The organism is Dactylosporangium sp. CS-033363 (genome assembly GCF_050942475.1).
Classification (GTDB): Bacteria; Actinomycetota; Actinomycetes; order Mycobacteriales; family Micromonosporaceae; genus Dactylosporangium.
Genome location: NZ_CP192032.1, coordinates 6,207,331 through 6,262,587 on the forward strand (window position 1 = coordinate 6,207,331; position 55,257 = coordinate 6,262,587).

At 72.1% G+C, this 55,257-nt stretch carries 57 protein-coding genes (2 of these 57 cut by a window edge); 16 read left to right on the forward strand and 41 right to left on the reverse strand.

Translation table 11 applies throughout. The features are described 5' to 3' along the window. Positions 1–116: the beginning of an ArsR/SmtB family transcription factor gene (locus ACQPZ4_RS28710; RefSeq protein ID WP_433041845.1), read on the reverse strand. Its footprint begins 205 nt before the window's first position; only the first 116 of its 321 coding nucleotides appear in the window; the start codon lies at positions 114–116; its stop codon lies off the left edge, out of view. 150 nt (positions 117–266) lie between these two features. Here ACQPZ4_RS28710 and ACQPZ4_RS28715 point away from each other — a divergent pair, with 150 nt between their 5' ends. Further along, entirely contained in the window at positions 267–455 is a 189-nt protein-coding gene (locus ACQPZ4_RS28715; protein WP_433041848.1) for a DUF3073 domain-containing protein, read from the forward strand. Here ACQPZ4_RS28715 and gsmA read toward each other — a convergent pair. Next, positions 452–1,117: a sporangiospore maturation cell wall hydrolase GsmA gene (gene gsmA, locus ACQPZ4_RS28720; RefSeq protein ID WP_433041851.1), complete on the reverse strand. Its 666-nt coding sequence runs from the start codon at positions 1,115–1,117 to the stop codon at positions 452–454. The genes ACQPZ4_RS28715 and gsmA overlap by 4 nt on opposite strands. Positions 1,118–1,443: 326 nt before the next feature. On the opposite strand from gsmA, the gene ACQPZ4_RS28725 reads away from it, so the two are divergent. Continuing rightward, positions 1,444–2,739, forward strand: coding sequence for a condensation domain-containing protein (locus tag ACQPZ4_RS28725; protein ID WP_433041854.1), 1,296 nt, complete (start codon positions 1,444–1,446; stop codon positions 2,737–2,739). A 54-nt stretch (positions 2,740–2,793) separates the two neighbouring features. On the opposite strand, the gene ACQPZ4_RS28730 is transcribed toward ACQPZ4_RS28725, so the two are convergent. The 11 genes from ACQPZ4_RS28730 to ACQPZ4_RS28780 all read right to left on the reverse strand — a co-directional run bounded on the left by ACQPZ4_RS28730 (position 2,794) and on the right by ACQPZ4_RS28780 (position 15,544). Next, positions 2,794–5,109 carry a WD40 repeat domain-containing protein gene (locus ACQPZ4_RS28730; RefSeq protein ID WP_433041857.1) on the reverse strand — a complete coding sequence of 772 codons (2,316 nt, stop codon included), beginning with the start codon at positions 5,107–5,109 and terminating at the stop codon, positions 2,794–2,796. Beyond that, entirely contained in the window at positions 5,106–7,169 is a 2,064-nt protein-coding gene (locus ACQPZ4_RS28735) for an AAA family ATPase (protein ID WP_433041860.1), read from the reverse strand. Before ACQPZ4_RS28735 ends, ACQPZ4_RS28730 begins: the two co-directional genes overlap by 4 nt. Then, positions 7,166–8,029, reverse strand: a complete 864-nt coding sequence (locus ACQPZ4_RS28740) for a hypothetical protein (protein ID WP_433041863.1) — start codon at positions 8,027–8,029, stop codon at positions 7,166–7,168. Before ACQPZ4_RS28740 ends, ACQPZ4_RS28735 begins: the two co-directional genes overlap by 4 nt. 77 nt (positions 8,030–8,106) lie before the next feature. Beyond that, positions 8,107–10,350 carry a WD40 repeat domain-containing protein gene (locus ACQPZ4_RS28745; protein ID WP_433041866.1) on the reverse strand — a complete coding sequence of 748 codons (2,244 nt, stop codon included), beginning with the start codon at positions 10,348–10,350 and terminating at the stop codon, positions 8,107–8,109. Continuing rightward, positions 10,343–10,687, reverse strand: a complete 345-nt coding sequence (locus ACQPZ4_RS28750) for a CU044_2847 family protein (RefSeq protein WP_433041869.1) — start codon at positions 10,685–10,687, stop codon at positions 10,343–10,345. Before ACQPZ4_RS28750 ends, ACQPZ4_RS28745 begins: the two co-directional genes overlap by 8 nt. 172 nt (positions 10,688–10,859) lie before the next feature. Then, on the reverse strand, positions 10,860–11,735 hold the full coding sequence (locus ACQPZ4_RS28755; protein WP_433041872.1) for a hypothetical protein: 876 nt from the start codon (positions 11,733–11,735) through the stop codon (positions 10,860–10,862). Between the two features lie 13 nt (positions 11,736–11,748). Next, positions 11,749–12,612, reverse strand: a complete 864-nt coding sequence (locus ACQPZ4_RS28760) for an ABC transporter ATP-binding protein (RefSeq protein WP_433041875.1) — start codon at positions 12,610–12,612, stop codon at positions 11,749–11,751. Between the two features lies 1 nt (position 12,613). After that, the gene (locus ACQPZ4_RS28765; protein WP_433041878.1) at positions 12,614–13,432 is read right to left on the reverse strand and encodes a hypothetical protein; all 819 of its coding nucleotides are present in this window, start codon (positions 13,430–13,432) and stop codon (positions 12,614–12,616) included. Then, positions 13,429–14,124 carry a hypothetical protein gene (locus ACQPZ4_RS28770; RefSeq protein WP_433041881.1) on the reverse strand — a complete coding sequence of 232 codons (696 nt, stop codon included), beginning with the start codon at positions 14,122–14,124 and terminating at the stop codon, positions 13,429–13,431. The genes ACQPZ4_RS28765 and ACQPZ4_RS28770 overlap by 4 nt, the downstream gene beginning before the upstream one ends. A 17-nt stretch (positions 14,125–14,141) precedes the next feature. Next, on the reverse strand, positions 14,142–15,005 hold the full coding sequence (locus ACQPZ4_RS28775) for a zf-HC2 domain-containing protein (protein ID WP_433041884.1): 864 nt from the start codon (positions 15,003–15,005) through the stop codon (positions 14,142–14,144). Continuing rightward, positions 15,002–15,544, reverse strand: a complete 543-nt coding sequence (locus ACQPZ4_RS28780) for an RNA polymerase sigma factor (RefSeq protein ID WP_433041887.1) — start codon at positions 15,542–15,544, stop codon at positions 15,002–15,004. The genes ACQPZ4_RS28775 and ACQPZ4_RS28780 overlap by 4 nt, the downstream gene beginning before the upstream one ends. A 95-nt stretch (positions 15,545–15,639) precedes the next feature. Between ACQPZ4_RS28780 and ACQPZ4_RS28785 the strand changes: the two genes are divergently transcribed. Beyond that, positions 15,640–16,077 carry a hypothetical protein gene (locus ACQPZ4_RS28785; protein WP_433041890.1) on the forward strand — a complete coding sequence of 146 codons (438 nt, stop codon included), beginning with the start codon at positions 15,640–15,642 and terminating at the stop codon, positions 16,075–16,077. Positions 16,078–16,082: 5 nt separating this feature from the next. Here ACQPZ4_RS28785 and ACQPZ4_RS28790 read toward each other — a convergent pair whose 3' ends face one another. The 3 genes from ACQPZ4_RS28790 to ACQPZ4_RS28800 form a co-directional block, all read right to left on the reverse strand. Further along, a complete protein-coding gene (locus ACQPZ4_RS28790; RefSeq protein WP_433041893.1) occupies positions 16,083–16,865 on the reverse strand; it encodes an MBL fold metallo-hydrolase in 783 nt (260 codons plus the stop codon). 131 nt (positions 16,866–16,996) lie between these two features. Continuing rightward, positions 16,997–19,393, reverse strand: a complete 2,397-nt coding sequence (locus ACQPZ4_RS28795) for a GcvT family protein (RefSeq protein ID WP_433041896.1) — start codon at positions 19,391–19,393, stop codon at positions 16,997–16,999. Continuing rightward, complete coding sequence (locus tag ACQPZ4_RS28800; RefSeq protein ID WP_433041899.1) at positions 19,390–20,364, reverse strand: hypothetical protein; 975 nt, start codon at positions 20,362–20,364, stop codon at positions 19,390–19,392. The genes ACQPZ4_RS28795 and ACQPZ4_RS28800 overlap by 4 nt, the downstream gene beginning before the upstream one ends. 215 nt (positions 20,365–20,579) lie before the next feature. Between ACQPZ4_RS28800 and ACQPZ4_RS28805 the strand changes: the two genes are divergently transcribed. Beyond that, positions 20,580–21,647: a hypothetical protein gene (locus ACQPZ4_RS28805; protein ID WP_433041902.1), complete on the forward strand. Its 1,068-nt coding sequence runs from the start codon at positions 20,580–20,582 to the stop codon at positions 21,645–21,647. A 430-nt stretch (positions 21,648–22,077) separates the two neighbouring features. Here the strand turns inward: ACQPZ4_RS28805 and ACQPZ4_RS28810 are convergent, their stop codons facing one another. Genes ACQPZ4_RS28810 through pdhA form a run of 3 tightly spaced genes read right to left on the reverse strand, consistent with a single transcriptional unit; the run spans position 22,078 to position 25,350 of the window. Next, positions 22,078–23,265, reverse strand: coding sequence for a dihydrolipoamide acetyltransferase family protein (locus ACQPZ4_RS28810; RefSeq protein ID WP_433041905.1), 1,188 nt, complete (start codon positions 23,263–23,265; stop codon positions 22,078–22,080). Beyond that, positions 23,258–24,289, reverse strand: coding sequence for an alpha-ketoacid dehydrogenase subunit beta (locus tag ACQPZ4_RS28815; protein WP_433041908.1), 1,032 nt, complete (start codon positions 24,287–24,289; stop codon positions 23,258–23,260). The genes ACQPZ4_RS28810 and ACQPZ4_RS28815 overlap by 8 nt, the downstream gene beginning before the upstream one ends. Beyond that, on the reverse strand, positions 24,286–25,350 hold the full coding sequence (gene pdhA, locus ACQPZ4_RS28820) for a pyruvate dehydrogenase (acetyl-transferring) E1 component subunit alpha (protein WP_433066699.1): 1,065 nt from the start codon (positions 25,348–25,350) through the stop codon (positions 24,286–24,288). Before pdhA ends, ACQPZ4_RS28815 begins: the two co-directional genes overlap by 4 nt. A gap of 145 nt (positions 25,351–25,495) precedes the next feature. Here pdhA and ACQPZ4_RS28825 point away from each other — a divergent pair, with 145 nt between their 5' ends. From ACQPZ4_RS28825 to ACQPZ4_RS28835, 3 genes are read left to right on the forward strand one after another with little or no spacing between them, the layout of a single operon-like run. Beyond that, positions 25,496–25,951 (forward strand): Lrp/AsnC family transcriptional regulator, encoded by a 456-nt coding sequence (locus ACQPZ4_RS28825; RefSeq protein WP_433041911.1) that lies wholly within the window; start codon positions 25,496–25,498, stop codon positions 25,949–25,951. A gap of 23 nt (positions 25,952–25,974) precedes the next feature. Next, the gene (locus tag ACQPZ4_RS28830) at positions 25,975–26,931 is read left to right on the forward strand and encodes a hypothetical protein (RefSeq protein ID WP_433041914.1); all 957 of its coding nucleotides are present in this window, start codon (positions 25,975–25,977) and stop codon (positions 26,929–26,931) included. A 27-nt stretch (positions 26,932–26,958) separates the two neighbouring features. Further along, a complete protein-coding gene (locus tag ACQPZ4_RS28835; RefSeq protein WP_433041917.1) occupies positions 26,959–27,399 on the forward strand; it encodes a TIGR03618 family F420-dependent PPOX class oxidoreductase in 441 nt (146 codons plus the stop codon). Here the strand turns inward: ACQPZ4_RS28835 and ACQPZ4_RS28840 are convergent. Continuing rightward, positions 27,396–28,259 (reverse strand): hypothetical protein, encoded by an 864-nt coding sequence (locus ACQPZ4_RS28840; RefSeq protein WP_433041920.1) that lies wholly within the window; start codon positions 28,257–28,259, stop codon positions 27,396–27,398. The genes ACQPZ4_RS28835 and ACQPZ4_RS28840 overlap by 4 nt on opposite strands. Next, positions 28,256–28,744, reverse strand: coding sequence for a SigE family RNA polymerase sigma factor (locus ACQPZ4_RS28845; protein ID WP_433041923.1), 489 nt, complete (start codon positions 28,742–28,744; stop codon positions 28,256–28,258). The genes ACQPZ4_RS28840 and ACQPZ4_RS28845 overlap by 4 nt, the downstream gene beginning before the upstream one ends. A gap of 285 nt (positions 28,745–29,029) precedes the next feature. Between ACQPZ4_RS28845 and ACQPZ4_RS28850 the strand changes: the two genes are divergently transcribed. Beyond that, positions 29,030–30,073: an acyl-CoA thioesterase/BAAT N-terminal domain-containing protein gene (locus tag ACQPZ4_RS28850; RefSeq protein WP_433066701.1), complete on the forward strand. Its 1,044-nt coding sequence runs from the start codon at positions 29,030–29,032 to the stop codon at positions 30,071–30,073. Between the two features lie 16 nt (positions 30,074–30,089). Then, positions 30,090–30,290: a hypothetical protein gene (locus tag ACQPZ4_RS28855; RefSeq protein ID WP_433041926.1), complete on the forward strand. Its 201-nt coding sequence runs from the start codon at positions 30,090–30,092 to the stop codon at positions 30,288–30,290. On the opposite strand, the gene ACQPZ4_RS28860 is transcribed toward ACQPZ4_RS28855, so the two are convergent. Genes ACQPZ4_RS28860 through ACQPZ4_RS28870 form a run of 3 tightly spaced genes read right to left on the reverse strand, consistent with a single transcriptional unit; the run spans position 30,268 to position 32,233 of the window. Beyond that, complete coding sequence (locus ACQPZ4_RS28860) at positions 30,268–30,855, reverse strand: class I SAM-dependent methyltransferase (protein WP_433041929.1); 588 nt, start codon at positions 30,853–30,855, stop codon at positions 30,268–30,270. The genes ACQPZ4_RS28855 and ACQPZ4_RS28860 overlap by 23 nt on opposite strands. Before the next feature lie 15 nt (positions 30,856–30,870). Next, positions 30,871–31,392: a hypothetical protein gene (locus ACQPZ4_RS28865; protein WP_433041932.1), complete on the reverse strand. Its 522-nt coding sequence runs from the start codon at positions 31,390–31,392 to the stop codon at positions 30,871–30,873. A gap of 10 nt (positions 31,393–31,402) precedes the next feature. Beyond that, positions 31,403–32,233 (reverse strand): NmrA family NAD(P)-binding protein, encoded by an 831-nt coding sequence (locus tag ACQPZ4_RS28870; RefSeq protein ID WP_433041935.1) that lies wholly within the window; start codon positions 32,231–32,233, stop codon positions 31,403–31,405. Positions 32,234–32,318: 85 nt separating this feature from the next. Between ACQPZ4_RS28870 and ACQPZ4_RS28875 the strand changes: the two genes are divergently transcribed. Beyond that, positions 32,319–33,044 (forward strand): TetR/AcrR family transcriptional regulator, encoded by a 726-nt coding sequence (locus ACQPZ4_RS28875; RefSeq protein WP_433041938.1) that lies wholly within the window; start codon positions 32,319–32,321, stop codon positions 33,042–33,044. A gap of 215 nt (positions 33,045–33,259) precedes the next feature. On the opposite strand, the gene wrbA is transcribed toward ACQPZ4_RS28875, so the two are convergent. Then, entirely contained in the window at positions 33,260–33,880 is a 621-nt protein-coding gene (gene wrbA / locus ACQPZ4_RS28880; RefSeq protein ID WP_433041941.1) for an NAD(P)H:quinone oxidoreductase, read from the reverse strand. An 88-nt stretch (positions 33,881–33,968) separates the two neighbouring features. Between wrbA and ACQPZ4_RS28885 the strand changes: the two genes are divergently transcribed. Then, the gene (locus tag ACQPZ4_RS28885) at positions 33,969–34,553 is read left to right on the forward strand and encodes a TetR/AcrR family transcriptional regulator (protein WP_433041944.1); all 585 of its coding nucleotides are present in this window, start codon (positions 33,969–33,971) and stop codon (positions 34,551–34,553) included. On the opposite strand, the gene ACQPZ4_RS28890 is transcribed toward ACQPZ4_RS28885, so the two are convergent. Both ACQPZ4_RS28890 and ACQPZ4_RS28895 read right to left on the reverse strand, forming a co-directional pair. Continuing rightward, positions 34,550–34,924, reverse strand: a complete 375-nt coding sequence (locus ACQPZ4_RS28890; RefSeq protein ID WP_433041947.1) for a hypothetical protein — start codon at positions 34,922–34,924, stop codon at positions 34,550–34,552. The genes ACQPZ4_RS28885 and ACQPZ4_RS28890 overlap by 4 nt on opposite strands. A gap of 93 nt (positions 34,925–35,017) precedes the next feature. Then, positions 35,018–36,361, reverse strand: a complete 1,344-nt coding sequence (locus tag ACQPZ4_RS28895) for an FAD-dependent oxidoreductase (RefSeq protein ID WP_433041950.1) — start codon at positions 36,359–36,361, stop codon at positions 35,018–35,020. Positions 36,362–36,540: 179 nt separating this feature from the next. Here ACQPZ4_RS28895 and ACQPZ4_RS28900 point away from each other — a divergent pair, with 179 nt between their 5' ends. From ACQPZ4_RS28900 to ACQPZ4_RS28920, 5 genes are all read left to right on the forward strand, one after another. Further along, entirely contained in the window at positions 36,541–37,023 is a 483-nt protein-coding gene (locus ACQPZ4_RS28900) for a carboxymuconolactone decarboxylase family protein (protein ID WP_433041953.1), read from the forward strand. A 15-nt stretch (positions 37,024–37,038) separates the two neighbouring features. Then, positions 37,039–37,848 carry an IclR family transcriptional regulator gene (locus tag ACQPZ4_RS28905; RefSeq protein WP_433041956.1) on the forward strand — a complete coding sequence of 270 codons (810 nt, stop codon included), beginning with the start codon at positions 37,039–37,041 and terminating at the stop codon, positions 37,846–37,848. After that, complete coding sequence (locus tag ACQPZ4_RS28910; RefSeq protein ID WP_433041959.1) at positions 37,845–38,651, forward strand: IclR family transcriptional regulator; 807 nt, start codon at positions 37,845–37,847, stop codon at positions 38,649–38,651. Before ACQPZ4_RS28905 ends, ACQPZ4_RS28910 begins: the two co-directional genes overlap by 4 nt. Positions 38,652–38,797: 146 nt before the next feature. After that, positions 38,798–40,156, forward strand: a complete 1,359-nt coding sequence (locus ACQPZ4_RS28915) for a hypothetical protein (RefSeq protein ID WP_433041962.1) — start codon at positions 38,798–38,800, stop codon at positions 40,154–40,156. Beyond that, on the forward strand, positions 40,153–41,214 hold the full coding sequence (locus tag ACQPZ4_RS28920; RefSeq protein WP_433041965.1) for a hypothetical protein: 1,062 nt from the start codon (positions 40,153–40,155) through the stop codon (positions 41,212–41,214). Before ACQPZ4_RS28915 ends, ACQPZ4_RS28920 begins: the two co-directional genes overlap by 4 nt. A gap of 36 nt (positions 41,215–41,250) precedes the next feature. On the opposite strand, the gene ACQPZ4_RS28925 is transcribed toward ACQPZ4_RS28920, so the two are convergent. The 14 genes from ACQPZ4_RS28925 to ACQPZ4_RS28990 form a co-directional block, all read right to left on the reverse strand. Then, on the reverse strand, positions 41,251–42,030 hold the full coding sequence (locus ACQPZ4_RS28925) for an SDR family NAD(P)-dependent oxidoreductase (protein WP_433041968.1): 780 nt from the start codon (positions 42,028–42,030) through the stop codon (positions 41,251–41,253). A gap of 10 nt (positions 42,031–42,040) precedes the next feature. Beyond that, positions 42,041–43,405, reverse strand: coding sequence for a RidA family protein (locus ACQPZ4_RS28930; protein WP_433041971.1), 1,365 nt, complete (start codon positions 43,403–43,405; stop codon positions 42,041–42,043). Next, complete coding sequence (locus ACQPZ4_RS28935; protein ID WP_433041974.1) at positions 43,402–44,820, reverse strand: amidohydrolase family protein; 1,419 nt, start codon at positions 44,818–44,820, stop codon at positions 43,402–43,404. The genes ACQPZ4_RS28930 and ACQPZ4_RS28935 overlap by 4 nt, the downstream gene beginning before the upstream one ends. After that, complete coding sequence (locus ACQPZ4_RS28940) at positions 44,817–45,593, reverse strand: VOC family protein (protein WP_433041977.1); 777 nt, start codon at positions 45,591–45,593, stop codon at positions 44,817–44,819. Before ACQPZ4_RS28940 ends, ACQPZ4_RS28935 begins: the two co-directional genes overlap by 4 nt. Beyond that, positions 45,587–46,240, reverse strand: coding sequence for a lipase family alpha/beta hydrolase (locus ACQPZ4_RS28945; RefSeq protein WP_433041980.1), 654 nt, complete (start codon positions 46,238–46,240; stop codon positions 45,587–45,589). The genes ACQPZ4_RS28940 and ACQPZ4_RS28945 overlap by 7 nt, the downstream gene beginning before the upstream one ends. A gap of 2 nt (positions 46,241–46,242) precedes the next feature. Continuing rightward, positions 46,243–47,835: an ABC transporter substrate-binding protein gene (locus tag ACQPZ4_RS28950; RefSeq protein ID WP_433041983.1), complete on the reverse strand. Its 1,593-nt coding sequence runs from the start codon at positions 47,833–47,835 to the stop codon at positions 46,243–46,245. Next, on the reverse strand, positions 47,835–49,226 hold the full coding sequence (locus tag ACQPZ4_RS28955) for a class I adenylate-forming enzyme family protein (protein ID WP_433041986.1): 1,392 nt from the start codon (positions 49,224–49,226) through the stop codon (positions 47,835–47,837). Before ACQPZ4_RS28955 ends, ACQPZ4_RS28950 begins: the two co-directional genes overlap by 1 nt. Before the next feature lie 2 nt (positions 49,227–49,228). Continuing rightward, positions 49,229–50,575, reverse strand: a complete 1,347-nt coding sequence (locus ACQPZ4_RS28960) for an amidohydrolase family protein (RefSeq protein WP_433041989.1) — start codon at positions 50,573–50,575, stop codon at positions 49,229–49,231. Between the two features lie 174 nt (positions 50,576–50,749). Next, the gene (locus ACQPZ4_RS28965; protein ID WP_433041992.1) at positions 50,750–51,700 is read right to left on the reverse strand and encodes an ABC transporter ATP-binding protein; all 951 of its coding nucleotides are present in this window, start codon (positions 51,698–51,700) and stop codon (positions 50,750–50,752) included. Then, a complete protein-coding gene (locus tag ACQPZ4_RS28970; protein WP_433041995.1) occupies positions 51,697–52,650 on the reverse strand; it encodes an ABC transporter ATP-binding protein in 954 nt (317 codons plus the stop codon). The genes ACQPZ4_RS28965 and ACQPZ4_RS28970 overlap by 4 nt, the downstream gene beginning before the upstream one ends. Then, positions 52,647–53,552, reverse strand: coding sequence for an ABC transporter permease (locus ACQPZ4_RS28975; protein ID WP_433041998.1), 906 nt, complete (start codon positions 53,550–53,552; stop codon positions 52,647–52,649). Before ACQPZ4_RS28975 ends, ACQPZ4_RS28970 begins: the two co-directional genes overlap by 4 nt. A gap of 12 nt (positions 53,553–53,564) precedes the next feature. After that, positions 53,565–54,485, reverse strand: coding sequence for an ABC transporter permease (locus ACQPZ4_RS28980; protein WP_433042001.1), 921 nt, complete (start codon positions 54,483–54,485; stop codon positions 53,565–53,567). Continuing rightward, positions 54,482–54,769 carry a hypothetical protein gene (locus tag ACQPZ4_RS28985; protein WP_433042004.1) on the reverse strand — a complete coding sequence of 96 codons (288 nt, stop codon included), beginning with the start codon at positions 54,767–54,769 and terminating at the stop codon, positions 54,482–54,484. The genes ACQPZ4_RS28980 and ACQPZ4_RS28985 overlap by 4 nt, the downstream gene beginning before the upstream one ends. A 1-nt stretch (position 54,770) precedes the next feature. Beyond that, positions 54,771–55,257, reverse strand: the 3' end of a protein-coding gene (locus ACQPZ4_RS28990; protein ID WP_433042007.1) for a class I SAM-dependent methyltransferase. Its footprint extends 569 nt past the window's final position; the window shows 487 of its 1,056 coding nt (coding positions 570–1,056); the start codon falls outside the window, past its right edge; the stop codon is at positions 54,771–54,773.

A 55,257-nucleotide genomic window follows, 5' to 3' on the forward strand; every position in this document is an offset into this window, starting at 1 on the left:
GGCTGGCTGACGCCCAGGTCGTCGGCGAGTTCACTGACCGACTTCGGCCCGTGCCGCAGCCGCTCGATGATGTCGCGCCGCGCCGGCAGCGAGAGCACCTCAAAGATCGAGAGCACCTCCTGAACATACCCCGCGCGGTATATACCGTCAACGACTTGCACACAGATGGCGGACGGGGTCGCCCGGATTTTGCACACGCGCTATCGTTACGGGCACGAATGGACTTCAGCGCTTACAGCGCGGTCGAGGCGCATCGGGGGGCGACGATGGGACGTGGACGGGCGAAGGCCAAGCAGACGCGGATCGCGCGGGAGCTGAAGTACTTCAGCCAGCCGACCGACTTCCACGCACTGGAACAGGAACTCAGCAGTGACCCCCGGTCCGCGGCGGAGCCCGAGGAGGACACCGCCGCGTGGACCGATGACGCCGACCTACCCGGGAGCGTCCGCTACTAGATCGCCAGGTCGTACTGGTACAGGTTGTACTTCGCCATGATGGCGGTCAGCTTCGTGGTGTACTGCGGGTCGGTCGCGTACCCGGCCTTGTGCATCTCGGCCACGAAGCGGTTCGGGTCGTTCTTGTACTGGAACGCGACGCTGTAGCGGGCCAGCCCGGCGAGCGTGGCGCCGTGGTCGCGGAACGAGTCCGCGGCGCTGTTGTACTTGCGGAACGACGCCGAGGTCGGGAAGCACGCCCCGGCCTTGGTGCACTCGCTGGTGGCGTGGCTGGCGCAGCCGATCGCGTACGCGCCCTGCCCGTTGCACTTCATGCCGAAGAAGTTCTTGTCCACAGTGGACAGCGCGCTCTTGCCCCAGCCGGACTCCAGGATGGCCTGGGCGAGCGTGACGGATGCCGGCACCCCGTGCTCGCGGCGGCTCAACTGCGCCCCGGGCGCGGCCGCGACGATGAACTGCGCCGGGGTCATGGTCCCGTCCGGCTCGGGCAGCGCCACCACGGGCAGGGGCTCGCCGGCCTGGCGGCAGTCGTCGCCGTGCGACCGGCACGAGAACATGGGCCCGTCCGCGGTCGCGGCGGAGGCCATGCCGGCCCCCACGGCCAGCGAGACGAGCGTCGCCGCGAAGACGGTGGCGAGCGTACGCCGGATGGTGGGGAACATGCAGGGCCTCCTGTCGAACGTTTGGCTGGTGACACCACCAAAGGTCGGACAGGCCCGGAACATCCCGGTGCGCTCCCGGTTGCAGCGCAGTTGCACCCACCGTCAGCCGCTCACCTGATGTCGTTCAAGCGTCACGGCGGGCACCAGTGACGGCTGTGGCGACCCGGACAGTCGCGTAGCTTTCAGTCCCCGAGCAGCGCCGACCGGCCCGGCAGCCGCGCCAACCGGCGAGCCGCGCGAGGCACACATACACTCTCCGCCGTCGATGCGAGGGGGTGGGCATGCCGGAGACGGTGCTTGTTCGGTTTCGGGCGGATGACCGTGGGGTGGCGGAGCTCAGCTGGGGGCAGCGGGAGCTCTGGGGCGGCATGGTGCGCCAGGAGACCTGGATGCCGATGGGCATGGTGGTGGCGCTGCCCGCCGGGACGACGCTCGACGACGTCTGTGCCGAGCTGCGGTTCATCCTGGAGCGCTTTCCGTCGCCGCGGACCCGGCTGCGGTTGCGGGACGGGCGGGCGCCCTTGCAGGTGGTGGCGGGCGACGGTGCGGTACCGGTGGAGGTGGTCGATGCTCCTGACGACACCGATCCCGCCGGCGTTGCGGCGGGCGTGAGCCGGCGGTTGCACGAGACGGCGTTCGACTTCGAGCGGGACTGGCCGGTTCGGACGGCGGTGGTGCGGCATCGGGGAAACGTCACGCATCAGGTGACGGTCGTCTGCCATCTGGTGAACGACGGGTTCGGCGGGTTGCTGCTCGCCCGGGCCGTGGCCCGGTGGCACGCGTCGGGGCGGGTGGACGAGGCCGGCGGCGGTGGGATGTCGGCGTTGGAGCAGGCTCGGTGGCAGGGGTCGGAGGCGGGGCGGCGGCAGTCGGGTTCGGCGTTGCGGTACTGGGAGAAGACCCTGCGGGCCATCCCGGCCCGGCGATTTCCAGGGGCGGTCGACGTGCGCGAGCCGCGGCACTGGCAAGGGGAACTCGTCTCGCCCGCGTTGCACCTGGCCGCGCAGGTGGTGGCCCGGCGGACCGGCACGGACCGGACGACCGTGTTGTTGACCGCGTTCGCCGTGGCGCTGGCCGGCGCTACCGGGATCCGTCCCGTTGTGGTGCGGGTCGTGGTCAGCAACCGGTTCCGCAGCACGCTCGCCGCCGCCGTGAGTCCGGTCAGTCAACCCGCGTTGTGTGTGCTCGAGGTGGACGGGCTCGACTTCGACGACGCGGTGGTGCTGGCGGGGAGGCGGGCGCTCGCGGCGTACAAGCACGCCTATTACGACCCGGGCGAGCTCGATGCGCTGCGGGAACGGATCGAGGCCGAGCGGGGCGAGGAGGTCGACATCGCGTGCTACTTCAACGACCGGCGGCCCCCTGCGACCGTGGACGGTTCATTGCCGGGGGCGGACGAGGTTCGGGACGCGCTCGGTTCCACGGCGTTTCGGTGGATTGCCCGGCAGGATCGGCCCAACGAGCGGATGTTCCTGACGATCGCCGACGAGCCGGGGACGGTACACCTGGATGTCTGTGGCGACACCGCGCACATTCCACCCGGGGTGCTGGAGGCGTGCGTGCGCGGGATGGAAACGGTCACCGTGACGGCGGCAACCCGCCCGGCTACGGGAATGGGATGATCCACAGACAGCCTCACCGGGCGACACGGCGTCAGCGATGCTGCGAGTCGCTTATCAACCAGAAACACGCAGGTCGAAGCGGGCGACTCCGGTTCCCGCTACGAACACGGCAGGCACGCCGTCCGACGGGATGACGATGACCTCGGTGATGTCGCTGGGTATTGCCAGCGGATGTCCGACCTCGATACCGTTCCGGGCGTCCCAAACCCGCAACGTGCCGTCCAATCCTCCGGTAACCGCGATTGTTCGGCCGTCAGCGAGCCGGCCGCAACTGATCGCCGATATGGCATTCGTATGGCCAGTCCATGGCGTCCCGATCAGCGTACCGTCCGGGATGTGCCACGTGCGTACAACGCGGTCGAGGCCGCAGCTGACGAGCATTGACCTACCATCTACGGTCGCGAACGTGATGTCGGTGATCGGGCCGTCATGTGCTACCCAGGGCTGAGCAAATGGCACTCCCCGCGTGAGGTCGATCAGTTGGATGTGATTGTCTCGCGACGCCATGACTGCCGCCACCGGACCAATCCCGGGGACCAACGTGCAGCGAATTTTGGAAAGATCATAGAAGCCGCAGACTATCGGCTGCCCACGGCCTCGGCCCGTTTGCACGTCCCAGCGACACAGAATTCCTGACGAATGAACAGTGACGGCGATCATCCCACCATCCCGCAGAGGTGCGAAGGCCGCCGCCCGCGCCTCGTCCAGATCGACGAGATCGCCGTCCTCCAAGGAATCGCTCGCCAAGGACTCGACAAAATCGGCTCGGATCGCACCATCGGCGAAGCATTTCCAGAGGCTGGCCGGCCCTGTCTCGCCCTGCATGACAGCAAGAACGTCGCCTCCGCCGTCGGTAGGTGCCGATAGCGCAAGCGGGTAGCTGGCCAATTCTCCGAGAAGCTCGCCGGTGCCGGTGGCCCGCACCTCAATATGATCATTGTTGTCGACCACCAGCAACGAGGAGCCGTCCGAATGCGTCGTGTGCGCTATCTTCGACACGATCCCACTCGACCGCCGGCGAGTCACAGAGCCCAGGGTGTCAAGATCGCACATGCGCACGTTGTCGTCCCAGGTCGCCATGAACGCAACAGTTCGACGATCGCCAAGGGTGCTGCACGCTGTCATGCCGGCTCCGTGAATGTTCTCGATCGACAAGCCGGTGACCCGCTCTCCAGTCTCCACATCCCAGACCTCGACCGAGACGACCTCGGCCACGATCACCAGAACTCGCCCGTCGGCCATCTTGGCGGTTGCCAGCCGCGAAATCGCGCGGTCGCGCCGCCCAAATGGTTCCCCCAGACGCTGTGCGGTGGCGACATCCCAGCGCTGCAGACCACCCTCAGCGGTGGCGGTGACCGCAATGGCTCGCCCGTTCGATGTGGTGACGCAGGCCAGGACCGAGCCGTGGACGGGCCAAGCTCGGGCCAGCGATCTGCCGGTCGGCAAGTCCCAAACGCGGAGAGCATTGTCGGCGCCCACTGACACGAGCAACAGGCGCCCGTCGCCAGGAACCACAGTGGTCATGGCGCGCACGGACCTGAAGTAACCCGGCAACCGGGCCGACAGGGGTCGGTCGGCCCGCATGTCCCAGAAATATGTGCTACGGCCGACCACGAGCGCGATTGGACGGCCGTCCGGAAGCGTCGCGCACAAGACGGCCTCAACGGGTCTGAGGCTACTGATCCGACTCCGAACTCGAACGCCGGTGAACAGGTCGTACACCACCACGGTGGCGCCCAGGCCGACCGTCACCAACAGCGCGCGTCCGTCCGGCATGTCAATACAGTTGAGTGAAAGCAGCGCATGCTCAACGCCATCGCTGATCCAGTCAGCTACCGAGGTAATGGTTTCCGCATCCCATACGAGAATGCGGCCTTCAGCAGTGGCGATGATGACCAGCCGCTGCCCATTCGCGCGGTCGAAACACACAAGGTGGGCGACATCGGCTCGCATCACGATCTCGTTGGTGTCGACGGACCAACGAACCCATTGAGGCAGCCATACGGAGTCCGGATGCACCATCAGGTCAAGTGATCCACCGACGGCCGCGATCAGGAATTGCAAGGCGTCGGCGTTGCTGGCCGGTGCGTCCCACCGCCATGCGTAGGCTACCTGACGCCACCAACGCACGAGGCTGCCGGGCGAGGAGGATGTTCCGGTCAGCGCCCGCAGGCGCACGCCATCGACGTAGGGGAGAAATTCCGGCGCCAGTACCTTCGAGTCCAGACTACCCGCCACTGCGGCGTGCTCGATGAGGTGGCGACGTATGTATGGTGGCGGACCGGGCCGTCGCTCAGCCAACGGGAGCAGCTCACGTACGATCCTCGCCTCGACCACTCGGATCGGGTCAAGCTCTTCGAAGCGGCTCACCGCGAGCCTCCGGCTCCCGGGGATCGTTCGGGCGGATCCAGCAGTTCGCGCCAGCGCTCCCGCAGCGTGGTACGCAACAGATCGTGGAACAGCCTGTATACCGTAACGCCGTCCTCCGTGTCGGTCACGAGGTAGGCCCCGAGTCTCGACGTCAACAGCCAAGCGATGTCGGAGTCGCCATAGTATGCGCCGTCGTCATCCACCGCGTGAGCGACCAGAGGCCAAATGTCACGCCAGGGCAGGCCTGCGCCATACGCGAAGGCGACCGCCCTCAGCAGGATCACCGCGCGATAGCGTTCGATCGGCTCGCGCAAGCTCCGGTGGAGGTCATCGCGGAACACGCCGACGACACCCGCGTCGAGCGCGGCCAGCCATTGGTCATCATCAGGATCGATGATTGTCTTGTTGGCGACCAGCGATGAGGCTGCGATGCGAGCAACCAGGAAGGACCGCCCGGATCTGCCGCTGAGCGCCGCAGCGATCGCAGGGATGGAGCCGGGAGCGGCAGCCGGGTACGGCGACCCCTCCGAGTGCGCGAGGATGCCGGCAACGTACGCGGCCAGGTCGGCCTGGTCCCACCATGGCGGCTGATCAACCGCGATCCGACGCGCGCGCAACAACGTCTCGGTGGCCTCGGCGAAGGCGGCCGTTCCAGTTGCGGTCGCCGGCGTGCCGGCGGAATCGTTGCCGGCTGCGAGCGATCGGACGCCGACCAACAATCGGATTCGAGGACGGAGGTGATCGATTTCGAGCCGGGCCAGAACCTCTCGCACCAGAGCTTGTGGCTCGGCGGCCTCGTCGAGCGCATCGACAATGATCGTCACCGGCTGCCGCTGGTCACGGAGCCAGTTGTGCCATGCTTCGAGGCGTTCCTCCACCGTTGGCTCGGCGTGTGTCGTAGTGGGTGGAGGGACCCGAAGGGCGGCGCAGATCTGCGCGATGACCTGGGTGTGGAGCTTGCCGGTCGCGACGACGGCGCAGTCCACGGATCCCGCCGGGGGCACGAGGTCGCCCGGGATCGCCTTGATGTCCTCCTGGAAGTCGGCGAGGAACTGGTCGTCGGTGAGGGTCACCAAGCGGGCCAATGCGGCAGATTTTCCGCAACCGGCGCCGCCGGTTACCACGACTGCTCCGGGGTCACCGGTGACCGCGCTGATCAACGCCCGCATCAAGACCGCGCGACCGGCGAAGAGCCAGCCCGGCTCGTCATCAGTCGCGACGCCTCGGGCGCGAGGGCTCCAGTGGGTCGCGAGGTCCCCACGTGGCAGTGCGAGCTCGTGACGGGCCGCGGCGATGGGCACGCTGTCTGCGTCACGATGGTGTGGATTCGGAAGGCACACATGAGGACCGGTCAACTGGCTTCCGTACAGCGGCAGAAGGTTCTGGTCGAAGCCCCGCTCGGCCAGCTTCGCGCCAACGTCCTGAACGAAGACACCGACGTCGAGGTAGCGGCCCTCCCCGTAGCGCCGGCCCTCGGGTGCCCGGAGATCGGCAAGAAACGCGGCGATGGCCTCGGTCAATGCGCCGGCAACCGCCGTCTGGTTGCGGGTCGCGCTCGGCAGGAGGAGCCAACGCTTTTTTTTGTGCTTGTCAAGGCGAAGGACGTCGGCCGCGACCTTGCCCGCATAGCAGGCATCGACGATGACGAGGAGGCTTTCCACCGCGGTGTCCGCCAGCCAACCGATCAGGTCGGCGGTTCGCAATGCCGTGCTGTGCAACATGTCTCGCTGCGTCTCACGCAAGATCAGATAGTGGGTGTCATCGGCGCTTTCACCGTGGCCGGTGATGTACACAACCGCAGCGTCGGCGGCAGTCCACTGCCGTTTGGTCGCCAGGTGTTTCAAGCCGGCCCGAACCTGGTCCTCCGTCGGGTCGCCCGCCAGCTCCGGCAAGGTCGACGTGAAGCGACGGTCACCCAGTCCGTCGCCGCACATCCAGGACCGGATGACCTCAACCTCACGCTCGACCGGCAACGGCTTCCAGCTCGGATCGTCGTACGTGCCGGTAGCGATCGCGATGAAGTGCCGACGGAGTATGTCCTCGTCGAGTTGGTCGTTCATCCCGCCGCCATGAAGGGCAGCGCCCGCAGCACCACCTCACCAGTGGCCTTGCGGCTGAGATAGCGCTCCACGGAGTGGCTGTTGCCGCCGTTGTCGACCGGCAGGTCCTCCTTGATCTGGGGCCACCAGGAACGCAGATCACCCGCGCACGCAACGGGATCTCGCCGGTCTCGGATGTTCGACCAGACCGGCACCGCCAGAGGAGCGACCGACAGTCGACTGCGGACCATCCGGAGACCGAGCGGCGAACCTACCGTCAGCAGCGTCTTGACGCGGTGTTCGGTGTTCTGCCGAAGATATTCGTAGGCCACCACCGACCCAAGCGAGTGCGCGACCAGCATCTGACATTCGTCACTCACTGATTCGCGTACCCGGGCGTCGATGCGCTCCTTCACGTCGGCCTTGACGAGATAACGGCGCACCTGCCGCAGTACCCCGAGGTAGAGCACACCGGCGGCTGCTCCGAAGCGCCGATCTATGGCGCGCAGCAGCACCTGTAACGGCCGGGGTACGCGCGTGTAGGCCTTGGACACCTCGTTCTCGGCGGCCGCCACATCTTCATCGCTGACGACATCGGCCATCGCGTCCCGAAGCTCCGCCAGCTCAGCCTCGTCGGCTCCATCGAGGACCGCTTCATCGTCGGCTGACTTCTCGGCCGTCCCCGGCTCCGCGGTCAGGTAGACATCGCCGTAGAACGCCATGTCGAACTGGGAGATCGACAGTCGCCGCTGGGCTGCTCGCTCCAGGCCGTCACTCAATGCCGGCCGCCAAGTCGCCAGCAACTGATGGCGGCCGAGATGATGCTGGCCGATCCCATGTACTCCAAGAAGGGCCGCCGTCTGGATCTCCGTGACATCCACCGTTCGAGCCTGGACCAGCCGTACTTCGGCGCGCAACCGTCGTACCGTCCATCAATCCGCGCCGTTCGTCGGGAGTCCTACCGAAATCCGACCACTCGTTCCAGGACAGCGAGATCACGACCGAAGCCCACTGCCAATTGTCCTCCCGAAGCCAACCGCAGGCAGTTGATGGGGCGCGGAAACTGGAAGGCCATGATCTCCTGCCCACTCGACACGAGCCAGGCTTGAACCAAACCAGTCACGTCCCCACCGACGACGATATGCTCATCATCGACAACGCCGCTCGCCAAGGAGGTGAAACCAGCCGCTTGGGCGACCAGAACCTCGCGTTCCCGCAGATCCGGCAGGTCGAACACGCGGATGGTGCCGTCCGCGCTTGCACTCGCGACGATATTCCCGTCGCCGGTCATCGCGATCGCGGCGACCGCGCCCCCATGGGCAAGGACGTTCACCTCGGCAGTGCGGTCCCACAGGTCCCAGCGTCGAATGAACCGGTCCGTACCCCCCATGAGGAGGTACGGATGACCGTCAACCTGCGCGGTCGCGAGGGTCGTAGTCCATCCCACGTCAACCGTTCTCGGCTCGGCGGCGGTTGCACCGGTCGCCGTGTCCCAGAACCGAACTGAGCCGTCATGGCCGGCGCTGATGAGCACGGTTCGGCCTTCGAGCCTCGCGAACGTCAAGTCTGTGACCCAGCCGGTGTGCCCGGCCAGCGAATCGCCTGCAGGCGCAGGAATGAGCGGATCCCAGAACCGAATCGTTCGGGCGGTGTCGGCCACGGCAACCAGGACCCGGCCATCCACTTCGCCGACATCCAGCGCGGTGGCCGGAAAGTCGAGCCGCCATTGCGCAAGGACCTCGCCGTCCGCGCAGCGGTGAATCCAGACGCTCGGACCACCACAGCTCACGAAGACCTGATGGCCCGCCATGTTGCCTGAAGTGACCGCACCGACAGAAAATCGGTGTCCGGGACGGGGTTCACCGAGATCAGACCGGGGCGCGAGGGTCCAGGTACGGACAGTTCCGCCGGTCCCACCGCTGACTGCGGTGTCACGCCCGTTGACTGAAGCTACTCGGACGACTTCGTCTTCGTGGCCGGGCAGATACTGCCAACCGCGCAACGCGTCGTACACACCGACGTCGTCGCCGGAGGCGGCTACCAGCCGATCGCTCGCGGCCCGGTTCGACCGGATCCAACTCACCGGGTAACGGCTCTGCGTGCAGGTATCCGTCACCACGGATCGGCTTTGAATGTCCCACGCCCGAAGTCCGCCTCTGCCGTCGGCTGCAACAATGATCGGACGGTCGGCAACGGTCGCGACCTCGATCGTTCTCGCGCCCTCCGGCATGCTGCCCAAGGGTGCTGGTCGGTCCTCATCGGCATCCAAACGCCAACATGCCGCAGTCCCGTCGGCAAGTGCCATGACCACGTACGCATCCGCCAATGCGAGGTCGTTCGCCGGAGAGTCGATCTTCAGCGCACGAATCACCGCTCCGGTGGCTCCGTCCCAGATGCGCACCAGGAGATCGCCGGCGGCGCTGGTCACAACGCAACGCCCGTTCCAACTCCCGGCCGCCAACGCCGTGACCAATCCACCCAGCTTGGCTTGGCGGTCCTCCAGCTCACGACCGCCCATCACGTCCCACCAACGGACGCGGCCGTCATCGCCGCCACTCACGGCCAAGAAGCGCCCACCGCATGTGCACAATGCGAGCGCCCGCACCGAGCCGACATGCGCATCGATCGGCGGGCATAGCGACTGGCCGGTCAAGGCGTCTCTGATGCGGAGAGTCCCATTCGCATCACCGCTCGCCACTACTTCGCGATCAGCGTGCTGAGCAGCCGCGAGTGCACGCACCGCAGCTCCGTGGCCGGAAAGCGTTGCCATCAGCGCATGCGTGACCTGCGCGCCCGTCGACCACGTAGGAGCCCACGAAAGCGCCTGCCGGAGATCCGCGGGGTTGGCCAGCTGTCTGCTTACCGCGGGCGCGTCGAACCGTGCTGCGTCCAGAGCCAGCACCTGACGACGCTGCCGAGGAGCCATCGAGGTGTGTCTGACAGCGGATGCGCGCCAAATCGCCGCGTGGATCCGTGCAGCAGGCGACTCGACCAGGTCGAGTTTGGCCGCGAGACCAGCCGGATGGGCATGTACGAGAAATTCTGGATCGGCTACCAGTTCGTCGATTCGGCCGGCGTCCAGCGCGTAGTCGAGAAGGTATCGCAGCAGATGCGGGTTCGCTTGCTCCCACCGGGGACGTCCGGACCCGCGATCTACACCGGACAGCAAGGCGTTATAGATCGCTTCCGCGCGGTCAGGCACTGGGGGCGGCATCAGGCCTGCGCCAGAGCAGCCGAACCTCGAAATGCGAATCCGACTTGGCTCTCGAGATAATCGCCCCCTGCTCTGCGCTCAGACGAACGCTGAAACCGATCTCCACCTCATCAGGAGTCTCATCGAGTTCCCGGACCGTCTTGATGATTGCGTTCGCGGCCGGAGTGATCTGCCTGAGCGCCCGGTCCAAGCTGGCACTGGCGACCAGGGACCCCGACGCCCGGCCGGCCCGGACGAGGTCACTGACGTCGTCGCGGTCGACATCAACGAAAGCGGTTCCGCCGTTGTCGACCGGGAACTGGATCACGTCGGATGTGAAGGCCACACCGTACTCCCATCAGCCGCGCCTCATATGCTGCTACCAATCGACCGTAGCGTCACACTTCCTCACGGCAATAGACCCGTTTGCGTACAACAATCGATCCGATCGATCAACGGTTTGCGCGCACGCCCGCCGCTCGGCCGCGCGCGAATGGGCGGACCAGCGTGTGCGGCCCTCATGCCCGCGGCAGTGGGACGACGCGCAGGCTGTAGGTGTTGTCGATGAAGCCGTCCTCGGTCTGGGCGATCGTGAGGTGGCGGCCGTCGGGGTTGATCGTGACGCCGTCGTACTTGCCCTCGCGGAGCAGGTCGAGGTGGCCGTCGCTGACCAGCCAGAGGCCGTCCTGGTCGCGCACCTCGCCGGAGATGACGATCCGGTCGCCGTGCACCGCCAGGCCGTCCGGGCCGATGATGCCGCGGGCCAGGGTGGTCTCGCGGCCCGGGCCGTCGTGGCGGCACACGTCGAACGCGTAGCCCTCCGCACGCGGGGCGGTGCCGCAGCGCGTGGTGAAGTAGACGAGCGTGCCGCCGGCCGTCACCTGGGGGAAGAAGCCGCCCTCCCCGCCGTAGCACTCGGACGGGCCGCCGGTGGCGGTCAGGCAGTCCTGCGTGGAGCTGTAGTACAGCCGGCCGGTGTGCGGCGACCAGGCGGCGTCCGTGCCCTCGGTGTGGATGCTCAGGACGCTTACGAGGGCGCCGGTGCCGAGGTCCCAGCGGAACAGGACCGGGTCGGCGTGCGGGGCGCAGCGGATCAGCAGGCCGGCCTCGTGCTCGCTCATGGCGACCGCCTGCCACACGTCCGGGTCCGCACAGTCGGGCGGCGTGACCGTGACCGGCTCGGGGTGGCCGCCGGGCCGCAGCCGTTCGAGGGACGGCCGCGAGTCGGAGTCGTACGGATTGTGCGTGAAGAAGAAGAGCGTGTCGCCGATCCAGACGGGACGCCCGTACTCGAAGGTCGGCGACGAGGCCAGCTCCGTCCCGTCCGAGCCGCAGCCGGCGGCAGTGCCCAGAAGGAGCACCACGGCGACGAGGGCGCGCATCAGCCGGAGCACACGGGGCACGGTATCAGCGCGCGGTCACCGCCAAGTACCCGTCCTCGAGGCCCGGCTCGACCCGCGCGGCCTCCGGGGCCGGGGCCTGCGGGGCGACGATGCGATAGCGAACACCGTGCTCCTGGGGCAGCGCCGACACGATGGTGCCCTCGGCCGGCGGGGGGCCGTCGGTGACCAGCGACCACACCCGGCCTTCCGCGCGCCGGATCAGTTCCGCCGTGGTACCGCGGAAAATGAGCCTTCCCTTCGCCAGCACCGCCACTTCGCGGCAGGTCTGGGCGATGTCGTCGACGATGTGGGTGCTCAGCAGGACGGTACGGCGGCCGGCGAACTGCGACAGCAGGGTGCGGAAGCGGATCCGCTCCTCGGGGTCGAGGCCCGCCGTCGGCTCGTCGACGATCAGCAGCTGCGGGTCGGCCAGCAGCGCCTGCGCGATGCCGACCCGCTGGCGCATGCCGCCGGAGAAGCCGCGCAGGCGGCGGTCGGCGTGCTCGGTCAGGGCGACCACCTCCAGCAGCTCCCCGACCCGCCGGCGGCGTGCGGTGCGGTCGTCGAGGCCCTTGAGCAGCGCCACATAATCCAGGAACTGGCGGGCGGTCAGGTCCGGATAGACGCCGAGGTCCTGCGGCAGATATCCGAGCTCCCGTTGTACCGCGGTGCGCCCGGCCGCCGTCGCCAGATCGTGCCCGCCGACGGTGACCCGGCCGGTGGTGGGACGCACGATGCCGGCCAGGATCCGCATCAGCGTGGTCTTGCCGGCTCCGTTGGCGCCGAGCAGGCCGAACATGCCGGTGGGCACGCTCAGGTCGAGGCCGTCCAGGGCGGGCGGGGCATGGCGCTGGTACCGCTTGCTCAGCCCGTCGATCTCGATCCGCACGTCAGTGGCTCCTCTTGGCGCGTAGGGCGTGCCCGCCGGCCAGCACGGCGGCGGACAGGGCGAGCAGCACGGCGATCGACAGCCAGGCGGTGGCCGGGCTCGGGTCGGGCCGCAGGACGTTGAGCGCCGCGCCGGGGACCGGGCCGGCGAAGGACTGGTCGTCCTCGATGCCGTGGAAACCGAGCAGGGCTTCCATGGCGTACCCGCCGAGGGGATGGATGAGCGTGCCGGCGAGCGTGGGCATCATGTCGGGGCCGGCGAGGTTGCCCCACAGCCAGTACCCGACGAACAGGACCCGGAACAGCGGGGCCGGCATGACCAGCGGCACGGCGAGCGCGAAGGCGGCCACGAACAGCAGGCCCGGCACGAACACCACCGCACCGGCGGCGAGGGCCCAGCCGATCGCGGGGAGGCCACCGGTGCGCAGGGCGTAGGCGGCGGCGAATGCGAAGTACACGAGCAGGATCGGAATCGCCGTGGCACCGGCCGCGCCGAGGTACTTGCCGAGCAGCCGCGCCGCGGACGAGGACGGCGTGGCGTCGAAGATCGGCGCGACCCGCAGCCGGTCGTCGCGCACGCAGCGGTCGGCGAGCAGGCAGCCGAACCCGATGGCCAGCAACGCGTGCAGCTGCAGCGCCAGCCCGACCACCGCGGTGCGCGCGAGCGGAGGGCGCTCGTTGGGGTCGAACAGGTCGCGCAGGAGGCTGCCCCCGATGAGCAGGAACAGGACGACCGACAGCGCAGGCACGATCCACACCGTGCGTTTGGACACCTGCATGCGGAACTCGTACCGCAGGCTCGCCGTGAACGCGCCGCTCATGCTTCCTCCCCGTGGATGAGCCGCTCGGTGCGCCCGAGCACGACGAGTGCGACGCCGATGAGCGCGGCGCCGGCGGCCAGTAGCACCAGGCGGTTGGCCACCCAGTCGCCGGGCTGCGCGCCGCGGGTGGTCGCGAACAGGTACAGCAGCCGCCCGATCCTGTTCTGTTGCGCGCCGGCGCCGAAGAACTGCTGGATCGCCCACAGCGTGGTGACGAGCGCGCCCGCCGCGCCGGGGCCGCGGAACACAGCGGCGGCGGCGAACCCGAGCCCGCCCAGCCCGACGGTCGGCGCGACCCAGGTGAGCTGCCCGGCGAGCACGCCGTGGTTGGCGGGCCACCGCTCCCACCAGCCGGTGCCGATGAGCGCGGCGGCCATCGCGACGGCGACGACGGCCGCCCACCCTAGCGCGACGGCGGCCCGCCGCAGGAGCGTCACGCGGTACCGCGTCGGCGAAGTCAGCTGCAGCTCGACCGCCGCGTCCCGCCCGACGAGCGACGCACACGCCACGCCGGCGGCGAGCGGGATCGCCATCTCGAGCGCGCCGAGCAGGATGCGGGCGGTGTTGCGGTCGCCGGGCACCGGGTTGGCGAGCGCGGCCGCGACTCCCACGGCGACGGCGATCGGCGGCCCGAGCACGGCCGTCCAGCCGGCGCGGCGCAGCTCGTACCGCCAGAGCTTCAGTGGTCTCACAGCCAATGGGTAGCGGGTCACCCGTCGCGGGGTTCACCGCGGAACGGACCGATCCGCCCGGCCATGGCCACGGCGGCGACGGCGATCGCGACGCTGGCCGCGAGGACGGGCGCATTGGTGGACCAGGCGGCCACGACGGCCCGGGCCGGCCGGCCCGCGGCGCCGCCGGCGAGCAGCCCCTCGGCGAGGACGCGCACGGCCCACAGCCCGAGGGCGGACCCGAGCGCGATGTCGGGCCCGAACCGCACGGCGACGAGGAGGCTCACCGCGGACAGCAGCGCCATCGGTCCGAGCCACGACCCGACGAGGGCGTCGAGACCCGCCGAGCCGGCCGCTCCGGTGACGGCGAGGACCGCGGACGCGGCGAGGGCCAGCAGCAGGTCGTAGCCGAAGACGAGCGCGATGCGGACCAGCAGCAGCAACCGGCCGGACGTCGGCGCGGCGGCGACGAGCTCGGCGGCCGGGTCGCGGGCCGAGCGATAGGTGCCGGCGACCCCGGCGGCCGCCACGATCGGCGCGACCAGGGACAGCGCGGCCGTCGTGGGCTGCAGCAGCACCAGCGCGACGCCGAGCGCCATCACCAAAGCCGACGCCACCGGTACTGCCAGTCGAATGAGTCGCGCCTCGGCCAGCACCAGGTCGGCGAGGTTGGTGCGGCGCGGCCGTGAGGCCGGGCCGTCGAGCGCGCTGCGGGTCAGGACCATGCGCACCAGCCGGGCCGGGTCGGGCGCCGCCCCGGCCGGGGTCGCGGCGGCGGCGATCGCGCGCCAGGAGCCGAGTTCGGTGCGGCAGCGGGCGCAGCCGGCCAGGTGCGCCTCGACGCGGTCGCGGTCGGCGGGGGCGAGCGAGTCGGCGGCGTACTCCGGCAACAGCTCCCTCATTCGTGCACCTCCAGGGCGATGAGCGCGGCAGCGAGGGCGGCGCGGGCGTGGTGCAGGCGGCTCTTGACCGTGCCCAGCGGGATGCCCAGAACCTCGGCGACGTCGGCGAGCGGCAGGCCGGCCACGAAGACCAGGGCGATCACGTCGCGGTGGTGGCCGGGCAGCCGGTCGATCGCCGCCGCCACCGGCGTGCCGCCCGCTGCCGCGATGGCCAGTTCCTCCGGGCCGGGGCCGCGATCGGCGTCATCCGGGAGCTCCGCCGCCACGGGGTCGGCGCGGTCGCGCAGGCGGTTGTGGGCCTGCCGCCGGGCCACGCCGAAGAGCCAGGTGGTCGCCTTGGACCGGCCCTCGTACGCGCCCGCCGAGCGCCACACCGCCAGCATCGTGTCCTGCAGGATCTCCTCGGCGGTCATCCGGTCGCCGGCCAGGCGGTGCAGGTAGCCGTACAGCGGTCCGGCATGCCGCTCGTACAGCTGCGCGAGCGCGGCCGCGTCGCCGCGGGCCACCTGCCGCAGCAGTTCGTCGTCGCCGGCCGGCATCCGTGCACCTCCCCGCTGATTGGTAGCAGGGAACGCCCGCGATGGTTCACCCGGCAACGCGTTTCCGGGCCCGACCGTTGGAGATATCAACAGGCATGAGTGTGCAGGCGGAGCGGAGGCCGCGGGCGCTGGGGTTCGCGCTCGTGGGGCTCGCCGTCGTGCTCGGGTTCGGGTACCTGGCCTGGTCGAACTGGAGCAACGACCGGGCGCTGCAGGTGCGCGGGGCCGAGGCCGACGCGCGGGTCGTCGAGGTCGGCAAGCGGGCCACCGTCGAGTTCCGCACCGCCGACGGCCGGCAGGTGCGGGCGCTGATCGCGCAGGGCGGCTCGCCCCGGGACCGGCGGCCGGCGGTCGGTGACGAGATCCGCGTGGTGTACGACCCGCGGCATCCCGAGGCCGACGTGCGCGACACCCGGGTCGCCCCGAATCATGTCATCGCGCTGTTCATGACCGCCACCGCGCTCGTCGGGGCGGGCGCGGTGGCGGTGGCCGTCGTCGCGGAGCTGCGCAGGCGCGTCAGCAGGCCGGCTTGAGGGCGTCACGGCGGTGGCAACGGCAGCCAGTGCAGCCGGTCACCCAGCCCGCCGGGCGCGGCGGCGAAGGCGCGCTCGATCGACTCGCGGCCCTCGCGGAAGTGCTCCCAGCCCTCATAGTGCACCGGCATGATGGTGCGCGGGTTCACGAGCGCGCAGAGCTCGACGGCCTTCTCTGCCGTCATCGTGTACCGCAAGGGCCCGCTGATCGGGAACCGCACGCCCCCGAGGTGCAGCAGGACCGTGTCGACCGTCAGCCGGCGCGGCAGTTCGCGCAGGGCCGGGAACAGGACCGTGTCGCCGGTCATCCACAGCACGCCGTGCTCCTGGCCGTCCCAGGCGAGCGCGAATCCGACAACCGGCCCGACGATCGGTTCGCTGAGCGGCGGCCCGTGCCGCGCCGGGGTCGCGGTGACGGTGATCGGCGGCCGGCCGGGCGCTTCGAGCACGGTCTGCTCCCACGGTCGCAGGCCTCGGACGTCGGGTGCTGTGCTCAGACGCCGGGCGGCGGCCGTCGTCGTGATCACCGTCGGCACGCTCGCCAGCAGTTCCCGGCCCCGGTCGTCGAGGTTGTCGGCGTGCTGGTCGTGGCTGAGCAGCACCGCGTCGACCGGCCCGAGTTGGTCAGGGTCGAGCGCGGGACCGGTGCTCTTGCGGGAGCCGGTGCCCCAGCCGAAGGAGTACCGCCGCCCGGGCGGGTCGAACGTCGGATCGGTCAGGATGCGCCAGGGCCCGGCCTCGACGAGCGCGGTCGGGCCGCCGATGTGCGTCACGCGTACGTTGTCCAACGCCGTGGTCCTCACCGTGCGGTCGCGCGTCCCGGGCGGCGCGGTGCCGCGGCGCGACTGTGCCATCCGGGAGCGTCCCGCAGTGGGTCCCAGCGTGCAACCCCTCGGTCCGAGCGTGCGGCGGCGCGGGGTCAGCGCTTGATGCGCTCCCCCGCCGGGTCGTACGGCGGGCGGCGGTGCACGGTCGCCGGGACGAGCCGGCCGCCCACGTTGATCTCGAACGTGCCGCCGTCCCAGGGAGCGACGTACGCCAGGGCCACACAGGCGCCGAGGGTCTCGCCCCAGGCGGCCGACGTGACCTGGCCCGCGGGCACGCCGTCGCGCAGGACGAGCTCGCCGCCCCACATCATGACGTCCGGGTCGCCGGCGACGAGCGAGACCAGGCGGCGCGCCGGGCCCTCGGCTCGGGCCTTCTCCACGGCGTCGCGGCCGAGGAACGGGATGTCGGTCTTGAGCTTGCAGGCGAACAACAGCCCCGCCTCGACCGGGTTCGTGTCCGGGCGCAGGTCCGGCCCCCAGGCCCGGTAACCCTTCTCCAGCCTCAGCGAGTTGATGGCATAGTACCCAGCCGGTACGACATTTTCCCCGGCCAGCTGCTCGTAGACGCCGACCGCGAACTCGGCCGGGACGTACAGTTCCCAGCCGAGTTCGCCGACGTACGTGATCCTCGTTGCGCGCACCGTGGCGTGGCCGAGGTCGATCTCCCGGCTGGTGGCGAACGGGAAGGCGGCGTCGGACAGGTCGGACCGGGTCAGCGACTGCAGGAGCGCGCGGGATTGGGGGCCCATCAGGCCGTACACCGCGAAGGAAGACGAGACATCGGTGACCGTCACGTGCCGCCCGTCGGCGTGCCGGCGCACCCAGTCGGCGTCGCGCTGGACCGAGGCCGAGCTCGTGACCAGCAGATATTCGGTGCGGGACAGGCGGGTCACGGTCACGTCGGACTCGTAGCCGCCGCGGGCGTTGAGCAGGCCGGTGTAGACCGCGCGGCCCGGCTCGACCGCCACGTCCGCCGTGCAGAGCCACTGCAGCAGGTCCTCGGCGTCGCGGCCGGCGATGAGCAGCTTGCCGAAGGACGTCTGGTCGAACAGCGCGACCGACTCGCGGGTGGCCCGGTGCTCGGCGGCGGCGTACGGCAGCCAGTCCGGCTTGCCCCAGGTGTACTCGAGGCTCGGCGCGAACACGTTGACCCGCTCCCAGCCCATCTTCGAGCCGAACTGCGCGCCCGCGGCCGCCTGCAGGTGGTAGGCGGGCGAGCGGCGGAACGGCCGCGCCGAGGTCAGTTCGCGGTTGGGCCACGGCACCTCATAGTGTAGCCCGAGCACCTCCGCCACCCGGTCGTGCAGCCACTGGTTGTTGCCGTTGAACGGGGCGAACCGGCGAATGTCCACACCGGACAGATCGCTGGTCGGCTCCCCCGCCACGATCCACTCGGCGAGCGCGCGCCCGGCGCCGCCGGCCGAGGCGATGCCGACCGAGTTGAAGCCGGCGCCGACGAAGAAGTTCCTCACCTCGGGCGCCTCGCCGAGGATGAACTGGTTGTCGGGCGTGAAGCTCTCCGGCCCGTTGTAGAACTTCTTGATCCCGGTCTCGCGCAGCGCCGGAATCCGCAGCTGGGCGTTCTCCATGAGGATCGCGAAGTGGTCCCAGTCCTCGTCGAGGAGCTGGAACTCGAAGGGGTACGGCAGGGCGTCGGGCGCCACCCACGGCTTGGCCTCGGGCTCGAACCCGCCGACGACGAGCCCGCCGACCTCCTCCTTGAAGTAGGTGTACCCGTCCGGGTCGCGCAGGATCGGCAGCATCCGGTGGGTGCCCTCGATCGCCTCGGTGACCACGTAGAAGTGCTCGGCCGAGTGCAGCGGCACGTTGACGCCGGCGAGCGCGCCGACCGCCTTGGCCCACTGCCCGGCGCAGTTCACGACGACCTCGGCCTCGATGTCCCCGGCGTCGGTGCGCACGCCGCGCACGACCCCGTCCCGCACGTCGACCCCGGTGACCCGGACCCCCTGCACGATCGTGGCGCCGCGGTCGCGCGCCCCCTTGGCGAGGGAGTTTGTGACGTCGGTCGGGTTGGCGGTACCGTCACCGGGCAGCCAGATCGCGCCGGCGAGGTCCTCGGTAGCCAGCAGGGGGTACAACTGCTGCGCCTCTGACGGTGTCAGCAGCTCGCACTCGAGGTCGTAGGCGGCGGCCGACGCGGCGGTCCGCTGCAGCTGCACCATCCGGTCGGCGGTGCGCGCCACGGTCACGCCGCCGCAGCGCTTGAAGCCGGTGCCGAGGCCGGTCTCCTGCTCGAGCTCGCTGTAGAGCTGCGCGGAGTACTGCACCAGCCGCGTCCCGCTCTCGCTGGCCCGCAGCTGCCCGACCAGCCCCGCCGCGTGCCAGGTCGTGCCGCTGGACAGCCGCCCCTGCTCGACGAGCACCAGGTCCGTCCAGCCGAGCTTGGCGAGGTGGTAGGCGACGCTCGCGCCCACCACCCCGCCGCCGATCACGACGACCCGGGCCCGCTGCGGTACCACACCGTTCATGCGCGCGACGCTAGCTCCGCCTCCCGCAAAGGTCCAGATGCCGCCCTGATCACGGCTGCGGCTCCGACCAGCGCGAGCACCGCCACCGCCACGAACGCGACCAGCGTGGCGCCGTCGGGATGGACCACCGACTGCCCCCGCGCGGCCTGCCAGGAGAGAATCACGAAGCCGCCGGTGTACCCGAACGCGACGGATGCGATGAGTCGAGCCCTGACCCGCTCGGGCCGCAGCCACTCCCACCGGGCCGCCGCGAGGCGCAGCAGCAACACGGTGGCCAGCAGCACCTGGATCGCGTGCAGCCCGACGAAGTGCGGCACGCGAAGATCCCCGCCCGTGGTACTCCAGTTCGTCAGGAACATCCCCCGCCCGTCCGGGTCGCCGATGCCGTGCTGCCCGACCAGCGACACCACCTGCCCGTTCGCGTCGACCTCGGTGCGCGGGTACCCGCCGCCGGACGCGCTGAGCCAGCCGGCCACCAGCATGCTGGCAAACGCGAGCCCGAGCCCGGCGCGCAGGGCGAGGGTCAGCGCCCGGTCGCCGGTACGCTGGATCAGCAGCAGAATGGCGATCACCAGCGTGGCGATGATCAGCGGCATGATCCCGAACGAGAACACCGTCTGCACGGTGCGGGCCACATCGTTGCTCTCCTGGTTGAAGTGGCTGAACGTCCCGTGCGCCGCGGCCCACACGACCGCCCCGACGTCGAGCGCCCCCGCCACCGCGAACCCGGTCCCGACCCACCAGCCGACCCGCCGCCCTTTTGTCAGCAGGGTGAGCAGCCAGGCGAGGGTCAGGCTGTAGATGCCCATGGCGATCCCGAACTTCATCGGCTTGGCCCACACGGGCTCGCCGAGCAGGAGCCGATCGTCGGCGAACAGCCCCGCGAAGGACCAGACCGCCAACCCGAACATGAGCGCCGCGTGCAGCACCAGCGGCCGGTGCCACCCGCCTATTCTTCTGAGAACGTACATTCGGACGCTCCCTATCTGGATGAGGTTGAATGCCACCCAGCGTCAGCGAACCGGCCGCCGGGAACCATCCGACGGCCCCCCGAACCGATTCGGGGGTTATCCCCCGCATCGCTTCCAAGCTCAAGGCTTGCCAAACTGTCTGGGCATCCGGGGCGTCCAGGCCCTTCGGGGCTGAGGCTCATGGCTTCCAGCTCGGGCCGCCGCTGGCGGAGCCGGTGGTCGCCGCGTTCGAGGAGCGGCACGAGGTCGCGCTGCCGGCGGAGTACCGGCTGTTCATCACGTCGCTCGGTGACGGCGGGGCCGGTCCGGGCTACGGGCTGTCGCGGCTCACCCCGTCGTGCTGCACCTTCCGGCGGTCCGGGCATTTGTCGCAGCCGAGCCCGTACGTGCCCGGGCCGCGGTATCCGGGTGACTGGGAGCTGCGGTACGAGGACGTGCCGGGCCCGGGCAGCAACTTCCTGCGCGGAACGCTCGACGTCGCCGGGCACGGATGCTCGCTCACCACGCAACTGATCGTGACCGGCCCGGCCCGCGGCCGCCTGTACAACGTGGACAGCGGCAGCCTCGGCGGCGCGGCGCCGTACGTGGTGGAGGACCCGGACTTCCTGGCCTGGTACGAACGCTGGCTGGACGACGTCCTGGCGGGCTACGACGTGGGCTGGTTCGGCGAGCGCCTGCCCCTGTCCGAGGCGGCGCTGATGGTGGTGCTCCGCGCCGATCCGTCCCCGGAGCGGCGGGTTCGGGCGGCTTCGTCGTTGCTGGACCTGCCGTCGCACGGCCCTTCGGCGCGCAGCGCGATGCTCGAGGCCATGACGTCCGATCCGGACGCCACGGTTCGCGCGCGGGTGTGCCGGTTGCTGTCACTCGATGCTTCCGTGGACGCGATCGAGGCGTATGCCCGGTCGCAGACACCGCCCGACCTCGACGCGCTGAGCGCGCTGCGCCGGCTGACCTTCGCCGATCTGCTCGCCGAACTGGACACGTCCGATCCGGACCGGCGGCGGAAGGCCGCCTACCTGACCCAGCGCCCGTGGGAGTACGGCGGGGACGAGCCTTCGGCGCTCGCCGCGACCGCCACGACGCTCCTGCACGACCCGGACCCGCTGATGCGCGCGTACGGGGCCGTCATCGTCGACTTCTTCGACCTCGACGCGGTGCACCCGCTGCTGCGCGACCTGCTGCCGGCGGAGCCCGACGGCTGGGTCCGCCACCACATCGAGCGCGGCCTCGCGGAACGGCCCCCCGCGTTCGAGCCCTCGGACTCCCTCGAACCGCCGTTCTGAGGCATCGCCCGAGCGGCTGCCAGGGAACTATCCGTGAAGGGTCCGCGACGCTAGGCTGCATCCAGCGCCGCCGAACGCCGGATGCCGGAAAGGGAGCGCCGTGGCCGAGACGCCGCCCGAAGGATCCGTCCTCAGGTCGGTGGCGGACGCGCTCCGGCTGGCCTGGATGCCGGCCGGCAGCAGTGGGCACGACGACCTCGATGCTCGCTGGGCGGAGCTCGAGGCCGAACTGGATCGGATGTATCAGGCCCTGGGTCCTCCACCCGCTGGAGACCGGCATGCCAGACGGTAATCCCACCGCGTCGACGGCCACCAGCTGGGTGAGCCCGCCGACTCCGGTCAAGATGGAGCAGTACGAGCGGGCCATGCCCGGCACCGCCGAGCGGCTCGCGCCCGCGCCGAGGTCCTGGACTGACGGCGCGGACGCGGGCTACAGGTCGCCGAGGGCGGTCAGCGGGGACTCGACGCAGTTGGCGACGTAGCGCAGGAAGCCGCCCGCCGTGCCGCCGTCGCACGCGCGGTGGTCGAAGGCGAGGGTCAGCTGGGTCACCTTGCGTACCGTCAGCTGCCCGTCGACGACCCACGGGCGGTCCATGATGCGGCCGATGCCCAGGATCGCGACCTCCGGGTGGTTGATGATCGCGGCGGAGCCGTCGACGCCGAAGACGCCGTAGTTGTTCACGGTGAACGTGCCGCCGGTCAGGTCGGCCGGGGACAGGGTGTTCGAACGGGCGGCCTGGGTGTGCGCGGCGATCGCCGCCGACAGGGCGCGGGTCGGCAGCAGGTGGGCGTCGCGCACGACCGGGACGACCAGGCCGTGGTCGGTCTGGGCGGCGAAGCCGAGGTTGACGTGCGACGGGATGACCAGTTCGGCGCCCTCGACGCGGGCGTTCAACTCGGGGTGGCGGGCCAGTCCGAGCAGCACGAACCGCGACAGCAGGCCCAGCAGGCTGACCGGCGACTGCGCATTCAGGACAGTCCGGGCGGCGAGGAACTCGGTGGCGTCCACGTCGACCCACACCGTCGCCTCGGGGATCTCGCGGCGGGAGCGGCTGAGCTTCTCGGCCATGGCGCGGCGCAGCGGCCGGCGAGTCTCCGCAGAAGGGGCCGTGGCCAGGGCCTGTTCGACGTCCGCGCGGCGGATCAGGCCCTCCGGGCCGGTGCCGACCACCGAGTTCAGGTCCAGTCCGGCCTCGCGGGCCATGCGGCGCACGAACGGGGAGATGACCCGGACCGGGCCGCGGTGCTGCACGTTCGCCGTGCGCCGCGCGCCGCGCCGGCGGCGGGTCTCGGTCGTGGTGCCGTAGCCGATGAGCACCGCGCCGCTGCCCTCCTCCGCCGGAGCGAGGACCGGCGTCACGATCCCCGGCTCCTGGAACGCCTCGACCGGGGTCACGGTGATGAGCGGCGCGCCCACGCGCACGACGGTGCCGGGCGTGGCGTGGAGGGCACTGACGGTACCGGCGAAGGGAACCGGCACCTCGACCGAGGCCTTCGCGGTTTCCACCTCCACCACCGGCTGGTCGATGCGCACCGTGTCGCCGACGCGCACCATCCAGGACAGCACCTCGGCCTCGGTCAGGCCCTCGCCGAGGTCGGGCAGGAGAAAGTCAGGCATGGTCGTCCCACTGCAGCTTGGCGACGGCGTCGAGGATGCGGTCGGCGTTGGGGAGGTGGTGGTGCTCGAGGTGCGGCGGCGGGTACGGGATGTCGAGCCCGGTCACCCGCAGGATCGGCGCCTGCAGGTGGTGGAAGCACCGTTCCTGCACACGCGCGACCACTTCGGCGCCGTAGCCGGTGAAACGCGCAGCCTCGTGCACGACGACGACACGGCCCGTGCGGCGGACCGAGGCGGTCACCGTGGCGTCGTCGAACGGGGAGAGGCTGCGCAGGTCGATGACCTCGAGGTCCCAGCCCTCGGCGGTCGCCGCGTCGGCCGCCTCCAGGGCGGTGGCGACCATGCCGCCGTAGGCGATCACGGTCACGTCGCGGCCGGGGCGGCGGACCAGGGCCTCGTCGATCGCCGGGCCGTCGGTGCCCAGCGCCACCGACTCCTTCGCCCAGTAGCGGCGCTTGGGCTCCAGGAAGATGACCGGGTCGGGGCAGGCGATCGCCTGGCGCAGCAGGCGGTACGCGTCCGACGGGGTGCCGGGCGTCACGACGCGCAGGCCCGGGGTGTGCGTGTAGTACGCCTCGGACGAGTCACAGTGGTGCTCGACCCCGCCGATGCCGCCGCCGTACGGCACGCGGATGACGATCGGCAGCTGCACGTTGCCGCGGGTGCGATTGCGCAACTTCGCGAGGTGGCTGGTGATCTGTTCGAACGCCGGGTAGGCGAACGCGTCGAACTGCATCTCGACGACCGGGACCAGGCCGTTCATGGCCATCCCGATCGCGGTGCCGACGATGCCGGACTCCGCCAGGGGCGTGTCGAACACGCGGCCGTCGCCGAAACGCGCGGCCAGTCCGTCGGTGACGCGGAACACGCCACCGAGGGTGCCGACGTCCTCGCCGAACACGAGCACCCGGGAGTCCTCGGTGAGCGCGTCGGCGAGCGCGGCGTTGAGCGCGCCGGCCATGGTCACCTGCGCGGTTTTTTCAGGCTTCGACGGTACCGCCGGACGCTCCAACGTGCTCGTCATGCCCGTCCCTCCTCGGCCAGCTCCGCGAGCAGCTCCGATCGCTGCGCCAGAAGTGCGGCGGTGGGCCGCGCGTACACGTGCTCGAACAGCTCGGCGGGATCGGTGTCCACATCGGTGTTCATCTGCGCACGAACGCCCGCCGCGAACTGCTCGGCCTGCTCGGCGAACGCGGCCTCGGTGGCGTCGTCGAGCAGTCCGGCCTCCTGCAGGTACACCCGCAGGCGTTTGATCGGATCGCGCCCGAGCCACGCCTGCACCTCCTCGGAGCCGCGGTACCGCGTGGCGTCGTCGGCGTTGGTGTGCGCCTCGATGCGGTAGGTGAGCGCCTCGATCAGGGTCGGGCCCTCGCCGGCCGCGGCGTGCGCGATCGCGTCGCGCACCGCGGCGTGCACGGCGGCCGCGTCGTTGCCGTCGATGAGCAGTGAGCGCATGCCGTAGCCGACGCCCTTGTGCGCGAGTGTGGGCGCCGCCGTCTGTTTGGCCAGCGGCACACTGATCGCATAGCCGTTGTTCTGCACCAGGAACACCACCGGCGCCTTCCACACGGCGGCGAAGTTGAGCGCCTCGTGCGTGTCGCCCTCGCTGGTCGCGCCGTCGCCGAGCAGCACCACGGCGACCTGGTCGTCGCCCTTGAGCCGGGCCGCGTGGCCGAGGCCGACCGCGTGCAGCGTGTTCGTGGCGAGCGGGGTGCACTGCGGGGCGACGAAGTGCGCATGCGGGTCGTAGCCGCAGTGCCAGTCGCCGCGCAGCAGGGAGAGCACCTCGGCCGGCGGAACCGAGCGCGAGACGATCGCGACCGAGTCGCGGTACGTCGGAAACAGCCAGTCCCGATCGCGCAACGCGAGCACGGCGCCGATCTGGCACGCCTCCTGGCCGTGCGAGGACGGGTACACCGCGAGGCGGCCCTGCTTGGTGAGCGCCGTGGCCTGCGCGTCGAAGCGGCGCCCGACGGTCATCCGGCGGTACAGCTCCAGCAGCACTTCGCCCGGCGGCAGGTCTTCTGGTGTGACGGCGCGGCCCTCGGCGTCGATCAGACGCCATGGGGTCGGGCTCGGCAGCATCGCCTCGATGGTGTTCACCGGGGAGCTCCTTCGGTCCTGGGTTGTCCAGCATCATCGGCCTCGCCGTGGCCACTGGTCCAGCGCACGGCTACATTCGAAGACGATTGGCTCTGGCGGGTGGCATTTCAGGTGTACGGGGAGACGGATGGCTCAGCTGGACGACGTGGACCGGCGCATCGTCGAGGCGCTGCGGGCGGACGGCCGGGCGTCGATGCGCACCCTGGCGGAGTCGTTGCACATTTCGCGCGCGAACGTCTACGCGCGCGTGCAACGCCTCGAACACGACGGCGTCATCACCGGCTACACGGCGACGGTCGATCCGCAGCGGTACGGCTACGGCGTGGCCGCCTACGTCTATGTGAACATCACGCAGCACTCGTGGAAGGCCGTCCGGTCGCGCATCCTCGCCATGCCGGAGGTGGACCACGCGGCACTCGTGTCCGGATCGCACGATCTCGTGCTGCTCGTGCGCACCCGCGACACGACGTCGCTGCGCGAACTGGTGCTCACGCAGCTGCAGGGCATGCCGGAGATCACGTCGACGGAGACGGTGCTGATCTTCGATGAGCTCCCGACGACGCCGCGGCCGCCCCGGGCTTGACTGCGTCGCCTATGCATTGATGGATGAAGCGGGAGTCGCAGGATCTGCAACTGCGCGCGGACGCCGACGTCCGCGCCGGACTCGAGCAGTTCGAGCGCGGCCGGGGCGCGTCGGCGGTCATCCTGCTGGACCGGGCGATCACCGGGTACCTGACGCTGCTGCGCGCGAGTGGGCGTTCGCGCGGCCGCGAGGTGGCGCTGCTGTTCAGTCGCGCACAACTGGACAACGCCGAGGTGCTCATGCGCTACGGCGACCCGCAGCTCGCCGCGGCCGCCGCCGATCTGGGCTTCCGCGGGTACGTCGGGCAGCACCGCACCCGCGGCTGGGCCGTCGCCGAGATGGGCGACCTCGCCGCCCGGGCGAGCGCGATCCTGGCCCGCACCGGCCGCCTCACCGACGCCGTCGCCGCCGACGAGCTGGCGATCAAGGCATACGCGGAACTGGCCGACGCGCCCCGCACCGCCGCGGCGCTGACCCTGGCCGGCCTGCACCTGCTCGCCCTCGCCGACGACCGGCACCGCGAGCAGGCCTCCGCCCACCTCGGCGACGCCCGCGCCGTCGACGCCAAGGCGGCCCGCGCGGCCCAGGACGAGTGGGAACGCGTCCGCGACCAGCCCCCGCCGCTCACCCTCGCGCAGGCGCTGTGGCTGGTGCCGGAGGCGGAGGGGCTGCCCGACGCGTACCGTGACCCGGCCCCGAACCTGGTGAGCCCGTCCGGCCGCACGTACCCGCACCTGGCCACGATCGACGCCGCCAAGCTCGCGGCGATCGCGGAGCGGCTGCTGCCCGGGTCCCCCGCGGAGGGGCTGCGGATCGGGCTGGAGGCCCACTACCTGTACGCGATCGGCGCGGAGGCGGGGCCGCTCGACGACCGTACCGAAGCGGAATGGACAGGCCTCGTGGACGCTCTGCGCATTATTTTGGTTGACGACGACCCGCCGCTGGCCGAGGACCTGACGCAGTCCCGCGAGCGCGGTTGACTCTGGAACACGCGTAGCGTTACGCACATGACATCGCTGGACGAGTTCGCCGCGCTCGCGGCGAAAGAGCGCGGCCTGGTCGTCGTGTCCACCTTGCGCGCCGACACCACCATCCAGGCGTCCGTCGTGAACGCCGGCGTGCTCGCCAACCCGCTCACGAACGCGCGTTCGCTCGGGTTCGTGACGTACGGAAAGGTCAAGCTCGCCAACCTGCGCAGCCGCCCGCGCGTGACCGTGACCGCCCGGGCCGGCTGGGAGTGGGCGACCGTGGAGGGCACGGCCACCCTGATCGGCCCGGACGACCCGGCGCCCGGCTTCGACGCGGACCGTGTGCGTCTGCTGCTGCGCGACGTGTTCACTTCGGCCGGCGGCACGCACGACGACTGGGACGAGTACGACCGCGTCATGACCGAGCAGCGCCGCACGGCCGTCCTGATCGAACCGTCCCGCGTGTACAGCAACCGCTAACCGCCGATCCACCGCAGCCCGTCCGCGGTCCGCAGGGCCTCGTCGAGGCTCGGGATCGGATCGCCGCTGCGGTACAGGACCAGGGTGTGGCCGTGGAAGCCGAGGACGTTGAGGAAGTTCTGCTCGGCGTACGCGGCCAGCCCCTGCACATCGCGCACGCGCTGCGCCGCCCCGTTGCCGACCGAGGGCGCGGCGAGCACGACCCGGATCGCCGCCGTACCGTCGCCCTGCAGACTGATCCCGCCGTCGCTGTCCACCCCGGCGACCGACAGCCCCTCGGGCACGTAGGAGGCCTCGACCCTCGGCCGCAGCACCACCTCCCCGTCGTCGCGCAGCCCGGCCGCGGCCCGCAGCGCATCGCGCTCCAGCGTGGGGACGCGGGTGCCGATGCTGCCGTACTCCAGCGCCGCCGACCGCCCCGACGGCAGTGTCCACAACACGCGCGTCCACAGTGGACTCGACTGGAACCGCCCGCGCTGCCCGTTGACGGTCGTCGCCGTCCACCCGTCCCAGTCCGGATTCGCCGGCGAATCGAGCGCGACCTGCAGATACGGCCCGGTCTCCTGCTCCCCGAAGTCGGCCAGCTCCACGCCGCGCCCGACCGCGCGATACGGCTCGACCGGCACCCCCTCTGGCACCCATGTCAACCGGATGTGCGCAGTCCATCCCGGCGCATCCGCCACCTGCTGCTGCGCGGGCGACAGCAGCCACGCGACAAACGCCAGAAGAGCCAGACCCGCCGCTTGTACCGCACGGCGGCGCCGCTTGACCCGCCCGCGCACGTGCGCCATGACCGGGCCGGCGTCGGGCGCGTGCCGCTCCTCCTCGAGCAGCGCGTCGGTGAGCACCTGCACGTTCATCGCAACGCCTCCAGTTCCGCCGACTCCAACCGCAGCGCCGCGATCGCGCGCGCATGCGCGGAACGAACAGTGCCGGGTGCGCATCCGAGCATCTCGGCCGTCTCGGCCTCGCCGAGCCCCTCGTAGTACCGCAGCACGAGCACCGCCCGCTGCCGCTGCGGCAGCCGCGCGAGCCTCGCCAGCACCGCCGCCCTCATGGCCATACCCTCGGCGTGATCGGGCACCGTCGGCTCCTCGACCCGCTGCCGCTGCCACAACTCCGCCCGCCGCACCACCCGCCGCCGCCACGACAGGTACTGCGACGTGACGATCTTCTTGACGTAGAGCTCGGGCCGCTCCATGCCGCCGATCCGCGCCCACCGCCCATGCGCGACGACCAGCGCGTCCTGCACCACGTCCTGCGCCAGCTCCCGGTCCCCGGCCAGCACCGCCGCGAACCGCAGCAACGCGGGCAACCGCGCCTGCACGAACTCGTCGAACGTCATGCTCATATGAACGCCACGAGCCGTCCGTTTCGCTCCATGGCCCTCATCGTGCGGCAACCGCGCGGGGCTGCCGGTCGCGGCCCGCTGGGCCCGGCGCCGCCGGTGCGCGAGACTGGCGGCATGGTGCGTGCGCGTTTGTTCGTCGCCGTCCTGTTGGTGCTGCCGGCCGCGTGTTCGGCCGCGTGTTCGGCCGCGTGTTCGGCCGCTGCTCCGGCGCGCGCCGCGATCGAGGTGGACGGCGCGGACGGGTTGGCCGATCAGGCGGTACACGTGCGCGTTGTGAACATGCACGCCGGCGCGACCGTTGTTGTGCGTTCGAGCATGAGCGATTGGCAGAACGCGCAGTGGCACGCCGAGGCGACGTTCACCGCGGACCGCGCGGGCGTGGTCGACCTTGCGCGCACGGCGCCCATCCATGGGTCCTACGCCGGGGTCGACGGGATGGGGCTGTTCTGGTCGATGCAGCCGCCGGACGGCGATGCCGACCATGCGCGGTTCGTTCCGCACTCGCCGTGGCTGGCGACGGGGTTCGAGGTCGGGTTGTCGGTGCTGGTCGACGGGCGGGAGGTCGCCAGTCGCACGGTCCGGCGCGAGTGGGAGGCGCCCGGGGTGACGCATCGGACGCTCGATCCTGCGCGGGACGGGGCGACCGGTGAGCTGTTCCTGCCCCCGTCCGGTGCATCCGCGCGTCCGGGTGTGCTCGTGTTCGGCGGTTCGGAGGGCGGGGTCGGGATGACGTTCGACGCCGCGCTGCTCGCCTCGCACGGCTACCCGGCCCTGGCGCTCGGGTACTTCGGGGCGCCCGGGCTGCCGCCGGCCCTGCACGACATTCCGCTGGAGGACTTCGTCGCCGCCGGCCACGTGCTCGGCGCGGGACCGGCGGTGCTGGTGGCGTATTCACGCGGTACCGAAGCGGCCCTGCTCTTGGCGCAGTTGCACCCGGACGCGGTGCGCGGCGCGGTGCTCTATGCGCCGAACGACGGTGTGCTCGGTGCGTATCCGGGCCCTGGGGCGGCCTGGACGGACGGCGGCGTCGAGGTGCCGGCGGCGACGATTCCGGTCACCCACGTCACCGCGCCGGTGCTGGCGCTCGCGGGGGACGACGACCGGCTGTGGGGCTCGGTGCCGCAGACCGAGCGGCTCATGCAACGGCTCGCCGGGCCGCATCAGGCGCTGATCTATCCGGGCGCGGGGCATGGCGTGGGGACGTTCCCGTACCTGCCCGACGGGATCGGCGAGACGGTCCCGTTCGGCGGCACGCGCGCCGCCAACGCCGCCGCGCGCAGCGACGGATGGCCGAAGGTGCTCGCCTGGCTCGGCGATGTGTGAAGCGGCACGAGACGGCGTGAAGCGACACGAGACCGGCGCGAAGCCGCACGAGACCAGCGCGAAGCGGCACAAGACCGGCATGAAGCGGCACGAGACCGGCGCGAAGCCACACGAGACCAGCGCGAAGCCACACGAGACCAGCGCGAAGCCGCACGAGACCAGCGCGAAGCCGCACGAGACCAGCGCGAAGCCGATCAGCCGGGGCGGCGGGCCGTGACGAGCAGCTCGTGGCCGTTCCCGCCGGGTTCCCAGGCGGCGGTCAGCGCGGTGAACCCCGCCTCCCGCAGGTGCGGCAGCAGCCGGTCGTCGTAGTGCCGGCCGGCGCTGCTGTCGTCCGGCAGGACGGCGTGCTCGGTGACGCCGATCGCGAACACCCCGCCGGGCCGCAGCAGCGCCATGACGCGGGCCAGTGACTCCGGCAGCGGCTGCCACAGCTGCACGTTGTTGACCGCGCAGATCGCGTCGGCGCTCGCGGCCGGCAGGGCGACCGTCGCGGCGGTGCCGTCGACGAGCTCGACCGGGAAGCGGCGGGTGCGCCGCGACGCCTGGGCGCGCATGACGGGCGAGGGCTCGACGCCGATGACCCGGCCCCGGGGCAGCGCCTCGGCCAGGAGCCGCAGCCCGACGCCCGGGCCCGGGCCGAACTCGACGACCGTCTCGCCGCCGGACAGCCCCAAAACGGCCACCACCCGGCGCGTCAGCTGGGCGTTGTCGCGCGCCATCACCCGGCCGACGAGGCGGCCGAGCAGACCACGGGGGTTCGCGAACTGCGCAGCGATCATCGGGCGCCTCCAGCCTCAGGGCAGCGTGAGCTCGAAGCAGCCCCAGTCGTTCCCCGACTCCGCGACCAGCTTCCACGTGCCGTTCGACGGCAGGGGGATGCCGCTCGGGTAGAATTGCACCCCGCCGTCGTTCGTCGACAGCGACCCGGCGTCATAGGTCTCGACGCGGCCCGTGGTGGACGTCGCCGTGATGGTCATGCGCGCGTTCAGCGTCGGGTGGGACGGGATCCAGTACAGCTTGCCGATGCCCGGTTCGAGGCCCGGCCGCCACTGCCGGCGGTACTCGACGAAGTCGCCGGCGATGATGTCGCCCGAGCGGGCGTTGCGCACGTCGCCGTTCACCGGCACGCACGCGCGGTCGGTCGTTCCGGGCAGCGACTGTTCGCTCAGCGGCACCGGGCTCTCGACGGCCGGCGGCGACGGGCGGTCGACGGCCGGCGGTGACGGGCGCTCCACGGCCGGCGGCGCCACCGGCGACCCGGCACTGCACCCCGTCAACGCCGCCGAGGCAAAGCCGGCGAGCAACAAGCTGCGCACGCCCCATAAGCTACGCGAGCGCGTCCCGCACGGTAAGCGGCTCGCGGTCGAGGAGCTTGCCCAGCAGCGGGTCCACGCCGGCGAAGAAGCCCGCCCGGGCGGCCTGGTAGAAGCCGAGCAGGAACCCCGTCCGGTGCGGCGACTCCTGGGCGGCGATCCAGTCCTGCTCGTCCATCAGCTGATACCCGATGGGCCGCCCCGACACCTCGGCCGCGATCTCGGCCAGCTCCGCGAAGGTCACGGCGGCGGGAGCGGTGATGGTCGTCGGGCCGTCGTACCCGCCGCCGGCCAGGAGGATCGCGGCCGCGGCCTCGGCGGCGTCCTCGCGGGCCGTCCACGACACCGGGCCGTCACCGGGCACGGCGATGACGCCCGTCTCGCGCCACGGGCCCGCCAGCCACTGCAGGCTGTGCGCGTAGAACCCGTTGCGCAGCGAGGTCCACGGAATGCCCGTGGCCGCCAGCAGCTGCTCGGTGGCGAAGTGGCTGTTCCCCGGGGCGAACGGGTTGTCCGGGGCGGCGGCCTGGTGGCTGGTGTAGAGGATCCGCCCCACACCGGCGGCGACGGCGGCGTCGATCGCGGTGCGGTGCAGGCTCACCGCGTCCGCGTTCGGGTCGTTGGAGGAGACGAGCAGCAGCTGGTCGGCGCCGGCGAACGCGGCCGGCAGGGAGTCGGGCTCGGCGTAGTCGCCGCGCCTGACCTCGACGCCGCGCTCGGCGAACGACGACGCCTTCGCGGTGTCGCGAGCGACGACCACGAGGTCGCGGGCGGGCAGGTGGTCGAGCAGGTGGGCGACGGTCGCGCCGTTGAGGGCGCCGGTCGCCCCGGTTACCACAATCATTGATCCGCCTTCGTTGTTACCAATGGAAACAACTCGACGGTAGCGCGTGTAATCAGCGATAGCAAACGGATGTTATCGTTGATTCGTGAGCGACGAACCCAAGCGGGCCGACGTACGGATGGCGATCGTCGAGGCCGCCGCGGAGCTGTTGCGCGACGTCGGGCCCGGCGCGGTGACGACCCGCGGGGTGGCCGAGCGGGCCGGCGTGCAGGCCCCGACGATCTACCGGCTGTTCGGCGACAAGGACGGGCTGCTGGAGGCGGTGGCCGAGCACGTCATGACCAGGTTCGTGGCGGACAAGGCCGCGGGCCAGGCGGCCGCCGCGGCGGCGGACGCCGACCCGCTCGAGGACCTCCGGCAGAGCTGGCGCCGGCAGGTCGAGTTCAGCCTGGCCAACCCGGCGATCTTCCGCCTGCTGAGCGACCCCGACCGGGTGCTCGACTCGCCCGCCGCGCAGAAGGGGCGGCAGGTCCTGGAGGCGCGGGTCCACCGGCTGGCGGCGACCGGGCGGCTGCGGGTCCCCGAGGCGCACGCCATCGACCTCATCCAGGCCGCGGGCGTCGGGACCATCCAGACGCTGCTCGTGACGCCGAGGGAGCGACGGGATCCCTCCCTCGGCGACGCGATGATGGACGCCGTCCTGGCCCGCATCCTGACCGACGCCCCCGCCGAGGAGCCGGACACCCCCACCGCGGCGGCCGTCGCCCTGCGGGCACTCGCGCCGCAGATCGACGTGCTCAGCGAAGGCGAGCGCCGGCTCTTGATGGAGTGGATGGACAGGATCGCGGAGGCGGCCACGCGACCGCGGTGAGCTCGGCGGTCGCCAGCAGGCGCGCCGCCACGATGGCCACGCGACTACGCGACCGCAGTGAGCCCCGCGGTCGCCACCACGCGCGCCGCCACGCTGGCCACGCGACTACGCGACCGCAGTGAGCCCCGCGGTCGCCGCCACGATGGCCACGCGACTACGCGACCGCAGTCAGCCCCGCGGTCGCCACCAGGCGCGCCGCCACGATGGCCACGCGACTACGCGACCGCGGTAAGCTCCGCGGTCGCCAGCAGACGCGCCGCCACGGTGGCCAGGCGCCTTCCCTGGTACCGCGCCGCCGCCAGCGTCGCCTCGCTCGGCACGCCCTCGGCGCCGGGGTGGGCGATGCCGTACGGGTTGCCGTACGCCGCGTGCACCGCCGGGTCGGTGTACCCGGGCGGGACGATGAACGCGCCCCAGTGGTAGAAGGTGTTGTACAGCGCCAGCAGCGTCGACTCGTTGCCGCCCTGCAGGTTCCCGGCGCTGGCGAACGCCGTCGCCGGCTTGTTGGCCAGCGCGCCCGCGGACCACAGCCCGCCGGTGGTGTCGATGAACTGCTTGAGCTGGGCGGCCACGTTGCCGTACCGCGTCGGGGACCCGAACGCGTAGGCGTCGGCCCAGCGCAGGTCCTCCAGCGTGGCCACCTCGACGTGCGGCGTCGCGGTGACGTGCGCGCGCCACGCCGGGTTGGCGTCGATCGCGCTGTCCGGGGCCAGCTCCGGCACCCGGCGCAGCCGCACCTCGGCGCCGGCGGACTCGGCGCCCTCCGCGACCGCCGAGGCCAGGGCGTGCACGTTGCCCGTGGCCGAGTAGTAGATGACGGCGACCTTCGCGCCCATGACGCCTCCAGAAGTGGAAACAATTCCGTTTACCAGGTCGAGACTAAGTGGAACTTCTTCCACTTACAAGGGGTGGGAGGATGCTCACATGTCGCTGCCGCTGATCGGCCAACCGCCGCCCGAACGGGCCGACGCCGCGCGCAACCGGCAGCGGCTCGTCGAGGCCGCCCTGCGCATCGTGGCGGCGCGCGGCGTGGCCGGGCTGGCCCTCGACGAGGTCGCCCGGGAAGCCGGAGTCGGCGTCGGTACCGCCTACCGCCGCTTCGGCGACGTCGGCACCCTGGCCTATGCGCTGCTGGAGGACCACGAGCTGCGCTTCCAGGAGGCGTTCCTGTCCGGGCCGCCCCCGCTCGGGCCGGGCGCCCCGCCGCAGGAGCGCATCCGCGCGTTCCTGGATGCCCTGCTGGACCTGCAATGGGAGCAGTGGGACCTTCGGCTGCTGGCGATGCAGAAGGCCGCACAAGGCTGGGCGAGCGGCCCCTATCCGACGTACCAGCTGCATCTGGTACACCTGCTGCGGTCCCTGCAACCGGAGGCCGACGCGCCCTATGCGGCGAGCGTCCTGCTCGCGCTGCTCACCCCGAACGTGCTGGACCATCAGCGCCGCGTGCTCCAGCTGACACCCGAGCGCATCCGCGCGGGCTTCGAGGTCGTACTCGAAGCGCTGATCTAGAAGCGCTGCCGCGGGTTCTTGGCCATCCAGCGCCGGTGCTCGCGTTCGAGCCGCTCGGGGAAGCGGCGGAACTGCGGCCCCGCCTCGGCCAGCGCGTCCTCGATCCACTCCCGGGCGGCGTCGGTCGAGACGCCCCAGCGCCACACGAGCGTCTCGCGGGCCGCGCGCTCCCGGCCGAAGGTGCGGGCCAGCACCGGCGGGAAGTCGTGCACCACCTCGGCGATCATGTGCATCCGGGCGAGGGCGTCATCCATCTCGTACGCCGCGATCGCGCCCAGCCGCAGCTCGCTCGCCAGGGCGCGCACCTCGGTCGCGCCCACGCCGAGCAGCGCCGCGACGGCCCGCACCGCCGAGGCCCGTCCATCGATCACGCTGAGAGCGTAAGCGAGCCCGGCCCCTCAGCCCAGCTCAGCCGCCGAGGCCCGTCCATCGATCGCGCTGAGAGCCTAAGCGAGCCCGGCCCCTCAGCCCAGCTCAGCCGCCGCGGTCGCGTGCCGACCGGCGAGGTAGCCGAGTCCGAGCGCACCGAGCAGCCCGTTGCCGGCGAGGTAGCCATCGCCGCCGGTCCCACTGATGCCCGCCGCGGCACCCCCGGCGGCGTACAGGCCGGGCACGGGCACGCCGTCGCGCAGCACCCGGGCGTCGCCGTCGACCAGCAGGCCGCCCTGGGTGTGGAACAGCGCCCCGGTGACCCGGACGAGGAAGTACGGCGCGGCGATCCCCGGCCGCTCCCACAGCGTCCGCCCGAAGCGGTCCCCCGGGCCGGCTCCGGCCAGGGTCCGGGCGAGCGCGGCGGGCGGGCAGCCGATGACGGCGGCCGGGTCGTCGCTCCACCGCACGCCGCCGGCCGCGTCGAGGTCGCGGTAGTCCTGGAACGGCAGGCAGGCCTCGTGCACCCGGCGGTCGCCGATCATCCAGGCGACGGCGCCGGGCTGGTCGAGCACGTTGCGGGCGTACTCCGAGTAGCCCACGGTCTCGTCGCCGAAGCGCTCGCCGGCGCTGTTCACCATGACCGCGCCGTGCATGACGGTGGCCCAGGTCAGCAGCGTGGAGTGCGGGACCGCCCAGGAGCCGTGGCCCTGGTACGCGCCGAGGTAGCCGGTGTCGAGCCCGAGCTCGGCGCCCAGCCGCAGCGCGTCGCCGCGGCAGCCCTCGCCGCCGGCGTACACCCCGGCCGCGATCTCCGGGATGTACTCCTTGACCAGCGCCGTGTCGGCGCCGAAGCCGCCGGTGGCGAGTACGACCGCGCGGGCCGTGACGGTCTCGGTGCCGCCGCCGGGCCGCTGCAGCGCCGCGGTCCAGGCACCGTCCCGTGTGGACAGTCCGGTCAGCCGGGCGGGCGTGACGATGTCGAGGTCGGCCAGGCCGGCGGCGTGGCGCAGCAACCCGTCGAGGAGGTCGCGGCCGGCGCGGTTGGCGACGGTGTGGCAGCGGTACTGCGAGAAGCCCGGGTACTTGAAGTCGGTGACGAGTTCGAGCGGGATGCCGCACTCGCCGTCGAGCCAGTCGACCAGCGCCGGTCCCACCCCGACGAGCGCGCGGGCGATCACGGCGTCGGCGCGGCCCTTGGTCTTGCGTTCGATGTCGGCCAGGAACGCCGCGGCGTCGTCGGCCACGCCGGCCCCGGCCTGCCAGCGGGTGCCCGCGGCGGGGATCATCGAGGTGCTCATCGAGGTGTTGTTGCCCCGGGCGAAGTGCTCGAAGGCCTCGGCCACGAGCACCGAGGCGCCCCGCTGGGCGGCGGCGATGGCGGCGCTGAGGCCGGCCCCTCCCGCCCCGGCGACCAGGACGTCGACGTCGGTGCTCACGGGCGCCTCCTGACTGCCGTTCCGGTTTCGGGAACGGCGTTCCTAGTAAGAAACTCTAGGGCGGGCGCGAAGACCTCGTCAATGCTCTGTGCACCGTTCTTGACCTGCCAGAATCAGGGACGGTACCGTTCTGCGGAACAAAATACCGATTATCGGTACACGGCTTCGGAGGTCGGTGCGTGGAGTTCACCCGGGTGCCGCGAACCGATCCGGATCCGGCGGTCCAGCTCGCCTACGGCCAGGCCGAGGACCTGTTCGGCCACGTCAGCGACCTGTTCGCGATCCTCGGCAACGCCCCCGTGCTGCTGTCGGGCTGGATCGAGCTCGTGCGGGCGCTGCGCGAGGGCCTCACCGTCGCCCCGGCGCTGTCCGAGCTCGTCATCGTCCGGGTGGCCGAGTTGACCGGCTCCCCGTATGTGGGCACGGCGCACCGCCGCCTGGCCGCGGGGCTGGAGCCGCCGCCGGAGCACCTCGCCGCGGCCGCCCGCCGGCTCGCCGAGGACGTGGCCCGCGACGGTCACGTGGCCGAGGACGCGCTGGGCGCGCTGCGCGGCGAGCTCGGCGAGCGGCAGCTGACCGAACTGCTCGTCGTGGCCGCGTTCTACTGCGGCGTGGCCCGCCTGACCAATACGCTCGGCCCGCGCAACCGGTCGGCGCCGTAGGATCGGCCGTACACGATGTCTGCTGAGGAGCCGCCCCGCATGCCGAGCCGAGCCGGCGCCACCACTGAGCCGCGCGCGTCGGCCAGCACGGTCGACCGCGCGCTCGACGTGCTGCTGCTGTTCAGCTCGGTGCGCGCCGCGACGCTGGGCGTGAGCGAGATCGCCCAGGAGCTCGGCATGTCCAAGCCGGCCGTGCACCGGGTGCTCACCTCGCTGCGCAGCCGCAACCTGGTGGAGCTGGACGAGGAGTCGCGCCGCTACTCGCTCGGCCTGCTGGCGGTCAGCATGGGGCTGCGCTACCAACGCGGGCTCGTCGCCGCCGAGGCCGCCATCCCGGCGCTGCGCCCGCTCAGCGAGGCCTGCCGGGAGACCACCACGCTGTCGGTGCGCTCCGGCGACCGCCGCTACTACGTCGAGCAGGTCACCCCCGACCGGCCCGTCGTCATGATGGTGCAGCTCGCCGTGCCGTTCCCGCTGCACGCCGGGGCCTCCTCGAAGGCGATCCTGGCCTTCCTTCCCGAAGAGCAGCGGCATCGGTACCTCACGGGCCCGCTCGAACCGGTCACGCCCCAGACCCGCACGGACCCCCGCGGGCTGCGCCGCGAGCTCGACGAGATCCGCGCGCGGGGCTATGCCGTGTCGTCCTCGGAGCGCCAGGCCGGCGCGGCCGCCGTGGCCGCGCCGATCCTCAAGGGCGGCGAGGTGGTCGCCGCGATGAGCGTCTGCGGCCCCGAGGCCCGCTTCGCGCCGCACTTCGAGGCGCACGCCGAGCGCCTGCTGGGCACGGCCGCCCGCATCGCCGCCGAGCTGGACGGAGCCGCATGACCGCGACCGCGCACTCCCCGGCCGAGCTCGCCCCGGCGGACGTCGGCGGGACCGCCGCGACCGTCGAGCGCGCCCTGGACGTGCTCATCTGCTTCGTGCGCAGCGACGCCCCCGACCTCGGCGTCACCGAGCTGGCCGAGAAGCTCTCGCTGTCCAAGGCGGCCGTGCACCGGCTCCTCACGTCGCTGCGCGGGCGCGGCATGGTCGAGATCGACGAGACCACCCACCGGTACCGCCTGGGCCCCACCGTGCTGACCCTGAGCCACTCGTACCTCTCCCGCCTCGACGTGACCGCGCTCGCCGCGCCGGAGCTGCCGTGGCTGTGCCGCACCACCAACGAGACGGTGACCCTCTCCCGCCGCGCCGGGCACACCCGCTACTACCTCGAGCAGGCCCTCCCCGACCGCGACGTCGTGCGGATGGTGAGCGTCGGCGTGCCGTACCCGCTGCACATCGGAGCCAGCTCGAAGGCCTTCCTGGCCCACCTGAGCCCCGCCGACGCCGAGGCGGTGCTCAGCGGCCCGCTGGACGGCTGGGACGGCGGCCCGGCGATCGACGCGGATGCCCTGCGCGCCGAGCTCGCCGAGACCCGCGCCCGCGGCTGGGCCCACTCCCAGAGCGAGCGCGACCTCGGCACCGAGGCGGTCGCCGCGCCCCTGCTGGACTACCGCGGCGAACCCCGCGCGGTGATGAGCGTCTGCGGCCCGGCCGACCGCTTCCGCGCCGAGTCCTGCGCGGCGGCGCTGCTGGAGGTGACCACCCGGCTGAGCCGCAAACTGGGCCACGGCATCCTCCCCGCCTGACGTCCCGCCGTCACCCGAACGGACCCTCCGGCTGCGGGCCGCACCGCGTTACGATGCCTGCACCGCGCGGCGCATCGCCGCGATCACGGGTCACTCTTCTGAGAAAGCACGCCGTGGTGCGGATGCCAGACCAGGATCCTCTCCGAGTGGTGCCCGAGAACGAGCGCGGGCCGATCGCCAGGTCGTATGCGGACCTGCAGTCGCTCGGGACGCTGTTCGCCTGCGACGACCGCGGCATCCCGCCCGGCAGCGGCCTGCAGGCCGGGATCGCGCTGTTCCGCGCCGGTGAGGTGGCCATGGTCAACCTGGCCGAGCTCGCGGGCCGGGCCACCGCCGACGCCGCGGCGGGCCGGCCGATCGTCCTGCTGCGGACCGTGCGCTGGATGGTGGCGATCGCCCGGGCCTGGTCCGAGCTCGCCTGGCGGATCGCCGACATGGCACCGGCCGGGGCGCCCGCGGACGCCGATCCCGGCCCGCGCATCGAGGCCCTCGCCTCGCCGAACTGGGCGCGGCTGCACGCCGCCGAGTCCGGGCTCGCCACCGGCGTCCGCGCCGCGCTGGCCGGCCTGCACGCGCGCGACGACGGCACCGGTGACCGGCTCGCGCAACTGCTGCTGCGCTACGTGATGCTGGAGCGGACCGCGCTGGAGTACTCCGCGCTGGCGGGCTTCGGCGGCGACTACGAGGCCCTGGTCCAGCCCGGCACGATCCGGGCCGCCGTGGCCGAGCGGGAGCTGCGCGGGCGCACGGTGCTCATGCAGTTCCGGGCCGGTCACCAGATGCCGGAGCTCGTCGTGGCCGCCGCCAACGACCACATCGCCGCCGCCCTCGCCCACCTCGAGAACCGGGGCTACGGCGAGGCGCTCGAGGTGATGCGGCGGCTCGACCGGCTGCTCGACGTCGCCGCCGTGCTCATGAACGTGCTGGCCGACGAGCTGCAGACCGCCGAGTACCACCAGATCCGGGAAAATCTGGGCCTGACCAGCGGCAGCCACTCGGTCAACCTGCACTTTCACCTCATGCGCGATCTGCTGCCGTCGCTGGTGGCCGCGGTCGGGGCGGCGCCGCCCGGCGGGTCGGCGCTGGAGACGTCCGTGCTGGCGACGATCCGGGCCCTGACCCGCGCGGCCGACCGCCACGTCGACCGCTGGCGCCTCGTGCACCTCAACCTGCCGCGCAACAACCTCGGCGCCGGCGAGACGGGCACCCGCAGCCTGACCGGCTCGCCCGATGCCCTGCTGGCGGTGACCAGGATGCGCGAGGCCGGCCTGGCCCGCACGGCCCACCCGCCCGGCGAGACGTCGTTCCGGGCCACGGACTCCGGCCGGGGCGTGCTGGCGCTGGCCGAGCTGGAACAGGAGCTGCTCGCCGCGGTGGCCGCCCGGACCCAGGACCGGTTCCGCGACGTGCAGCAGCGCACGGGGCGGTTCGCGGCCGAGCCGGAGTTCCGGCCGCCGCCGATCCGCCGCTCGAGCCGTACGAGACCGAGGAAGGACCAGGGGTGACGACGGAGCAGCGGGACCGGGGCCGCACGCTGAAGGAGTCGCTGTCCAGGAGCTTCGGCTGGCTGGACGTGCTCAAGATGGGGCTGTCGGCCGCCCTGGGCTATGCCATCAAGAACGTGGTGGAGGGCAAGGCCAGCACGGGCGTCGTCATCTTCGGCTTCGCGTTCGTCACGTTGACCGCGGTGATCTCGCTCGACCGGTTCCGGGCGGCCAGCGAACGGGACCTGACGGCGCGGCTCGACGCCACGCACGCCAAGCTGAACGGCGAGCTCGCCCAGCACCTCGACTACGTGCACGCGCTGGTCCGGTTCGTGCCGGACGGCAGCGCGAACAACGGGAGCCGCGGGGCCGCCGAGCCGGGGTACGACGCCGCCCTGGCCGCGGTGCGCAAGGCCAGGCAGCGGCTGTTCGTGATGGGTGACTACAGCCCGCCCTCCAACGAGGGCGCGGTGCTGGACAAGCTGCCCCGGCACCGCTCCGAGTACCTGGAGGCGATCGAGGACAAGTTGCGGGCGCGGCTCGACGACCGGCGCACCGACCTGGGCCGGCTGCAGTACAGCCGCTACATCCAGCGCCCGAACGACATCTACGAGGCCATCCGGCAGCGCGAGTCGCACCACGCGGGCGTGGTGCTGACGGCGGCCGACATGGAGGGCGACCTGCAGGCGTTCGAGCACTGCGCCCGCGTCCTGGAGATCGCCGCGGAGGCCGAGCGCCGCAAGCTCGGCGACCGCATCGAGATCCAGATCAGGCTGATCCCGTTCCTGCCCAACTGCCCGAGCATCCTGCTCGTGGACGACAGCGACGTGCAGTTCACCATCCCGACCCGGATCGACCGGCCCACCGACAACTACGCCCAGCAGGGCCTGCACGGCGTGCTGGCGATGGAGGACTTCGCGCGCGGCTCGCAGATCGTCAAGCCGTTCGAGGCGCTGTTCCAGCGCCTGGTCATCGTGTCCCAGCCGGTCATCAAGATCGACGACGAGCCGGAGCCGCCCGCGGTCGTGCCGCAGCGGCGCCGGCGCGGACCGCTGGCCCGGGGTCCCCACCAGCCCTGACATCGGGCGCGCGGGGACCCCGGTCCGGGCCGGTCGCTACGGCAGGGTCCAGCCGCCGTCGACGAAGAGGGTCTGGCCGGTGATCATCTGGTTCTTGGGGCTGAGCAGGAAGGCGAACGGCAGCACCAGCTCCTCCGGCTCCAGCAGGCGCCCGGCCGGGATGCGGGCCACGATGCCCGCGCTGTTCTCCGGCACGCCCAGGTAGTCGCGGTTCTGGTCGGTCAGGGTGGCGGTCGGGCCGACCGCGTTCACCCGGACGCCGCGCGGGGCCCACTCGGCGCCCAGCGAGCGGGCCAGCATCGACACCGCGGCCTTGCTCGCCGAGTAGGCCGCCCACTGGTCGAACGCCGAGGCCGAGAACGTGGAGCTGGTCAGCACGACCGAGCCGCCCCCGGGCAGGCGCTGGGCGGCCAGCCGGGTGGTGAGGAAGGCGCCGACCACGTTGACGTCGAGGGTCCTGCGGAAGTCCTCGGCGCCGAAGTCCAGCGACGGCTGCACGTAGGCGATGCCGGCGTTGGCGACCGCGCCGAGCAGGCGGCCGGTGATGCCGACCGCGGTGTCGAACGCGGCGGCCATCTCGTCCTCGTCGGTCACCTCGGCGGCGACCGGGTGGATGGGCAGGCCGGAGGCGGCCAGGGCGTCGAGGCGCTCCTTGTCCCGGCCGACCGCGACGACGTGCACGCCCAGCCGGGCCAGGCCGGTGGCGAGCGCGGCGCCGATGCCGCGGGTGGCCCCGGTGACGAGGACGGTCTCCCCCGCCAGGCCCAGCGCGGCGCCGAGGGCCGGGGATTGCGCCGGATCCAGTGTGTTCAGCATGGACGCTCCCTTATGGACAGTGGACGATCAGGTCGACGGCGACGTCGCAGCCGGGGACCTCGTGGGAGGAGGGCGGGGCCTCGAAGAAGCCCGCGGCGGGCAGGCCGGCGGTGAACGCGCCGGTCCAGGCGGCGCCGAACGCGCCGAGGCCGGCCAGGTCGGTGAGGTACACGTCGGCCTTCACGGTGTGCTCGATGCTGGTGCCGGCCGCCTCGCAGATCTTCTGCACGTTGTCCTGGATGCGGGCGACCTGGTCGGCGATGTGCCGGCCGGTGTGCGGGGCGCCCGCCCGCCAGCGCAGCGTGTCGGCCGACGGGCCGGTCGCGGTGCGGCCCAGCTGGGTGGAGACGAACAGGAACGGGCCGGAGCGGATCGCCTGGGCCTCGTGGCCGAGCGGGGCCAGGGCCGACGGCGCCACCACCGTCTCGCGCTCGCCGCCGTGCTCGGGGCGCGCGACGACGACGAAGATCTCCACGTTGCCGCCGTTGACGCCGCCGATGCCGGTGACCGGGACGATCGCCCGGGCGGGCGGGTTGCCGGGCCACTGCTTGGCGAAGACCTCGTCGACGGCCGGCATGTTGCGGATGCCGTGCGGGGTCAGGTAGGTGACGACCTTGACCACGTTCTCCCAGCGGGCGCCGCTCGCCTCCATCGTGATGCGGATCTGGCGCAGGGTCTCCTCGACCTCGCCGGCGACCTGGTTGCCGTACCAGATGTGCCTGGGCACCTGGGCGTTCGGGTGCAGGCCGGTCTGGAAGTCGGTGGCGATGAACCCGGCGCTGAACACCCACGGGCCGGACTCGACGCCGACGGAGTAGCCGCCGAGCGGGCTGTGCACGTCGTGGGCGTAGGCGCGCTTGGTGATGCCGCTGTCGTCCCGCAGTGCCACCAGTTGTACCTCGATGAGCTCCTCGGCACTCACCAGCCGGTCCATCGGCATGAGGCAGGAGGCCGGGCGGTCGGCGAGCAGGAACTCGTCGCGGCTCTGGATGTAGGCGTGGGCCTGGTAGCGCCACTTCTCCCAGAACAGCTCGTACGGGTCGCGCAGCGGTTCGTGCCGCTCGACCAGGCCGTGGTACGTCGGGTGCCACTGGTTGATGGACACGCCCTGCTCCAGGCTCGATCCGGCGGCGCCGAGCGTCGCCGCCAGCCGCCGGTACACCTCGCGCACCTGCAACTTGACCGGGTGCCCGCTGCTGTGGGGCAGGCCCGGGAGCACCCGCGCCGCCGCCGCGAGCTCGCCGGTGGCGTAGTCGACCGCCGACAGCGACGCGGTGAAGACGAACGGGCCGGCGCTGACGGCCGTGCTGCTGGGGTACCAGCCGGGGTATTCCACGCCCGGAACCGTGACGACCTGGCGGCTCATGTCGCTCATTTCCACTCCCATGGACTGCGGGCCCGCACGAACCGGCCGCAGCCGGTCTCGTCGAGCAGGTCTTGCTGCACCCGGGCGGCCTCGGCCACGGCCCGGCGGCGGTCGGCGAGGACCGGCTCACCGTCGCGCAGGACGGTGCGGCCCCGGACCAGGACGCGGTGCACGGCGTCGGGCGACGGCCCGCCGGACCACACCAGGTTGGCCAGCAGCGCGGCCGGCGGGGACAGCATGGTCTCACCGGACAGGTCGACGACGAGGACGTCGGCGTCCTTGCCGGTCTCCAGCGAGCCGATCCGGTCGGCCATCCCCAGCGCGCGGGCGCCGCCGATGGTGGCCAGCTCGATCGCCCGCTCGGGGCTGCCGAAGAGCAGCTCGGCGCCGAACACGCCGGGGCGCTTGACGCTGTCGCTGATCCGCTGGGCCATGAGGTACCCGCGCATGCCCAGCCACAGGTTGTGCCCGTAGGACACGACCGGGCCGTCGAGGCCGAGCGAGGACGTGACGCCGGCCTCGTCGTAGCGGTGCGAGTCGAACGTGACCATGCCGAGGATGAGCTCCATGTCCGGAACCAGCGACACCGCCGCGCCCGCCGCCGCCAGCCGCTCGGCCTCGCCGTCGCGCAGGCCCTGGGCGTGGATGGCGATGACGTGCGGGGCGAGCAGGCCCTCGCTGTCCAGCCACTCGATCGAGCCGCCGGTCCAGCCGCGCCGCTCCTCGAGGTAGCGCTTGTCCATGTAGGACGGTGCGTGGATGTCGAACTGCTGCCCGTTGGCGACCGTCCAGTCGTACAGGGCGTGCAGGTCCTCGGGCGAGCAGTAGGTGATGCCGATCGACCCGGCGGTGACGGCGACGGTGTCGGAGCCCCACTCGGCCGCGATCCGCTCGGTCTCGGCCAGGCCCTCGTCCACGCTCTCCCGGAACCCGTCGGGCACGGTGGTCGGCTCGTTGATGGTGAGCCGGGCGGCGCGGACCCGGATGCCGGCCTCGGTGACCGCGCGCAGGACGCCGTCCATCGAGCGCTTGTGCCGGTGCGTGAAGTGGTCGTCGGTGGTCGTGGTGACGCCGCTGCGCAGCAGGTCCAGCACCGGCGGCAGGGCCGAGGCGTAGGAGCGCTCCTCGTCGCAGGCGCCGGTCATCGGGTAGTAGAAGCCGAAGAGCCGCTCCTCGAACGTGGTGCCCTCGGCCATCCCGCGGATGCAGCCCTGCACCAGGTGCGTGTGGGTGTTGACCAGGCCCGGCATGACCAGGAAGCCGGGGCCGCCGATGGTCTCGGCGGCGGTCCACGGGGCCGGTCCGGCGCCGACGTCGGCGATCAGGCCGTCGCGTACCGCCACGTATCCGTCGGCGATCACCCGCCGGTCGGCGTCGACGGTGACGATCTGGCCGAGGATCAGGGTGTCGCAGGTCCGGTTCATGGCGTCTCCTCGAACAGCCAGGCGTGGCCCTCGGGGTCCAGGAACGCGCGGTACCCGTCCGGCCCGTCCGTGACGGTGCCGCCCGCCGCCACGACCGCCGTGGTGTCCACACCGGACAGCAGGCCCAGCACCGGCTCGGCGGCCAGGTCCCGCGCCGGGTCCTGGGTGCGGCCCTTGAACGCGATCTGCAGGGTGACGATGTCGTCGACGGCCATCATGTAGCCGAAGCCCTCGGTGCCGCGCCGCTCCCGCCAGCCGATCGCGGCGTAGAACTCGCGGGCGGCGACGATGTCGGCGGCCTGGAAGATGACCCAGCCGATGCCGGTGACCGCCGGCGCCGGGCCGCCGAGGCGCGCCAGGGCGGCCAGGTCCTCCTCGCGGACGCTGTCGTCCATCCGCTGCTGCACGCCGATGGGCTGGCCGGCCGGGTCGTGGAAGTACCCGAGCCAGGCGTGGCCCTTCATGTCGTACTCGAACGGGCGGTTGATCCAGGTGACCCCGGCGTCGTCGAGGCGCTTGACGGCCGCGTCGATGTCCCAGGTGCGCAGGATCGGGATGACGCCCTGCCGCTCCCAGCGGTCGGTGTAGACGGGCAGCTCGACGTCGCCGGGCGCGAGCAGCAGCGCGGTGTCCCAGCCGGCGTCGACGGCGACCCAGCCGGGGCGCGGCCCGTCGGTGACCGCGGCGTCGAGCGCCCGCCGGTAGAACTCGGCGTCGGCGGCCGGGTCGGCGACCCGCAGGACCGCCGCGGTGAGGGCAGGTGGTGTCAACATTCCTCCAGGAGCAGGTGGGCCAGGGCCTGCGGCGCGTCGAGCATCGCGTCGTGGCCCGCGTCCAGGTCGAGCAACGGCCAGCCGGCGGCGTGGACCCGGTCCAGGTACGGCCGGGGTGCCGGATTGCCGGTGCAGCGGATGTAGGTGACGGGCGGGGTGCGGCCGCCGCTCAGGCGCAGCGGCTGGGCCAGGCAGGCGAACGGCTGGGGCCGCAGCCGCCGCTCGGCCCAGAGGCGGACGTCGGGGTCGCGGATGCCCAGGCGCGGGCTTCCCGGCACCGGCAGCACCGTGATCCCGCCCCGCTCGACCGCCCGCGCGGCGAACTCGGCCCCGCGCGGGTGCACGTCCAGCGCGGACTCGCCGTCGGCGGCGACCGGCGCGTCGAGCAGCACGAGCCGCTCGACGCCGACCCGGTCGGCCGCGCCCCGGGCGACGATGCCGCCGTAGCTGTGCCCGACCAGCGTCACCGGCCCGGCCGCGAGGTCCGCGGTGGACACCACCTCGGCGATGTGCCGCTCGAGGTCGGCGTCGTCGGACAGGGTCGGCGCGAGCACGGCGTGCCCGGCCGCGGTGAGCGCCTCCGCGAGGGGGGCCCAGCACCAGCCGCCGTGGAACGCGCCGTGCACCAGCACGTACGTCCGGGCCATGCTCAGGCGGTCAGGTAGAGCTTGTCGAGGTACTGGTCGGTCTCCACCTCGGACTTGATGACCCCGGCGAGCTTGGCCGAGCCGGCGTCGATCCAGACGTCCTGGGTGAGGAACAGGAACGGCGCGTCGTCGTGCATGATCTTGGCCAGCTGCTTGGACAGCTCGCCGCGCTTGGTGTCGTCGAGCTCCGACAGCGCCTGCTTGTACAGCGCGTCGAACTCCGGGTTGCTGTAGTGCCGGGTCGCCGAGGTGCCGATGAACCAGGCGAACGCGCCCAGCGGCTCCAGGTACGGCCGGGTGAACAGCCCGTAGTGGAAGATGTCGGCGCGGGCCTTGCGGGCGTAGAACATGTCGGTCTGCAGCGTGGTGTCGGTCATCGCGGTGTACTGCACCTTGACCCCGACCTTGCCCAGCTGGTTCTGCACGTACTCGCCGATGAGCCGCCGCACGCTGCCCGGGCTGGCGAACGCGCTGGCCATGGTGATGGTGAAGCGGGTGCCGTCGGGGCCCTTGGGGTAGCCGGCCGCGTCGAGGAGGCTCTCGGCCTTCGCCGCGTCGTACGGGTAGTCCTGCAGCGACTCGTCGTAGCCGACCGCGCCGGGCGTGGCGAGCTGGCCGTTGCCGGCCTCGGTCTGGCCCTGCAGCACGTTCTTGATGAGCGTCTGCTTGTCGATGGCGTAGTTGAGCGCCTGGCGCACCTCCTTCCTGCCCATCGGCCCGGATTTCGGGTTGCCGGAGTAGTCGACGGTGTCGAGGAAGGCGCCGAGGTTGTTGCCGCCGGTGTAGGTCACCACGTTCGCCCCGCCGGCCTTGATCGCGGCGAGCTGGGCCAGCGGGACCAGGTTGATGTACTGCACCTGCCCCGACGTGAACGCCGCGACCTGGGAGGCGGCGTCGGTCATGGACCGGATCGTCACCTTGGTCAGCGTCCCCTTGCGCCAGCCGTCGTCGAACTTGGTGAGCACCCACTGGGTCGTGTCGTGGCTGTCGAGCTTGTACGGCCCGGTGCCGACCGGCTTGTCGGCGAACGCGGCCGAGCGGGCCTTGTCGTCGGCGCCGAGGCCCGTGTAGTACTGCTCCGGCAGGATCGCCACCCGCGCCAGCTTCTTGAGGAACAGCGCGTCGGCCGACTTCATCGTGACCGTGACCGTCGAGGCGTCGTCGGCCTTCACGTCGGCCATCGACGTCATCAGCGACGCGGTGGCCAGCGTGCTGGTGGCCGCGCGCTTGAGGCTGAACACCACGTCGGCCGACGTCATCGGCGTGCCGTTGTGGAACTTCGCGTCGCTGCGCAGGGTGACCTTCAGCGAGGTCGGGCTGACCTGCTCCCACTTGGTGGCCAGCATCGGCAGGATGGTCGCCTTCTGCGGGTCGAGGTCGAACAGCGCGTCGAAGATGTCGTAGCGGCGGGGGTTGCCGCCGAGCACGGCCATCGGGTCGAGGCTGGTGGGCAGGTTGCTGATGCCCATCGTGAGCTCCTGCACGGCGGCCTTCTCGCCGCTGCCGGTCTGGGCGTCCTCGCCGGTGCCGCAGGCGGCGAGGGTAGCGAGGGAGACCACGCCGAACAGGAAGCCGCGCCGGGAAACGTCTGCCATCAAAGTGTCCTTTCGGGGGTGGTGTGCAGCTGGGCGGCCGCCACGCGGTCGGTCTTGCCGGCCGGGGTCCGCGGAAGTCGTTCGACGTACCGGATCTGGTATGGGCCGGGGAGAACGGCATCGAGCAGTTCGGCCGGGGATGCGGCCGTCGTGCCGGGCGAGGGTTCGATGAGGACGGTCAGCGCCGGGGTGAGCACCGCGTCGGCGATGCCGGGCAGGCCCCGCAGCCGCTCCTCGACGGTGACCGGCAGGATGGTCCGCCCGGCCACCTCGATGGCGTCGGCGGCCCGGCCGAAGACCTGCAGCGCGCCGTCGTCGGCCCAGCCGCCGACGTCGCCGGTGTCGAACCAGGACCGCGGCGCGCGGGCGGCGCGCGGCAGTGGCGCCGCCGGGTCGGTGGCGAGCTCGTGGAGGTAGCCGGGGGCGACGGCGGCGCCGCGCACCTCGATGCCGCCGGCGTCGGTGACCCGCACGTCGAGCGCCGGGGTGGGCGCGCCGACCCGGAACGGCTCGCCGAAGCGCGGGCCGCCGGAGCGGTCCACGGCGATGGTGCCGGCCTCGGAGGTGCCGTAGTTGAGGACCACCTCGGCGTGCGGCCCGACGGCCCCGGCGAGCTCGTGCAGGAAGCGCTGCTGCATCAGCTGGCCGGTGGCGACCGCGGTGCGCAGGCCCCGCCGCACGAGGGTCTCGGCGGCGCCGGCGGCGAGCACCGCCCGCCACTGCGGCGCCTGCAGCGGCAGGATCGTCACACCGCCGGCGCCGAGCTCGTCGAGGGCGTCGACGCTGAACGCGTCCATCAGCAGCAGGGTGCCGCCGAAGAGGAACATGGAGCGGGCCGCGCCGGAGAGCACCGAGAGGTTGAACGGGCTGGCCACCACCCACCGGTCGCCCTCGCCGCAGCGGTAGGACCAGGAGCGGTGCCAGGCGTCGGCGACGTCCGCGCCGACGGTGCGCACGACCGCCTTCGGCACGCCGGTACTGCCCGCCGTGAACTGGATCGCGCTCACCACGTCGGCGTCGCGGCCGCGGGCCCAGTCGGCGCCGGCCGCGGCGTCGCCCGCCAGGTCGGCGTGCGTGCCCTCGCCGATCACCTCGGTGATGCCGAGCGCGTCGACGATCTCGGCCAGGCGCGGCTTCAGCGCGAGGCTCAGCATCGCCGGCTGCAGCCCGGCGGCCTGCGCGGCCAGGTACAGCTCGGCGCCGACGGTGCCGGAGTAGGTGGCGATGCCGATCCGCTCGCCGGGCCTCCGGCCGCGGGCCCGGAACCCGGCCACGAGCGCGCTGACCCGCTCGGCCAGGGTCCGGTAGTCCACGGTCCGTCCGTCGTGGACGATCGCGGGCCGGTCGCCGCGGTGCTTGGCGTGCCGGGCGACGGCGTCGAGGAGGTCCATGCCTACCACCGCTCCCACACGGCCGCGCAGGCGTCCTCGGCGGCGGCGCGGGCCGCCTCCCAGTCGACGCCGACGAGCGCCCGGTCGCGGACCCGGATCTCGCCGCCGACCATGACGAGGTCGACGTCGTGGCCGCTGGCGTAGTGCACGACCGAGGCCAGCGGGTCGTGGACCGGGGCGCTCTCCGGCGCGGCCAGCTCGACCGCGATGAGGTCGGCGACGGCGCCGTCGGCGAGGTCGCCGCTGATGCCGAGGGCCGGGGCCGGGCCAGCGACCGCCGCGTCGAGCATGGTGGCCGCGTCGGGCCAGTCGGTGCGCCCGACGGCGATCTTCGCCAGCATCGCGGCCATCCGCACCTCGGTGACGAGGTCGGTGGTGAACGCGTCGGTGCCGATCGCCATCCGCACGCCCGCCGCGGCGAACCGGCCGAACGGCGGCAGGATCGCCTCCCGCGCCTTGCGCACGGCGCAGTGCGCGACGACCGCGCCGGAGGCGGCCAGGCGGGGCAGGTCGGCGTCGGGCAGGTACGTCCCGTGCGCACAGATCAGCCGCTCGCCCAGCAGCCCCGCCTCGTCCAGCAGCTCCACCGGCGTGCGGTCGTACTTGCGCCGCACCTCGTCGAGCTCGCCCTCGGACTGGCACAGGTGGGTGGTGACCGGGCAGCCGAGCTCGGCGGCCAGCTTGGCGATCCCGGCGAGCACGCCCGGCTCGACGGTGTGCGCGCTGGCCGGGCCGAGCAGCAGCCGGATCCGCCCGCCGGCCCGCCCGTCGTGGGCGGCGAACAGGGCGCGGAACGCGTCGAGCTCGGCGAGCTGCTCCTGCTCGGGACTGAGGTCCACGCGGCGCTGCCTGTCGCCGTCGAGGGTGCCGAGCCGGTGGGCCACGTTCATCGGCAGCGCCGGGCCGGCCCAGGTGCGCACGCCGGCCTCCTCCGCCGCGTCGAGGTACCCCTCGATGTCCACCGAGGAGGTGGAGACGACCGTGGTGGTGCCGGTGCGCAGCATGCCGAGCAGGTCCCAGCGGACGATGGCCCGCAGGCCCGCGCGCAGCTCCGGGCGGTAGGCGAGCTGCCAGAGCCTGGTGAGCGGCACGTAGTACGGCGTGCCGGGGGCGAGCTTGAGGTCCTCGGCGATGCCCCGGGCGACCGGTCCGGCGCCGGCGTGCGTGTGCGCGTTGACGAGGCCGGGCAGCACCAGGTGGCGCGGCAGCTCGATGCGCTCGGCGTCGACGCCGGCGTCGTCCGCGGCCGGGACCGCGGTCACCGTGGCGCCGTCGATCAGCAGTGAGGTACCGGTCTCGACCCGGCCGCCGCCGCGGTAGATCCAGCGGGGACGAAGGAGCGTCCGCATCGCAAGCACCCCTGTTCCTTCTTGCGGAATGGCTTTCCAATTGCGAAAGCATGGCACGGTGCCGGGCCATTCACAAGGGTCCGGAAATGCATTCCGTCACAGCCCGCGAAATGCGGACACGCCGATATCGCGGACGGTTTCGGGAACCGTCCGCGAGATCGGCGACAATTGTTTCTACGGCAATTTCAGGGAGCCGGGATAATGACATTCGACGCGTTGTCCGGGCGCCGTCTCGACGACCGGCGGCGCGGCCGTGCGGCAGTCGTCGCGGGCCACCGGGCAGCGCGGGGCGAACCGGCAGCCGTGCCCGTCCCACGTGTCGGCCGCCTCGCCGGCCAGGAGAATCGGCGCGCGGTGGCGCTCCTGTTCCGGGTCGGCCACCGGCACGGCGCTCAGCAGCGCGGTGGTGTACGGATGCTGCGGGCCCGCGAACGCGGTGCCGGTGTCCGCGGTCTCCACGATGCGGCCGCGGTACATCACCGCGACCCGGTTGCACAGATATTCCACGATCCCGAGGTCGTGCGTGATGAAGACGTAGGTGAGGGCGAATTCCGCCCGCAGGTCCTGGAGCAGGTTCACGATCTGGGCCTGCACGGAAACGTCGAGCGCCGACAATGGCTCGTCGAGCACGAGCATCCGCGGCCGCAGCACCAGCGCCCGGGCGATGCCGACCCGCTGGCGCTGGCCGCCGGACAGCTCGTTGGGGTACCGGTCGGCCAGCTCGGCCCGCAGCCCGCAGGCGTCCATGAGCGCCAGCACCCGGCCGGCCCGCTCCCGCCGGTCGCCCATGCGGTGGTTGATCAGCGGCTCCTCCAGGCTCTGGCCGATCGTGCGGCGCGGGTTGAGCGCGGAGTACGGGTCCTGGAACACGAACTGCACGTGCTTGCGGAACGCCCGCCGCTCCCGCCCGCGCAGGGCCAGGGCGTTGCGGCCGGCCACGGTCACGGTGCCGCCGCTGGCCGGCTCGAGCTGGGCGAGCACCCGCCCGAGCGTCGACTTGCCGCTGCCGGACTCCCCGACGACGCCGAGGACGTCGCCCTCGTACACGTCGAGGTCCACGCCGTCCACGGCCCGGGTCGGCCCGTAGTGCCGGGACAGCTCCCGCGCGAAGGCGATCGGGGTCATGACGCCTCCCCGGCCCGCAGGCAGCGCCAGGAGCGCTCCCCCGCGGTCTCCAGCTGCGGGTCCTGCTCCTGACAGCGGGCGAGCGCCTCGCCGCAGCGCGGGTGGAACGCGCACCCGCTCGGCATCGCCCGCAGGTCCGGCGGCAGGCCGGGGATCGAGGTCAGCGGGCGGGACCCGTGCCCGCGGCGGGGTACCGCGCCGAGCAGTGCGCGGGTGTAGGGGTGGCGCGGGTCCGCGAACAGCTCGTCGGTCGGGCCCGATTCGACGATCCGGCCGCCGTACATCACGACGACCCGCCCGCACAGCCCGGCCACGACGCCGAGGTTGTGCGTGATCATCATGACCGCCATGCCGTGCCGGCGGTTCAGGTCCTTGATGAGCGCGAGGATCTGCGCCTCGATGGTGACGTCGAGGCCGGTGGTCGGCTCGTCGGCGATGAGCAGCGCCGGGTTGTTGGCCAGGGCCATGGCGATCATCGCCCGCTGCCGCATGCCGCCGGAGAGCTCGTGCGGGTGCTGGCGGGCGCGGCGGGCCGGGTCCACGATGCCGACCTCGCCGAGCAGCCGGACCGCCTCCGCGTGCGCCTCGGCCCGGCGCACCTTGCGGTGCTCGCGGATCGCCTCGACGATCTGGTCGCCGACGCGGTGGTACGGGTTCAGCGCGGTCATCGGGTCCTGGAAGATCATGCCGATCCGGCCGCCCCGCACCCTGCGCAGCTTCTGCTCCGGCAGGGTCGTCAGGTCGGTACCGTCGAAGCGCACCTCGCCGCCGGTGATGCGCACCGGATGGTTGAGCAGCCGCAGCACCGACAGCGCCGAGAGGCTCTTGCCGGAGCCCGTCTCCCCCACGATCCCGACGATCTCGCCGGGCGCGATGTCGAGGTCGACGCCGCGCACCGGGGTGGTGTCGCGGATGCCGACCTCGAGCCCGCGAATGCTCAGCAGCGTCACTTGGCCTCCCGCGGGTTGAGCACCGAGCGCACGGCCGCGCCCAGCGTGTTGACGGCCAGCACGGTGATCACGACCATGACGCCGGGCACCACCGAGTACCACCAGGCGGTGTTGAGGAAGACCCGGCCGCCGGCCATCATGGCGCCCCAGTCGGCGGTCGGCGGCTGGACGCCGGCCCCGAGGAACGACAGGCCGCTCTCCACGAGCAGCACGGCCGAGAAGGTGAAGGTGCCCACCACGATCGTCGTGGACAGCACGTTGGGCAGGATGTGGCGCAGGACGATCGCGAGCTCGGAGGCGCCGGCGCCACGGGCCGCGAGCACGTAGTCGGCGGTCTTCACGCGCAGCACCTCGGCCCGGACCACCCGGGCGAACTGCACCCAGCCGAACAGGGCCAGCACGATGAAGACGGTGGTGAGGCTGGGGCCGCGGGCGGCGACCAGGGCCAGGGCCAGCACCAGGTAGGGGAAGCCGAGCTGGGCGTCGACGACCCACATGATGACGGGCCCCAGGAAGCGGGTGTACAGCCCGGCGACCAGCCCCAGCGCGGTGCCGACGACGCCGGTGAGCAGCGCCGCGGCGAACGCCAGGCCCAGCGCGGTGCGGGAACCGACGATCATCCGGCTGAGCAGGTCGCGGCCGAGCTCGTCGGTGCCGAGCGGGTACGTCCAGGTGCCGCCGTCCCAGACCGGCTTGGCCAGGATGTGGACGTAGTCCTGGTCCTCGGCGCCGTGCGGCGCGATGGACGGGCCGAGGACGGCCATGGCGGCCAGTCCGGCCAGGACGATCAGCGACACGACGGCCGCGGGCCGGCGCAGCAGCTGGGTGGCCAGGGTGACCGACACCGGGCGGGCCCGCAGCCGGGCGGCCGCCACCGGCGCGGGGATCGGAACTGCCGTCATCACTGCAACCTCTCAATGCACGCGGACGCGGGGGTCGATCCGCTCGTACGTCAGGTCGACGACGAAGTTGATCACCACGACGAGCAGCGCGAAGATGAACGTGGTCGCCTCGACCAGCGGGTAGTCGCGGGCGGTGACCGCGTGCACCAGCAGCGCCCCGATGCCGGGCCAGGCGAAGATGGTCTCGATGAGCACGACCGCGCTCAGCATCTGGCCGAGGTCGAGCCCCGCCACGGTGACCAGCGAGGTGGCGACCGGGCGCAGCGCGTGCCGGCTCACCACCCGGCCGCGGCCGAGCCCCTTGGCCCGGGCCGTGCGGGTGAAGTCCTCCCGCAGGCTCTCGGCGAGCCCGGCCCGGGTGAACTGCAGCAGCCGCGCGATCGGGTGCAGGGCCAGGGTGATGACGGGCAGCACCCAGCTCAGCGGGTCGGGGGTGCGGATGGACGGCAGCGCGCCCATCGTGACGGCGAAGACGAACACCAGCACGATGGCGAACCAGAACACCGGCACCGCCTGGCCGAGGAGCACGACCGTGTCGATGAACCGGCGGTACGCCCGGTTGTGCGTCATCCCCGCCACGATCCCCAGCGGGATGGCCACCAGCAGCGCGAACAGGAAGCTCACGGCGACGAGTTCGAGGCTGGCCGGCAGCTGCTTGAGGATCATCCCGAGGGCGTCCTGGCGGCTCTGGAACGAGTCGCCGAAGTCGAAGCGGACCAGGTCGCCGAGGAACGTCAGGTACTGCGCCCACAGTGGACGGTTGAGCCCGAGCTGCTCGCGGATCGCGTCGACCGCCTCCGGGGTCGCGTCCGGGCCGGCGATCGAGGCGGCCGGGTCGCCGGAGACCCGCAGCAGCACGAAGAGCAGGGTCATCACGCCGAAGAGCACGGCGATCAGGTGGGCCGCCCGGCGCAGCAGGAACGTGCCGGTCACGGCGACTGCATCGCCGCGGCGGTGCGCGCGTCCTCGTCGAGGATCGCGCCGAAGACCCGGCGCACGAACGCGGCCCGCTCGCCGGCGATCCGGGTGCGCAGCTCGCCGCCGGGGACGAGCTCGTCGAGCTGCTCGGCGGTGAGCACGCCCCCGGCGATCAGCAGCTCCTCCAGCACGATCGCGCGGTCGCGCTGGATCCACACCTCCGAGGCGAGCTCGGTGACCATGCGGGCCAGGTCGTCGAGGCGCCGGCTCTCCAGGTAGGGTCCGACTTCCGCAGTCATCTCAGGCCTCCAGGGGTTTGCGGCCGCGGGTGATCCAGGGGTACAGGCCGGGGCCGAGGCCGTACGCCTCGACGTCGACGAAGCCGACCTTCTTGAACAGTCCGGGCAGGTCGAGCTGCAGCGCGGCGCGCCAGAACGGCTCGCCCCGGTTCTCGGTCTCCCAGTCGAGCACCACGGCGCGGAACGCCGACTGCTTTTCGTACGGGGCGACGTCGCCGAAGACGATGTCGCCGCCGGGTTCCAGCACGCGGTACATCTCGCGCAGGATCGCCTCGGTGGCGCGGGTCGGCGTCTCGTGGAACAGGATGTAGCCCGTGACCAGGTCCACCGACGCGTCGGGCAGCCCGGTCCGCTCGGCCGGGGCCTGGATGAGCTCCCAGTTCAGGCCGAGGTCGCGGGCGGTGGCGTGGGCGTACTCCAGCCCGGTGCGCGACAGCTCGACCCCGACGAACTGCGCGTGCGGGTGCACCTTGGACACCGCGACGGCG

Excerpts from the sequence above, each read along its gene's own strand:
- ACQPZ4_RS28715 (WP_433041848.1), top strand. The coding sequence starts at position 267 with ATGGGACGTGGACGGGCGAAGGCCAAGCAGACGCGGATCGCGCGGGAG.
- gsmA (WP_433041851.1), bottom strand. The coding sequence starts at position 1,117 with ATGTTCCCCACCATCCGGCGTACGCTCGCCACCGTCTTCGCGGCGACG.
- ACQPZ4_RS28735 (WP_433041860.1), bottom strand. The coding sequence starts at position 7,169 with ATGAACGACCAACTCGACGAGGACATACTCCGTCGGCACTTCATCGCG.
- ACQPZ4_RS28765 (WP_433041878.1), bottom strand. The coding sequence starts at position 13,432 with ATGAGCGGCGCGTTCACGGCGAGCCTGCGGTACGAGTTCCGCATGCAG.
- ACQPZ4_RS28775 (WP_433041884.1), bottom strand. The coding sequence starts at position 15,005 with ATGAGGGAGCTGTTGCCGGAGTACGCCGCCGACTCGCTCGCCCCCGCC.
- ACQPZ4_RS28780 (WP_433041887.1), bottom strand. The coding sequence starts at position 15,544 with ATGCCGGCCGGCGACGACGAACTGCTGCGGCAGGTGGCCCGCGGCGAC.
- ACQPZ4_RS28785 (WP_433041890.1), top strand. The coding sequence starts at position 15,640 with ATGAGTGTGCAGGCGGAGCGGAGGCCGCGGGCGCTGGGGTTCGCGCTC.
- ACQPZ4_RS28795 (WP_433041896.1), bottom strand. The coding sequence starts at position 19,393 with ATGAACGGTGTGGTACCGCAGCGGGCCCGGGTCGTCGTGATCGGCGGC.
- ACQPZ4_RS28800 (WP_433041899.1), bottom strand. The coding sequence starts at position 20,364 with ATGTACGTTCTCAGAAGAATAGGCGGGTGGCACCGGCCGCTGGTGCTG.
- ACQPZ4_RS28810 (WP_433041905.1), bottom strand. The coding sequence starts at position 23,265 with ATGCCTGACTTTCTCCTGCCCGACCTCGGCGAGGGCCTGACCGAGGCC.
- ACQPZ4_RS28815 (WP_433041908.1), bottom strand. The coding sequence starts at position 24,289 with ATGACGAGCACGTTGGAGCGTCCGGCGGTACCGTCGAAGCCTGAAAAA.
- pdhA (WP_433066699.1), bottom strand. The coding sequence starts at position 25,350 with ATGCTGCCGAGCCCGACCCCATGGCGTCTGATCGACGCCGAGGGCCGC.
- ACQPZ4_RS28825 (WP_433041911.1), top strand. The coding sequence starts at position 25,496 with ATGGCTCAGCTGGACGACGTGGACCGGCGCATCGTCGAGGCGCTGCGG.
- ACQPZ4_RS28830 (WP_433041914.1), top strand. The coding sequence starts at position 25,975 with ATGAAGCGGGAGTCGCAGGATCTGCAACTGCGCGCGGACGCCGACGTC.
- ACQPZ4_RS28835 (WP_433041917.1), top strand. The coding sequence starts at position 26,959 with ATGACATCGCTGGACGAGTTCGCCGCGCTCGCGGCGAAAGAGCGCGGC.
- ACQPZ4_RS28840 (WP_433041920.1), bottom strand. The coding sequence starts at position 28,259 with ATGAACGTGCAGGTGCTCACCGACGCGCTGCTCGAGGAGGAGCGGCAC.
- ACQPZ4_RS28845 (WP_433041923.1), bottom strand. The coding sequence starts at position 28,744 with ATGACGTTCGACGAGTTCGTGCAGGCGCGGTTGCCCGCGTTGCTGCGG.
- ACQPZ4_RS28850 (WP_433066701.1), top strand. The coding sequence starts at position 29,030 with ATGCACGCCGGCGCGACCGTTGTTGTGCGTTCGAGCATGAGCGATTGG.
- ACQPZ4_RS28860 (WP_433041929.1), bottom strand. The coding sequence starts at position 30,855 with ATGATCGCTGCGCAGTTCGCGAACCCCCGTGGTCTGCTCGGCCGCCTC.
- ACQPZ4_RS28870 (WP_433041935.1), bottom strand. The coding sequence starts at position 32,233 with ATGATTGTGGTAACCGGGGCGACCGGCGCCCTCAACGGCGCGACCGTC.
- wrbA (WP_433041941.1), bottom strand. The coding sequence starts at position 33,880 with ATGGGCGCGAAGGTCGCCGTCATCTACTACTCGGCCACGGGCAACGTG.
- ACQPZ4_RS28885 (WP_433041944.1), top strand. The coding sequence starts at position 33,969 with ATGTCGCTGCCGCTGATCGGCCAACCGCCGCCCGAACGGGCCGACGCC.
- ACQPZ4_RS28905 (WP_433041956.1), top strand. The coding sequence starts at position 37,039 with ATGTCTGCTGAGGAGCCGCCCCGCATGCCGAGCCGAGCCGGCGCCACC.
- ACQPZ4_RS28910 (WP_433041959.1), top strand. The coding sequence starts at position 37,845 with ATGACCGCGACCGCGCACTCCCCGGCCGAGCTCGCCCCGGCGGACGTC.
- ACQPZ4_RS28925 (WP_433041968.1), bottom strand. The coding sequence starts at position 42,030 with ATGCTGAACACACTGGATCCGGCGCAATCCCCGGCCCTCGGCGCCGCG.
- ACQPZ4_RS28930 (WP_433041971.1), bottom strand. The coding sequence starts at position 43,405 with ATGAGCGACATGAGCCGCCAGGTCGTCACGGTTCCGGGCGTGGAATAC.
- ACQPZ4_RS28935 (WP_433041974.1), bottom strand. The coding sequence starts at position 44,820 with ATGAACCGGACCTGCGACACCCTGATCCTCGGCCAGATCGTCACCGTC.
- ACQPZ4_RS28940 (WP_433041977.1), bottom strand. The coding sequence starts at position 45,593 with ATGTTGACACCACCTGCCCTCACCGCGGCGGTCCTGCGGGTCGCCGAC.
- ACQPZ4_RS28945 (WP_433041980.1), bottom strand. The coding sequence starts at position 46,240 with ATGGCCCGGACGTACGTGCTGGTGCACGGCGCGTTCCACGGCGGCTGG.
- ACQPZ4_RS28950 (WP_433041983.1), bottom strand. The coding sequence starts at position 47,835 with ATGGCAGACGTTTCCCGGCGCGGCTTCCTGTTCGGCGTGGTCTCCCTC.
- ACQPZ4_RS28955 (WP_433041986.1), bottom strand. The coding sequence starts at position 49,226 with ATGGACCTCCTCGACGCCGTCGCCCGGCACGCCAAGCACCGCGGCGAC.
- ACQPZ4_RS28960 (WP_433041989.1), bottom strand. The coding sequence starts at position 50,575 with ATGCGGACGCTCCTTCGTCCCCGCTGGATCTACCGCGGCGGCGGCCGG.
- ACQPZ4_RS28965 (WP_433041992.1), bottom strand. The coding sequence starts at position 51,700 with ATGACCCCGATCGCCTTCGCGCGGGAGCTGTCCCGGCACTACGGGCCG.
- ACQPZ4_RS28975 (WP_433041998.1), bottom strand. The coding sequence starts at position 53,552 with ATGACGGCAGTTCCGATCCCCGCGCCGGTGGCGGCCGCCCGGCTGCGG.
- ACQPZ4_RS28985 (WP_433042004.1), bottom strand. The coding sequence starts at position 54,769 with ATGACTGCGGAAGTCGGACCCTACCTGGAGAGCCGGCGCCTCGACGAC.